The organism is Glutamicibacter sp. AGC84 (genome assembly GCF_053543575.1).
This window is the reverse complement of sequence record NZ_JBLVOC010000015.1, coordinates 87,361-145,031: the sequence shown is the minus strand read 5'-3', so window position 1 is coordinate 145,031 and position 57,671 is coordinate 87,361. Positions and strand designations below refer to the sequence as shown.

The 57,671-nt window shown below is 52.9% G+C and carries 37 protein-coding genes, 2 tRNA genes and 4 pseudogenes (1 of these 43 running past the window's edge); 13 read left to right on the top strand and 30 right to left on the bottom strand.

The genetic code is table 11. The features are described 5' to 3' along the window. Both leuD and leuC read right to left on the bottom strand, forming a co-directional pair. On the bottom strand, window positions 1-98 hold the 5' portion of the coding sequence (leuD, locus tag ACNPN0_RS09450; protein WP_013348787.1) for a 3-isopropylmalate dehydratase small subunit. Its footprint begins 508 nt before the window's first position; only the first 98 of its 606 coding nucleotides appear in the window; the start codon lies at window positions 96-98; its stop codon lies beyond the left edge, outside the window. 14 nt (window positions 99-112) lie between these two features. After that, a complete protein-coding gene (gene leuC, locus ACNPN0_RS09445) occupies window positions 113-1,552 on the bottom strand; it encodes a 3-isopropylmalate dehydratase large subunit (RefSeq protein WP_041649644.1) in 1,440 nt (479 codons plus the stop codon). Window positions 1,553-1,674: 122 nt separating this feature from the next. Between leuC and ACNPN0_RS09440 the strand changes: the two genes are divergently transcribed. Further along, window positions 1,675-2,400, top strand: coding sequence for an IclR family transcriptional regulator (locus ACNPN0_RS09440; protein ID WP_105659150.1), 726 nt, complete (start codon window positions 1,675-1,677; stop codon window positions 2,398-2,400). Between the two features lie 27 nt (window positions 2,401-2,427). Here the strand turns inward: ACNPN0_RS09440 and thiL are convergent, their stop codons facing one another. The 10 genes from thiL to ACNPN0_RS09390 all read right to left on the bottom strand — a co-directional run bounded on the left by thiL (window position 2,428) and on the right by ACNPN0_RS09390 (window position 14,864). Next, the gene (gene thiL, locus ACNPN0_RS09435; protein ID WP_448937820.1) at window positions 2,428-3,444 is read right to left on the bottom strand and encodes a thiamine-phosphate kinase; all 1,017 of its coding nucleotides are present in this window, start codon (window positions 3,442-3,444) and stop codon (window positions 2,428-2,430) included. Window positions 3,445-3,450: 6 nt separating this feature from the next. Beyond that, complete coding sequence (locus ACNPN0_RS09430) at window positions 3,451-5,094, bottom strand: GTPase (protein WP_448937821.1); 1,644 nt, start codon at window positions 5,092-5,094, stop codon at window positions 3,451-3,453. After that, window positions 5,094-6,860, bottom strand: coding sequence for a dynamin family protein (locus ACNPN0_RS09425; RefSeq protein ID WP_448937822.1), 1,767 nt, complete (start codon window positions 6,858-6,860; stop codon window positions 5,094-5,096). The genes ACNPN0_RS09430 and ACNPN0_RS09425 overlap by 1 nt, the downstream gene beginning before the upstream one ends. Before the next feature lie 99 nt (window positions 6,861-6,959). Beyond that, a tRNA-Glu gene (locus tag ACNPN0_RS09420) sits at window positions 6,960-7,035 on the bottom strand. Between the two features lie 48 nt (window positions 7,036-7,083). Continuing rightward, window positions 7,084-7,155: transfer RNA gene (locus ACNPN0_RS09415), tRNA-Gln, on the bottom strand. Window positions 7,156-7,848: 693 nt separating this feature from the next. Beyond that, entirely contained in the window at window positions 7,849-9,354 is a 1,506-nt protein-coding gene (gltX, locus tag ACNPN0_RS09410) for a glutamate--tRNA ligase (RefSeq protein WP_448937823.1), read from the bottom strand. Between the two features lie 101 nt (window positions 9,355-9,455). Beyond that, window positions 9,456-10,220, bottom strand: coding sequence for a fumarylacetoacetate hydrolase family protein (locus ACNPN0_RS09405; RefSeq protein WP_448937824.1), 765 nt, complete (start codon window positions 10,218-10,220; stop codon window positions 9,456-9,458). Between the two features lie 130 nt (window positions 10,221-10,350). Further along, window positions 10,351-12,510: a hypothetical protein gene (locus ACNPN0_RS09400; protein WP_448937825.1), complete on the bottom strand. Its 2,160-nt coding sequence runs from the start codon at window positions 12,508-12,510 to the stop codon at window positions 10,351-10,353. An 85-nt stretch (window positions 12,511-12,595) separates the two neighbouring features. After that, complete coding sequence (locus ACNPN0_RS09395; RefSeq protein WP_448937826.1) at window positions 12,596-13,690, bottom strand: branched-chain amino acid aminotransferase; 1,095 nt, start codon at window positions 13,688-13,690, stop codon at window positions 12,596-12,598. Window positions 13,691-13,805: 115 nt separating this feature from the next. Then, entirely contained in the window at window positions 13,806-14,864 is a 1,059-nt protein-coding gene (locus ACNPN0_RS09390) for a 3-isopropylmalate dehydrogenase (protein WP_448937827.1), read from the bottom strand. 195 nt (window positions 14,865-15,059) lie between these two features. Between ACNPN0_RS09390 and ACNPN0_RS09385 the strand changes: the two genes are divergently transcribed. After that, window positions 15,060-16,280, top strand: coding sequence for a sensor histidine kinase (locus ACNPN0_RS09385; RefSeq protein ID WP_448937828.1), 1,221 nt, complete (start codon window positions 15,060-15,062; stop codon window positions 16,278-16,280). 7 nt (window positions 16,281-16,287) lie between these two features. Beyond that, window positions 16,288-16,980, top strand: coding sequence for a response regulator (locus ACNPN0_RS09380; protein ID WP_448937829.1), 693 nt, complete (start codon window positions 16,288-16,290; stop codon window positions 16,978-16,980). Window positions 16,981-17,035: 55 nt separating this feature from the next. On the opposite strand, the gene wecB is transcribed toward ACNPN0_RS09380, so the two are convergent. The 9 genes from wecB to ACNPN0_RS09335 all read right to left on the bottom strand — a co-directional run bounded on the left by wecB (window position 17,036) and on the right by ACNPN0_RS09335 (window position 30,557). Further along, a complete protein-coding gene (gene wecB, locus ACNPN0_RS09375) occupies window positions 17,036-18,235 on the bottom strand; it encodes a non-hydrolyzing UDP-N-acetylglucosamine 2-epimerase (RefSeq protein WP_448937830.1) in 1,200 nt (399 codons plus the stop codon). Window positions 18,236-18,238: 3 nt separating this feature from the next. Then, window positions 18,239-19,477, bottom strand: a complete 1,239-nt coding sequence (wecC, locus tag ACNPN0_RS09370; RefSeq protein WP_448937831.1) for a UDP-N-acetyl-D-mannosamine dehydrogenase — start codon at window positions 19,475-19,477, stop codon at window positions 18,239-18,241. Between the two features lie 68 nt (window positions 19,478-19,545). Then, entirely contained in the window at window positions 19,546-20,751 is a 1,206-nt protein-coding gene (locus ACNPN0_RS09365) for a glycosyltransferase family 4 protein (protein WP_448937832.1), read from the bottom strand. Window positions 20,752-21,221: 470 nt separating this feature from the next. Next, window positions 21,222-22,418 carry a glycosyltransferase gene (locus ACNPN0_RS09360; RefSeq protein WP_448937833.1) on the bottom strand — a complete coding sequence of 399 codons (1,197 nt, stop codon included), beginning with the start codon at window positions 22,416-22,418 and terminating at the stop codon, window positions 21,222-21,224. A gap of 42 nt (window positions 22,419-22,460) precedes the next feature. After that, window positions 22,461-23,666 (bottom strand): hypothetical protein, encoded by a 1,206-nt coding sequence (locus tag ACNPN0_RS09355; RefSeq protein ID WP_448937834.1) that lies wholly within the window; start codon window positions 23,664-23,666, stop codon window positions 22,461-22,463. Window positions 23,667-23,698: 32 nt separating this feature from the next. Further along, on the bottom strand, window positions 23,699-26,509 hold the full coding sequence (locus ACNPN0_RS09350; protein ID WP_448937835.1) for a glycosyltransferase: 2,811 nt from the start codon (window positions 26,507-26,509) through the stop codon (window positions 23,699-23,701). Further along, window positions 26,472-27,728, bottom strand: coding sequence for a nucleotide sugar dehydrogenase (locus tag ACNPN0_RS09345; RefSeq protein WP_448937836.1), 1,257 nt, complete (start codon window positions 27,726-27,728; stop codon window positions 26,472-26,474). The genes ACNPN0_RS09350 and ACNPN0_RS09345 overlap by 38 nt, the downstream gene beginning before the upstream one ends. 213 nt (window positions 27,729-27,941) lie before the next feature. After that, window positions 27,942-29,492: a methionine--tRNA ligase gene (metG, locus tag ACNPN0_RS09340; protein ID WP_448937837.1), complete on the bottom strand. Its 1,551-nt coding sequence runs from the start codon at window positions 29,490-29,492 to the stop codon at window positions 27,942-27,944. 57 nt (window positions 29,493-29,549) lie between these two features. Then, on the bottom strand, window positions 29,550-30,557 hold the full coding sequence (locus tag ACNPN0_RS09335) for an NYN domain-containing protein (protein WP_448937838.1): 1,008 nt from the start codon (window positions 30,555-30,557) through the stop codon (window positions 29,550-29,552). Window positions 30,558-31,219: 662 nt separating this feature from the next. Between ACNPN0_RS09335 and ACNPN0_RS09330 the strand changes: the two genes are divergently transcribed. Both ACNPN0_RS09330 and ACNPN0_RS09325 read left to right on the top strand, forming a co-directional pair. Next, the gene (locus ACNPN0_RS09330) at window positions 31,220-31,402 is read left to right on the top strand and encodes a hypothetical protein (RefSeq protein WP_448937839.1); all 183 of its coding nucleotides are present in this window, start codon (window positions 31,220-31,222) and stop codon (window positions 31,400-31,402) included. Window positions 31,403-31,690: 288 nt separating this feature from the next. After that, window positions 31,691-31,999 (top strand): transposase, encoded by a 309-nt coding sequence (locus ACNPN0_RS09325; protein WP_448937840.1) that lies wholly within the window; start codon window positions 31,691-31,693, stop codon window positions 31,997-31,999. On the opposite strand, the pseudogene ACNPN0_RS09320 reads toward ACNPN0_RS09325, so the two are convergent. Further along, window positions 31,961-33,389, bottom strand: a pseudogene (locus tag ACNPN0_RS09320) (DDE-type integrase/transposase/recombinase); the annotation flags it as partial. The gene ACNPN0_RS09325 and the pseudogene ACNPN0_RS09320 overlap by 39 nt on opposite strands. A 372-nt stretch (window positions 33,390-33,761) precedes the next feature. Between ACNPN0_RS09320 and ACNPN0_RS09315 the strand changes: the two are divergent. The 4 genes and pseudogenes from ACNPN0_RS09315 to ACNPN0_RS09300 all read left to right on the top strand — a co-directional run bounded on the left by ACNPN0_RS09315 (window position 33,762) and on the right by ACNPN0_RS09300 (window position 39,614). Beyond that, a pseudogene (locus ACNPN0_RS09315) lies at window positions 33,762-34,762 on the top strand (transposase). 230 nt (window positions 34,763-34,992) lie between these two features. After that, window positions 34,993-36,341: pseudogene (locus ACNPN0_RS09310) on the top strand (transposase). Between the two features lie 687 nt (window positions 36,342-37,028). Continuing rightward, window positions 37,029-38,690 carry a hypothetical protein gene (locus ACNPN0_RS09305; protein WP_448938888.1) on the top strand — a complete coding sequence of 554 codons (1,662 nt, stop codon included), beginning with the start codon at window positions 37,029-37,031 and terminating at the stop codon, window positions 38,688-38,690. Between the two features lie 39 nt (window positions 38,691-38,729). Further along, entirely contained in the window at window positions 38,730-39,614 is an 885-nt protein-coding gene (locus ACNPN0_RS09300; protein ID WP_448937842.1) for a hypothetical protein, read from the top strand. 775 nt (window positions 39,615-40,389) lie between these two features. On the opposite strand, the pseudogene ACNPN0_RS09295 reads toward ACNPN0_RS09300, so the two are convergent. The 7 genes and pseudogenes from ACNPN0_RS09295 to ACNPN0_RS09265 form a co-directional block, all read right to left on the bottom strand. Beyond that, window positions 40,390-41,837: pseudogene (locus ACNPN0_RS09295) on the bottom strand (integrase core domain-containing protein). A gap of 490 nt (window positions 41,838-42,327) precedes the next feature. Next, window positions 42,328-43,293 carry a hypothetical protein gene (locus tag ACNPN0_RS09290; protein WP_448937843.1) on the bottom strand — a complete coding sequence of 322 codons (966 nt, stop codon included), beginning with the start codon at window positions 43,291-43,293 and terminating at the stop codon, window positions 42,328-42,330. Beyond that, window positions 43,290-44,954, bottom strand: a complete 1,665-nt coding sequence (locus tag ACNPN0_RS09285) for a class I SAM-dependent methyltransferase (RefSeq protein ID WP_448937844.1) — start codon at window positions 44,952-44,954, stop codon at window positions 43,290-43,292. Before ACNPN0_RS09285 ends, ACNPN0_RS09290 begins: the two co-directional genes overlap by 4 nt. A 124-nt stretch (window positions 44,955-45,078) precedes the next feature. Beyond that, window positions 45,079-47,541 carry a glycosyltransferase family 2 protein gene (locus tag ACNPN0_RS09280; protein ID WP_448937845.1) on the bottom strand — a complete coding sequence of 821 codons (2,463 nt, stop codon included), beginning with the start codon at window positions 47,539-47,541 and terminating at the stop codon, window positions 45,079-45,081. Window positions 47,542-48,137: 596 nt separating this feature from the next. Next, window positions 48,138-49,733, bottom strand: coding sequence for a phosphoglycerate dehydrogenase (gene serA, locus ACNPN0_RS09275; RefSeq protein WP_448937846.1), 1,596 nt, complete (start codon window positions 49,731-49,733; stop codon window positions 48,138-48,140). Between the two features lie 793 nt (window positions 49,734-50,526). Continuing rightward, window positions 50,527-50,871, bottom strand: a complete 345-nt coding sequence (locus ACNPN0_RS09270; protein WP_448937847.1) for a hypothetical protein — start codon at window positions 50,869-50,871, stop codon at window positions 50,527-50,529. 78 nt (window positions 50,872-50,949) lie between these two features. Further along, complete coding sequence (locus ACNPN0_RS09265) at window positions 50,950-51,153, bottom strand: hypothetical protein (protein WP_448937848.1); 204 nt, start codon at window positions 51,151-51,153, stop codon at window positions 50,950-50,952. A gap of 16 nt (window positions 51,154-51,169) precedes the next feature. Between ACNPN0_RS09265 and ACNPN0_RS09260 the strand changes: the two genes are divergently transcribed. From ACNPN0_RS09260 to ACNPN0_RS09250, 3 genes are all read left to right on the top strand, one after another. Beyond that, window positions 51,170-53,545 (top strand): SpaA isopeptide-forming pilin-related protein, encoded by a 2,376-nt coding sequence (locus ACNPN0_RS09260; protein WP_448937849.1) that lies wholly within the window; start codon window positions 51,170-51,172, stop codon window positions 53,543-53,545. A gap of 69 nt (window positions 53,546-53,614) precedes the next feature. Then, window positions 53,615-55,024 carry a SpaH/EbpB family LPXTG-anchored major pilin gene (locus ACNPN0_RS09255; protein WP_448937850.1) on the top strand — a complete coding sequence of 470 codons (1,410 nt, stop codon included), beginning with the start codon at window positions 53,615-53,617 and terminating at the stop codon, window positions 55,022-55,024. 124 nt (window positions 55,025-55,148) lie between these two features. Then, window positions 55,149-56,060 carry a class C sortase gene (locus tag ACNPN0_RS09250; protein WP_448937851.1) on the top strand — a complete coding sequence of 304 codons (912 nt, stop codon included), beginning with the start codon at window positions 55,149-55,151 and terminating at the stop codon, window positions 56,058-56,060. Between the two features lie 35 nt (window positions 56,061-56,095). Here ACNPN0_RS09250 and ACNPN0_RS09245 read toward each other — a convergent pair whose 3' ends face one another. Then, window positions 56,096-56,800 (bottom strand): class I SAM-dependent methyltransferase, encoded by a 705-nt coding sequence (locus tag ACNPN0_RS09245; protein ID WP_448938887.1) that lies wholly within the window; start codon window positions 56,798-56,800, stop codon window positions 56,096-56,098. Window positions 56,801-56,964: 164 nt separating this feature from the next. On the opposite strand from ACNPN0_RS09245, the gene ACNPN0_RS09240 reads away from it, so the two are divergent. After that, window positions 56,965-57,621: a sunset domain-containing protein gene (locus ACNPN0_RS09240; protein WP_448937853.1), complete on the top strand. Its 657-nt coding sequence runs from the start codon at window positions 56,965-56,967 to the stop codon at window positions 57,619-57,621. The last annotated feature ends 50 nt before the right edge of the window (window positions 57,622-57,671 follow it).

The window sequence follows — 57,671 nt, the reverse complement described above, 5'->3', positions numbered from 1 at the left end:
ATGCGCTTGAGGTAAACGGCAGGAATAATCTGGTCCGTGTCCACATTGCTCTGGCGCAGTGGAACACCAATACCGGTGTGGCTGACAATCTTTTCCATGACGGTGATCCTTCCTAGACCGAAGCCGGTGCGTTGACGAGGTCGCTAGGCGACGAGAGGGTTCCACGGATTGCGGTAGCCGCGGCCACCAGTGGCGACACCAGGTGGGTACGTCCGCCCTTGCCCTGGCGTCCTTCGAAGTTGCGGTTGGAGGTGGACGCGCAGCGCTCCCCCTCGGCCAGCTGGTCCGGGTTCATGCCCAGGCACATGGAGCAACCTGCAAAGCGCCATTCAGCACCGAAATCCTTGAAAATCTGGTCCAGGCCTTCTGCTTCGGCTTCCAGCCGAACTCGCGCCGAGCCGGGCACCACGATCATGCGGACATCAGGATCCTTTTCCTTGCCCTTGATGACCTGAGCAGCTGCACGCAGGTCCTCCATGCGGGAGTTGGTGCAGGACCCCAGGAAGACGGTATCCACGCGGATGTCCTTCAGCGGAGTGCCGCCGGTCAGACCCATGTAGTTCAAGGCACGCTCGCAGGCCTTGCGATCATTCTCGTCTTCGAAGTCTTCTGGAGAAGGCACATTCTCAGACAGCGAGACACCCTGGCCGGGATTGGTGCCCCAGGTGACAAATGGTTCAAGTTCATCTGCATTCAAGAAGACTTCAGCGTCAAAGCGCGCGCCTTCATCGGTGTGCAGCTGCTTCCAGTCCTCGACGGCAGCGTCCCAGTCTTCGCCTGCCGGTGCGTGCGGGCGTCCCTTGACGTATTCGAAGGTGGTCTCGTCCGGAGCGATCATGCCGGCGCGGGCGCCAGCCTCGATGGACATGTTGCAGATGGTCATGCGGGCATCCATGGACAGCGAGCGAATCGCAGAACCACGGTACTCCAGCACGTACCCCTGGCCGCCACCGGTACCGATCTTGGCGATGACCGCCAAGATGATGTCCTTGGAGGTAACACCAGGCTTCAAGGTGCCTTCGACGTTAATCGCCATGGTCTTGAATGGCTTCAAGCTCAGCGACTGGGTGGCCATTACATGCTCGACTTCCGAGGTGCCGATGCCCAAAGCCAGGGCGCCGAAGGCGCCATGGGTCGAGGTATGCGAATCACCGCAGACCACAGTCATGCCCGGCTGGGTCAGACCCAGCTGCGGACCTACCACGTGAACGATGCCCTGCTCCTTGTCGCCCAAGGAGTGCAGGCGGACACCGAATTCCTTGCAGTTATCCCGCAGGGTGTGGATCTGGGTGCGGCTGGTCAGGTCGGCAATGGGCTTGTCAATATCCAGCGTGGGAGTGTTGTGGTCTTCGGTCGCAATCGTCAGGTCCGGACGACGCAGCGGACGGCCAGCCAGGCGCAGGCCCTCGAAGGCCTGCGGCGAGGTCACCTCGTGCAGCAGGTGGAGATCAATGTAGATCAAATCCGGCTGGCGAGCTTCGCCTTCGCCTTCTCCTCGGCGCACAACATGTGCATTCCAGACTTTTTCTGCCAATGTCTGGGGCGACTGCATGGCGGACATGCGACACACTCCTCAAGCTACGAACATTTGATACTCCAACTTTGACACTTCATAGATCGACTTTTCCAGTATGCGGACTTGAATCTCAAATACTGAGACGTGATACTGGAACCATGACAACAGGCAGCGGCGTAGGCGTACTGGACAAGGCAGCAGCCATTCTCAATGCATTGGAGAATGGACCCACTTCCCTATCCCAGCTGGTGGAACTCACCGAAATTTCGCGTCCTACGGTGCACCGTATTGCCCAATCGCTGGTTCACCATGGACTGGTTGGACGCGACATGCACGGCCGCTTTGAGTTGGGGAACCGTCTGGTGGAACTCGCCAGCGCCGCTGGCGAAGACCGATTGGTCAGCGCAGCGGGCCCCGTGCTCATCAAGCTTCGCGACCTCACCGGTGAAAGCACGCAGATTTTCCGCAAGCAGGGCGATTATCGTGTCTGCATCGCCAGTGCTGAGCGTCCAATCGGCCTGCGTGACACCATCCCTGTTGGAACCCAGCTGTCCATGAAAGCCGGCTCGGCAGCCCAGATTCTGCTCGCCTGGGAAGACAATGAACGCATGGTCGACGGATTGCATCACGCGCGCTTCACGCCGACAATTCTGGCTGGGGTCCGTCGACGTGGTTGGGCCCAGTCGCTGGGAGAACGCGAGCCGGGTGTCGCTTCCGTATCAGCACCAGTTCGAGGGCAATCCGGACGAGTCATCGCGGCGCTGTCCTTATCCGGCCCGATTGAACGGCTCACGCGCCAGCCAGGGAAAATTCACCACGAAGCCGTGACTAGCGCCGCCCACGAGCTTTCCGAACTGCTGCGCATCCAGAATGACCGCGCGTAGCCAGCTCATGAAGCGCGTTCGGAGCAGCTAGCCGAAGTGGTCAAAGCCTGTCTCAGGCTTTGCGACCTTGCCATCAAGTTTCACTACTGCGCGGCGGCCATTAGCCGGCTTGGCAGCACCAATTACGGTGAATTCCTCTGGGATTTCAATTCCCGCTGGGAAGGCAGCAAGGAGTCCAAAATCTTCGCCGCCATACAATACCCACGACATGGGATCGGTGCCGGTCAGTTCTGACGCGGCTTCCAAGCGAACTGCATAATCCTGCAGCGCGGAAGACTCTAACTCGAGATTCACATGGCTGGCTTTGGCCAAGCGACCAGCGTCACGGATCAGCCCATCAGATATGTCCATCATGGCTGTAGCACCCGATTCCGCGGCACGCGGGCCGGATTCCAACGGTGGCACGGGACGGCACTGCGCCTGGACCAGCCGGCGCACCGCCCGGCTCCAGCCTTGTTCGTTGCGATCATGTTCCAGGACGGAAAGCCCTGCCCCAGCAGCACCGACACGTCCAGCCACGGCAATGCGGTCGCCAACTTGGACTCCGCTCCTCAGGACCTTGCCATGCTCGCATTCGCCCAGAACTGTAGTGGTAACGGAAATTTCTTGGGACTTCCCGAGGTCTCCCCCGAGAATTGTAAGTTCCTGTGCGCCAAGTCCCTGTATAGCCTCGGCAACGCCGCGGCTGAAGTCCCTGACCCATTCCAAGGAAGTGTCCTTCGGGAGGGACAAAGAAATCACGGCGCCAGTAGCTTGACCGCCCATTGCATTAATGTCCGAAACATTCTGTGCAATGGATTTCCACCCGATGTCATAGGCTCTGTGCTCTAGCCCGCTGGGCCAGATCAACCGAAAATCTTGATTCTCAACCAGGGTATCCACGGAGACGAGAACTTCCGTTCCGCGCACGCGCAGCGCGCCTGCGTCATCGCCGGGCCCGAGACTTGCTTGTTCTGAATCAAGCAGCGGCAACATCGCGTCCAGGATGCCTTGTTCCCCAAGGTCACCTACCGTTGCATCGACGTTTGGTTGGTTTGTAGTCACAGAGTTCTAATCGGCTTTCTTGGCTGCTGAGGTGATCAATGCTGAATAACTATTGAAGGTGTCCAAATGCTGGTCAACAGGATCAATCACGGCCTGCCTGACCAAGTGGGATACCGAGCGTTCAATGTTCTTCAACGCTTTCCTACGCTTAACTTTAGCGACTATTCGGTTGACAAACGAGCAAGCCAAGCCAAGGACAATACCCAGCAGTATTCCTATGAAAACCAGCAGCGTCGGCACAGCGATTCCTTCGACCCGCGGAGCCTGCGGCAGGTCGAATTGGAAGTATCCAGCCACCGGATAGCCCGCGAGCCACAAGGCGCCGCCCAAGGCCGCAACAAGTGCCACCCATTGGATGACTTTAACTACCGGCCACCACCACGATGACCGTTCAACACCTAGCGGCGTGCCTGCTATTGCCGCATCGATACCGTCATCTAGTACCTCCGTATTCGCGTGCACCTTTTCACGCAGTGGCTCTTTCCAGCTTTCCGGAAGTTCATTGGAAGCCTCGGAAACGTACTGGTCGATGCCATGTTCGATAGCCGCAGTCTCCGCGACAGAAAGCTCTGGACGCGAAGTCAAGGACAATTCCGGGTCTTCATGCCGGCGCCCGAGATTCATCCGCTTCAGCGGATCGTTGCGCAGCTTCACCAGCCACGTGGTCAAAGGCCATCCTGTTCGCGAAGCACCCCGAAGCAGGTAGGAGGTCTCCACTGCATCAGCAATGTACTGGGCGCCGTGCGCTTTTGCGATCACACGCTCCAGCTCCGCTTGGTGCAGCTGGCTAGGCAGGCGCACCTTCTCCACCTGGAGTTCCTCACTGAGGCGGTGGATGACTTGATCAACATCTGCGCGGAGTCGACGTGTGGAAAGTGCCTTGTTTTTCGCCGCGGCCGCAATCTTGGCATGCACATCTGCGACCCCTTCACCCGTGGCAGCAGAGGCGCAAACGATGGGAAGGTTCTCCAAGCCGGACGTTGCCAAGATGCCGCGCAAGGAATCGACAACTTGCTTGCGTTCGTGTTCTGCAATCTTGTCGATCTGGTTCAGGACGATCAGCAGGTTCCCCTGCTGGCTGCGCAAGGAATTGAGATATCCATGGTGTATTGACGCGTCGGCGTATTTCTGCGGATCAAGCACCCATACCAAATAATCCACCTGGCCCACCAAACGAGCAGCAATCTTATGGTGATCGACTGCCGTGGAATCCATGTCGGGTAGGTCCAACAGCAAGAGACCGGAGTCGAACTTCTTTTTCTTTCCAGATTGCGCCCGGCTGTCCTGATCGCCCATGGCGTGACGAGTAGTCACTTCCAGCCAGTCCAGTAGTTCGCTTGATCCTTCTGGTTCCCAGATTGCAGCGACAGTATCAGTAGTAGTCGGGCGGATGACACCCGTGTCGGCCAGCTGCTCTCCGACCAAAGCGTTGAACATCGTTGATTTTCCGCTGCCCGTGGCACCGAAAAGTCCTACAACCACATGTTCGGATGAAAGCTGGCGCCGGGATTCAGCACGCGTGATAACGTCCGCGGCTAGATCGATGGTTTCTGGTTCCAGATATGGTTCTGCAAGCTGCATCGCTTCCACGATGCTGTTGATTTGCGAGTTGAGACCGCTGACTGCTCTGAGAATCTTGCGCTCGGACATTAGTGAGCCCCTTTGCTGCTCAAGGCTGAGGTAATCTTGCCCAATCGATCGGCAAGCTCCGGCTGCGATTTTGCAGCTAGCTCGTCCAGGTAGATCGACGAGGTCCTATCCAGTAGATCCCGTGCCCGGGCGTCAAGCATCTTGCGGGATTTGGTGGCCATGCGACGTACCGCATCCTCGCCAAAAATTGCTTCCAGCAGTTTCTGCCCTACCAATGCGGAGCCGCCGGCAATACCGATTTCCAGACCGGTGAGGCCCGCTGTTGACGCAAAGACCACGACCATCAGGATGACTGCCACCCCGTTGACTCCAAATGCCGCCATGCGGGCGGTCTTGCGCTTCCCGGCGCCCTCCTGGCGAATCATGTCCAAGACATCTTTTTGCCAAAGCCGGATGCTTTCCGAAGCTTGCTCATTGAGATCCTGTGGCGGGCGCGGCGATTGCAGATTAGAGCGTAGCGCTTGGCCAAATGGCGTGTTCTTCCAAGATCTGTCAACGTCATGGCAGGCCTTGGTTGCCTCGGCAATGAAGACCATGTGCAGGCCTGATTCGATGGCTTGTTCAACACGATGGGTCGCTGGCGGTTTTCCAGTCAGGAATGCGCCAACTCGATCCCTCATCCGTCCAATGGCGCCTTCGATTCCGCGCAGCAGCTCGCCCGCTCCTACGAAGTCCTGCCACCGGGCCAGGATTTCGCCACGCAGCAATGAGCCGTCATTGAGCGAATCGTTGATTCTGGCCAATGATTGCTCAAAGCGCTCATTGGTAAGGGCTCGCAATTCACCGAGCTGTTTTTCCTGCTCTTGCAGTTCAGCGATTAGCTCACTGACATCTGCGGTGGTGCGCCGCAACGCGCCATCAAGCGTTTGGGCCGCAATCTGCTGCCGTTTAGCGGAATCTGCTGCCAGTGAGTTCAGCCACGCGAGCAAGGGTTCCACGTGCTCACTTGGAATCAATTTCTGGTCATCCAGTTGCGTCTCGTTCAGGACATGCAGCAACGATGGATCCAGTTTCTTCTCGCTTAACAGGCGTTTCAAATCCGGAACAATATCGTCTTCGGCTCCAGGTGGCACCCTGTTCAAGACGACGCAGACGGTAATTTTCCGTGCGCCGGCTTCGGTGAGCATATCCCAAGGAAGAGCATCGGCGTATCTATTGGCTGTGGTGACAAAAATCCACAGATCTGCTGCGTTCAGAAGCTGGCCCGCCAATTCCCTGTTCTCGTCGGAAACCGAGTCGATATCCGGGGCATCGAGGATGGCCAAACCTCGTGGTACCTGCTCACGGGGCGTCATCAACAGCGCGTGATTACTGGCTGCTCCGGCATCGGCATTGAAGCCACCGCCGGCTACGCGTTTAAGTTCGGGAAGAATCCGTTCAGATTCAAAGAAGGATTGGTCAACAGGGTTGAAAGCCAAGACCGGAGTCCGCGTGGTCGGACGCACAGCGCCGGAGAGGCTGACGGGTTCCCCCAGGAGGGAATTGACCAGAGTCGATTTGCCCGAGCCCGTGGAGCCACCGACGACCACCAGTAGTGGTGCGCCGAGATTCGAAACTCGTGGAATCAGGTAGTCCGAGATTTGATGCAATGCCTTGTTGCGCAGTTCTTCGAAGGCAGAGGCTTCTCGTGACTGGCCATTTACAAAGGAAAGCTCTTCGAGCAGCTTCTGGAGCTCGCTCAAACGCGCCGCGGAATCACTGCCAATTTCGGTTTGCGAGGGAGTTTCCTGCCCTGAGCTCTTAGCCAGATCTGAATTCGACTCCATGAGAACTATCTTGCCTCATGCCAACAGGGAAACCCGCGAGCCTGATGCAGATTTTGTCTGGGAAACGCAAAAACCGCGGAATTTTCCGCGGTTTTACTGTGGTGACCCCAACGGGATTCGAACCCGTGTTGCCGCCGTGAGAGGGCGGAGTACTAGGCCGCTATACGATGGGGCCGTATGCTGAAGATAAATCTTCAGCTCACCAAATCTCTTTGGTGAAGCGCTGGGATACCAGGACTCGAACCTAGAATGACGGAACCAGAAACCGTTGTGTTGCCAATTACACCATATCCCACTGTGACTTGGCCTTTCCGGAATTCAGCTGAGCTTTATTCCGGCCACTGCCGTAGCACGAGATAAAACTATACCGGCCTAATGTTCAGTACACAAATCGAGCCTCGCGACCGGTACCCCACGCAGAATCCGCGGAAAATCAGCAAAGAACAGCTGTCAGAGATCCGAAAACCTCCACTAGCCAACCAGAGAAATTCTTGTGAAGTGAGGCACTGTCCGTGAGAAAATACTGGAGTCCCACATCAACGGCACTTTGATAGCCACCAACAGGGTCATCCCCTATGCAAAGCGCTTGTGCCGGCAGACCCTCTAATTCAGCGTACCGGCCAAGGAACGGGGCAAAAATGGGGTTTAGGAGCACCGGTGATATCGTAACCAGCGATCCAAGGCGTATAAGCTTATCCGCTGGGCGCGGTTAATCCTGCCAAACTGTACACACGCAGCAACCGCACTGCTCGCTTTTCCATAAACGCGAGCTTGCCTGCGATGCACCTCTCCCGGGCTTAATCACCCTCAACCGCAAAAGCAGCCGCCATTCCGGCTCCGACATGGACGAGAAACCGCGGATTTCGGACGTTTGCAAATCTACGAGCGCGTCATCAACATCAAAGCGAACGCCTCGGACAGGATCAGTCACAGGACTGGAACCATCCGAGGCGTTCAAAGTGCTTTTCAGCGGGCTTTCGGCGAATAGCTAGCGGGATTCACCAAATGCACGCAAACGCTTGAGGCTCGACTCGCGTCCAAGAATTTCCATGGACTCGAAGAGCGGTGGAGATACGCGCTTTCCGGAGATAGCAACGCGGGCTGGTCCGAATGCCTGACGAGGCTTCAGTTCCAGTTCGTCCACAAGCTTCGTGCGCAGTGCTGCCTGGATGGTTTCGGCGTTCCATTCGGCAAGGGTTTCGAGGCCCTGGACAGTAGCATCGACAACCTCCACCAAATTTGCCGGCATTCCCTTGAGCGCTTTCTCGTCAATGACAATTTCGTCATCAGACTTGAAGAGGAATTCAAGCATGTCGGTCGCTTCACCCAACAGGGCAATACGTTCCTGCACCAGTGGCGCAGCCTGGTCCAAGATGACGTTTTCACGTTCAGTCAACTCTTCGCCCACCAGGCCAGCGGCCTTCAGGTAAGGAACCAAACGATCACGGAAATCCTGCGCCTCGAGCATGCGCACGTGGGTGCCGTTGATTGCTTCTGCCTTCTTCACATCGAAGCGGGCAGGATTGGACAGTACGTCCGTTACATCAAAGGCTTCTACCAGCTGTTCACGCGAGAAGATATCTTCATCAGCGCTCAGCGACCAGCCAAGCAGCGCGAGATAGTTCAGCAGGCCTTCCGGGATGAAACCATTGTCGCGGTGAAGGAATACGCTGGATTCTGGATCACGCTTGGAGAGCTTCTTGTTGCCCTGTCCCATAACGTAGGGCAGGTGGCCAAAGCGCGGCATGTACTGGGCAACGCCGATATCGTGCAGCAACGCATACAAGACGACCTGGCGTGGGGTCGAGGACAACAGATCCTCGCCACGAAGTACGTGGGTAATGCCCATCAGCGCATCATCGATTGGGTTGACCAGGGTATACAGCGGCTTGCCGTTGGCGCGCACCACCACGTAGTCGGGAACGGATCCAGCCTTGAAAGTGATCTCGCCACGTACCAGGTCATTGAAGGTAATGTCGTGATCCGGCATGCGAACACGCAATACCGGCTCACGGCCTTCGGCCTTGAACGCGGATTTCTGCTCATCGGTCAGTTCGCGGTCGAAGTTGTCGTAGCCCAGCTTCGGGTCACGGCCGGCTGCCTTGTGGCGTGCTTCAACTTCTTCTGGGGTCGAGTAGGACTCGTACAGATGGCCTGCAGCACGAAGCTTGGCAATGACGTCCTCGTAGATGTCACCACGCTGCGACTGGCGGTATGGCTCATGCGGACCGCCCGCGTTGACGCCCTCGTCCCAATCGATACCCAACCAAGCCAGAGCATCCAAAAGCTGGTTGTAGCTTTCCTCGGAGTCACGCTTGGCATCGGTGTCTTCGATGCGGAAGACCATTTTGCCGCCGGTGTGACGCGCGTAGGCCCAGTTGAAGAGGGCAGTACGGATCAAACCTACGTGAGGGGTACCAGTTGGGGATGGGCAAAAACGAACGCGTACCGGGGTATCTTCGGTAACAACGGGAATCAACGAAAGATCAGTCATGATGTTTTCATTCTATGCCTTCTGCATAGAAACTTGCAGTTAAAGCGCGAGGCTCCCGATCACATTAGCGATCGAAAGCCTCACAACATCAGTAATGGTTCCTAGCGACGGAAGACGGTTCGCAATGAACCGATACCTTCGACTTCCACTTCTACAACGTCGCCTGCATTTACTAGGCCGACACCCGCAGGGGTGCCGGTCATGATGACATCGCCTGGCAGCAAGGTGAAAGCTTCGGAAGCACGAGCAACCAATTCGTTGACCGGCCAGATCATGTCGTTGGTAGTTCCATCTTGGCGAACCTCGCCATTGACGCGACTGATAATTCCCAGATCATCCGGGTCGGCAATCTCGGTCTCAATCCACGGGCCCAGCGGGCAGGAACCGTCAAAGCCCTTGGCACGAGCCCACTGCGGATCGGTGCGCTGAGCATCGCGGGCGGTCAGGTCATTTGCTACGGTGTAGCCGAAGATCACGTCCTGCGCCTTGTCGGCTGGAACATCCTTGCAAATACGGCCGATCACCACGGCAAGTTCGCCTTCGAAGGAAACTTCATTTGAAAACGCCGGCAGGGTGACGGGGTCTCCATGGCCGACTACGGAAGTATTCGGCTTCAAGAACATCAGCGGCTCAGCAGGAACTTCATTTCCAAGTTCCTTGGCGTGCTCGCGGTACGTGCGACCGAAGCCCACGACCTTTGAGCGAGGGATGATCGGGGCTACCAACCGAACATCATCCAAGGAGTGCGTAGCACCAGTGGTCTTGACCCCCTGGAAAAATGGATCTCCAGCCAAAACATGAATATCGTTACCGTCGACGACGCCGTACAGCGGGTCGCTATCTACTACAAATCGTGCAATGCGCATGAATACAAGCCTAATACATTGAGCATTCCATAGTATCTGTCGCCTTTCTGTCGGATCCAAGAACCCTTTGAATGCTTACCATCTTGCGACCTGGAGAAAATCGACTTGGACATCAATTGGATACCGGATTTTACCGACTCGGTAGCAAATCCAGTTCCACCAAGCTTGTATCGTTGTGTACTCCGAACACCCGGCCATCCGGTAACGCAGTAATTCGATAACCAAATTTACAATGACTCTCACGGCTGCCTATAGTTGACTTTGTGTGAGACATGAAGTCAATGACAGTGGTAACGTCCGCGGCGCTATGGACTAATTTTCCCCCAGCGCTAACAGCTATGTCCGCGCTCGCCCACCCTGGTCGTCTATTCGAATTTTCAGTATTCGATAAGTAATGCTTCCTGACCATCGCGCCATTATCCGGATCAATGACAATAACGCCCTCAATGTCTGCGACAAGCAACCATCCACCGACTAGTTTCGGAGAATATAACGCCCCTGCATCAACCACAGGGTTCGTGATCCAACACATTTGCTTGTTGACAATGTCGAATTTGAATACTTTGGCCTGGTCATTGGTATCCGGCGTGCCGTACCCGTTCCGAACTGACGTCGTGCCGTATACGAACTCTTCATCTGCGACTAGCCCGATAACAGAGTGTGAGTCAACGAACCCCTTGCCGTTCCCGTCCAAAACCCAATCTATTTCATTGTTTTGTAGTGAAATCTTGCCAAAGACACCCCCCGAACGACCATAGTCTGGAACAGTACCAAAAAATACACTCTTCGAGTTTGCCGCCCAGCCAAACGGGCGGGATTGATTATATTTTCGATCGAGACGTTCAAGGAGAATGTACGACTCAGGATCATCCCGGTGGGCCAAGTCAACACTAATCAGGTCCGCATATCCGTAGGAGCCGATGAAAATTCTCCCTGCTGCTTCAATCATCCCTTCAATTTGATTGATATGCCCCTCCCCATCCGGGGAGGACCAGCGCTCACCAGTATCACCATCGATAGAATTAATACCTTTTCCCATAAAAGCACCAATATAAACTTTTCCTGATGAGCTTCCAAGTAAGGACTGAATTGCGTAATTCCCGCGTATAAGTGAAAAGTTGGAAATTCCTTTAGTGCCCAAGCTTTTTGGGTGAACACTAATCAATTGCAAACCTCCGGATACTTTGTAAACCAATAAAATATCATCGCTATTCGCAATGATCTTCAACACTGGACCTTCGGGAATACGGCCGAGGCGCACGTCTGTCCAATTATTGATACACGTCTTGTAGAGTGATCCGTCGGTAATGCTGTAGAAAACTTCATTATTCCCAAAACGGACACTATTTGATGCATACCGCTTTGCCCAAACTCTAGACAGCCGATGATCCCATTCCCTAGTACGCTGCTTATAAATTAGCTGTTCTGTAATTCCACTGACACTCACAACAATGTATACATCGAATGAGTACAAACTGGTTACGAATCCGCTTTCTTGGGGGATAGGGAGCAAGACTTCCTGTATCTGATGCAAATTGTGCACAGAAATAACAAATATCCGCGGGTTTTTGGAACCAGTTCCGACCCATACATTGTCGAACTGGTCGAGAAGAATCTCCCTCGCGTAATCCGTGTCAGAGGCTAACTTTCCCGTAGATTCCCAATTATTCTGTACAGGGTCAAACTTATAGACGGCCCCAGTTGGATAGCCTCCCATCCAAATCCTGCCTGAGGAATCGATTTTGATCCCATACAGATACGTAGCTTCTTCAATACTGGTTACCTTGGAAACCTCGTCAGGCTCGTTCGGGCTCCAACTATAGACATGGTTAGCATTAGTTATGAACAAGCGCCTTCTTGACAGATCCCATGCCATGGAACCGATTCCACCATCATGGCCTTCTGGGATACTAGTAACATAGATCGGACTCTCTTTCGACGGATCCAGTATTTGCAATTGATTGGAGATGCCAATCAAAGTTACGGCAAACCAAGATTTCCCGGTGCCGTCGATATTCGTTAATTCCAGAATTTCTGAAACTTCGTCGGCTGGAAAAGCATTCTCATGTTTTCTCAGGATACCTCGGGTATCATTGACGCGAACAAGCGATGCCAGTAGGTCCGCTTCACCGGAATCCCAAATCGCCCCTCCCGGCTCTCTCCTTACTGAGCCGTGCCTGCCGTCACTGATAGTCGAGGCGTTTGCCACAGAGGAACCAATTGCAAGCGTGGAAGCCAGAATCGCCCTGCGGGTGATTTTTCTAGAGAGTTTCGCTGAGTCCGACGACACCTCTTACAACCTCAAAACTTCGAAAAATGAACTTTGCGTTGGGCCAAGCCTTACGCAATTATGGCAACGTGTGACACCCGCACTGCTAGGCCAACCGTTCCAGCCAACCGTGGCGGTCTTCCACGGTGCCCCGCTGGATGCCCAGCAGTTCTTCGCGAATGGACATGGTTACTTCTCCGGCTGCAGCACTCTCATCACCAATGAGCTCTTCGCCGTTCTTCAACAGACCGATAGGGGTGATCACCGCTGCTGTACCGCAAGCAAAGACCTCGGTGATATCGCCTGAGGCGATGCCTTCACGCCACTCATCCAGGGTGATCTTGCGTTCTTCGACCTCCATGCCGCGATCCTTCGCGAGCTGGATGACCGATGAACGGGTCACGCCCTCAAGGATGGTTCCGGTCAACGCTGGGGTCACCAGCTTGTTGTCCTTCGTTACGAAGAAGACATTCATGCCCCCGAGCTCTTCAACGGCATTGTCATTGAAGGAGTCAAGGAACAGAACCTGCTTGCAGCCGTTTTCTTCAGCTTCCAGCTGGGCGACGAGCGAGGCCGCGTAGTTGCCACCGCACTTAGCCGAACCTGTACCGCCTCGGCCTGCTCGTGCGTAGTTCTTCGATACCCAAATGGCCACTGGCTTGAGTTCGCCACCGAAGTAATTTCCTGCTGGCGAGGCGATGACGCGGTAGGAAACCTCACGCGCTGCACGCACACCAAGGAATGCTTCGGTAGCAATCATGAATGGACGCAGGTACAGGGCTTCACCGTCACCGGTAGGAACCCAATCGATATCCGTTGCTACCAGCTTGCGCAGCGAGTCGACGAAAACGTCTTCATCCAGCTGCGGGAGCGCTAGGCGCTGGGCGGACTTGTTCATGCGGGCAGCGTTGGCCTGCGGGCGGAAAGTCCATACCGAACCATCGGCATGGCGGTAGGCCTTGAGACCTTCGAAGATTTCCTGGCCATAATGCAGGACTGAAGCGGCCGGGTCCATGGCGATAGGGCCGTATGGCTCAATTCGAGCATCATGCCATTCACCGTTACGGCCGCTATCGTCTGCTGACCAGTCGATGACTGCGGTGTGGTCAGTGAAGAAGTCTCCGAACCCAGGATTAGCCAAGACGCCGGCTCGGTCCTGTTCGCTCTTGCGATTCGTTGAGAGATTTTCGGTGAATTCCATCTACCCTGGACTTCCTAGTTCAATATACAAAGAACGGATGCTCCACGCCTCAGCGAAACATCCGTTCGTGGAATTTGCCACTGGCTATTAGCTAACCAGAAACGTCACTTTCAGCTTATGCCAGTAACGCCACAATTGCATCGCCAATTTCACTTGTGGTGCGATTATCGGTCAATTCTTGACGTGAAGTGATCTCTTTTTCAACAGCTTGCTCAACCGTGCGAGCTTCTTCAGCCAGCCCGAGGTGATCAAGCATCAGTGCCACGGACAGAATCGCCGCGGTTGGGTCTGCCTTCTGCTGGCCGGCAATATCCGGAGCCGAACCATGAACCGGCTCGAACATCGATGGGGAGGTACGGTCCATATTGATGTTGCCACTGGCTGCCAGGCCAATACCACCGGTAATGGCGCCGGCCTGGTCGGTGAGGATGTCGCCAAAGAGGTTGTCAGTGACAATCACGTCGAAACGCGATGGGTCCGTGGTCAAGAAGATGGTAGCCGCATCCACGTGCAGGTAATCGTGGGTAACCTCTGGGAATTCCTGCGCCACCATTTCGACAGTGCGCTTCCACAAATGCCCAGCGTGCACCAGCACGTTGTGCTTGTGCACCAAGGTGACACGCTTGCGTTCACGCGCTGATGCACGGCGGAATGCGTCGCGGACAACACGTTCCACACCGTAGGCGGTATTTACCGATACTTCGGTAGCGATTTCATGCGCGGTGCCCGTGCGCACCGAACCGCCGTTGCCTACATACGGGCCTTCGGTACCTTCGCGAACCACCACGAAGTCAATTTCACCGGGGTTAGCCAGGGGGCTCTCAATTCCAGGATAGAGCTTAGCCGGACGCAGATTCACGAAATGATCCAGCGAGAAGCGGAGCTTCAGAAGCATTTCGCGCTCGATAATTCCGGACGGAATGCGCGTATCTCCAGGGGCAGCGCCAACAGCGCCGAAGAGAATGGCATCGTGCTTCTTAAGAGCTTCCAGCGTCGCATCCGGAAGTGTTTCGCCAGTCGCCAGCCAATGCTCTGCACCAAGCTTGTAGTCGGTCAGCTTGATCTCGTTCTTGCCACCATTAGTGACGAACTTCAGAACCTTAACCGCTTCGGCAACAACTTCTGGGCCAATACCGTCACCCGGAATGACCGCAATATCAATTACATTTCCCATGGCACAGATTCTATCGCCTAGCGTCCGCCATTTGAGAGTTCATCTCAAATAATGAGATCTGATGAGTTTCCGCCGACATATTTCCTCCCTGGGCATGAGGCATCGCCGTCTTCATTGCCGATAACCTTGGATAAACAGATCCTTTGCTTCGCTATACGGATCAACAGCTACTAACACGTTGAATTGCAGGAACACTTGATCTTTGCCAATCCCCACCGTCGAATTGACGGTTGGATCCGCGAGAATCCCGGACGAGTAGATTTCATCACCGGCCTCCTGTACACGCTGTTCTGCATACCGGCAGCTCTCAGCCTCGCTTCTTCGATGTCAGTTGCCGCCGTTCTCGCCGTGCTGAGCCTTTCTCTTCTCCAGTCAGCTCCGCTGATGGTACGGCGCCGTTGCCCATGGGCAGCGACCCTCGTTGTCGCCACCGGGCATCTATTGCAACTGGGCTTTGACGGGCTAGTGATGTTCTCGCAAGTATCCGTTCCAATCATGGTTTACACCATGGCTGTCTACGGTAAACGCTGGCAGTCATTCAGCACGCTGGGGCTGGGACTGATTGGCGCGTTGTTGGCGACGTTCAGCATGTTCGGCGCCTCAAGGTACTCGCCTGATCCATCACCTGTCTTTACCTTCGACATGATGATTTCTTTCGTGGGTCTTGCATTGGTTGTCACCCTATCTTGGACCTTCGGTGACTTAGCGCGCACGAGGCGCCTGGCCATGAAGTCCCTAAAGGATCATGCCGAACGCCTGGAGAAGGAACGCCTCACCGAGCGCGCCCTGGCAGCTTCCGACGAGAGAAACCACATTGCCCGCGAGATGCATGACATCGTGGCCCATTCGCTCTCTGTCATCATCACCCAGGCCAACGGGGCACGATATGCGGCGGCGAAAGACCCGGAGATTGCCATCGAGACCTTGAAGACAGTTTCAGATACGGGCCGCGCATCGCTGAAAGAAATGCGCAGGCTCTTGGGAGTTCTACGCAAAGATGAGGAATTGGAGAATCGTCCTCTTCCGTCATTGGCAAACGTACCTGAACTCGTAGAAAGCGTTGCCGTATCCGGACTGAATGTCCAGCTCAAAACATCTGGAACCCCGCGGAAAGAACTACCGGCAGGCGCGGAGCTCACAATCTATCGATGCGTTCAGGAATCGCTCACGAATGTCATTAAACACGCTGGTCCTGACACGCAGACCCAAGTCCATATCGAGTGGACTTCCCGAGGCTTGAATTTGAGCGTCAGCGACGATGGGCGAGGTGCCGGTTCCATCGTCCTCGAAGGCGTAGGACAAGGTCTGCAGGGAATGAAAGAACGCGTAGCCTTATATGAAGGTACCTGCACTGCACTCCCCCGGACCGGGGGCGGTTTCGCCGTTAATGTTTCCATCCCTTACACCGAGGACTAATATTCAAATGCCTAAAACAGATGTCATCAAGGTCGGCTTGGTTGATGATCAGCTCTTGGTTCGCAGTGGCTTCAGAATGCTCATTAATTCCCAAGAGGATATGGAAGTCATTGTTGAAGCTGGCAATGGCCGTGAAGCACTAGCTGCACCACTGATGGCTCAGGCGGATGTCATCTTGATGGACGTGCGAATGCCGGAAATGGACGGCATCGAAGCTACCGAACGCCTATTGGATCCAGATAAGAAGGCGGCGGATGGTCCCAAGATCATCGTGCTGACGACTTTCGACATGGACGAATATGCGCTAAGCGCCATTCAAGCCGGCGCCAGCGGCTTTCTTTTGAAGGATGCGCCCCCAGAAGAACTCTTGGAATCGGTGCGCACGGTCAATCGCGGTGATGCCGTCATAGCGCCATCGACCACTCGACGGTTGCTGGACCACATGGCGCCAATGCTCAAGAAGAGCTCTTCACAGCACAGGGATCATCTGATTGCTGCAGTTGAATCGCTGACACCTCGCGAGCGGGAAGTGTTTGGCTTAATTGCAGAAGGCTTTTCCAACCCGGAAATCGCAGAAAAACTATTCCTGTCAGAAGCTACAGTCAAAACCCATGTGGGCCATATTCTGGCCAAATTGGAAGCTCGCGACCGGGTCCAGGCTGTAGTAATCGCTTACCAAACGGGCATTGCCAGTGTCTGAGTCCTGGGAAGCCAGATATCGGCCAACACCGTATTTTAAGCCGTTTGGAGAGGTTCTACCTGTGAATCATGCGAGCAGCGCGCACTAGTTGTTCTTCGCTAGGATTCCAAGAATTAAATTCCTCCGAACGTCGCCCGACACCGAGTAATTCCTTAATGGCTTCAATGCTTCTGAAGGAAGCATTACCGTCTCCATACGGATTCACTGCGGTTGCCATTGAGTCAAAGACCGCTTGGTCTTCTAGGAGAATAAGCATCTCACGGACTATGTCCTCAGTGTCAGTTCCGACCAATTTTACAGAGCCCGCAACAATACCTTCAGGACGCTCCGTATTCGAACGCATTACAAGGACGGGTTTGCCTAAACTCGGAGCTTCCTCCTGAACCCCACCTGAGTCGGTAAGGACAACAGACGAGAGGCTAAGTAGCTTGGTGAACTCAGCATAATTCAATGGATCAGTAACAATAACGTTGGAAAGCCCTGCAGTTGCGGGGATAATGCGTTCACGTACAGCAGGATTCCAGTGCAATGGCAATACGAAATCCGTATCGGGAGCTGACTTAGCGATTACGGATAATGCATTCGCGATAGATGCCATTCGTTCGCCATGGTTCTCACGACGGTGAGTCGTCACGGTGACAATGCGTCGCCCCGAAGATTCCAGATCCTTAAGACGCCTGTCGGAGAAACTGATCTCGTCTGAGAGAGTTTCGAGCAAGGCATCAATCACTGTGTTGCCTGTAACTACGATGGCGCCTTCGCTGATTCCTTCGTTCAACAGGTTTCGCTTGTTGAACATAGTTGGCGCTAAATGAAGCGTGGCGAGTTGGCTCGCAACTTTGCGGTTAGCTTCTTCTGGGAAAGGCGAAAGCAAATTATAGCTCCGCAGCCCCGCTTCCGCATGAACGACTGGAATCCCTCGGTAGAAAGCCGCAATGGCACCAGCAACAGCGCTCGTTGTATCACCTTGCACCAACACGGCGTCCGGTTCACATGCGTCGAAGACACCATCCAAACCATCTATAATTCGTGCAACCAGGCGATTCAGAGACTGAGCCGTAGTGAATACGTCCAAATCAAAATCAGGAATCACCCCAAAAAGCGTGTTCACCTGATCTAACAGCTCTCGGTGTTGACCGGTAACCGCAACCACGCATTCCAACTGGGGGGAGCACTTGGCTGCTCGAATTATAGGTGCGACCTTAATTGCTTCCGGACGCGTCCCGAAAATTACCAGCAGTTTTTTTGCTTTCACGGACTAAATATCCAATTCTTTCCACATACCTCGTGTATCCACCAGGTCTTTGGCTTCCAGAGTACTCTTCGGAATCAATTTAAAAATGTCATGATCGACTAACAATACAATCAATTGTTCGTTATCGAAGGCAACCTGAAGATCAACAAGGTGTACATTATCGAAGTCTTGAAGCGCTCGTGGTAGCTCATCGACGAACGGTTCGACAATACTAAGCCGTACATTTGGAAATTGTTCCGCCAATTCTACGGCGATGTTTACAGCAGGTGACTCGCGAAGGTCATCTACATTTGCTTTGAAAGCCAGTCCCAAGAGCGCCACGCTCTCGCGATTAGTCTCACGTAGGTACTTCGCGATCTTATCCACTACGAACCTAGGCTTGGAATCATTGACTCTGCGTGCTGAACGGATCAAAGATGTCTTCATTGGTGCTGAAGCAACGAGGAACCAGGGGTCCACAGCAATACAATGCCCACCTACGCCCGGGCCAGGCTGAAGAATCTGAACACGAGGATGCTTATTGGCCAGCTCAATGACTTCCCAAACGTTAACGCCCAGATGATCTGCCACGATTGAAAGCTCGTTAGCAAATGCAATATTGACATCGCGGAACGAATTTTCCGTTAGCTTGGTAAGTTCAGCCGTTCGTGCATCTGTAAGATGTATTTCTCCTTCGCAGAACGAACGGTATAGGGCCGCTGCCTTTTCTGCGGAATTTGCATCGATTCCCCCAACGACGCGATCATTGCTAATGATTTCTTTCATCATGCGACCGGGTATGACTCGTTCAGGACAGTGGGCAAAGTACATCACCGCATTGGTGAGGTCGGGCCTCAGATCATGCAAGATATCGCGAATCATTTCCGTCGTCCCTACAGGCGAAGTACTCTCCAGAATGAATAAGTCGTCCGCTTTCGCCAACATAGCTACCGATTCAACGGCCGACCGAATGTAGGAAGTATCTGGTTCAAAATTTGCATCGATGGGCGTAGGCACCGCAATGATGTATACCTTGGATTCCTTCGGAACCGAAGCTACAGTAAGGTTCCCGCTGACGACGCTACTCTTCAAAGCCGCCGATATGCCCGGTTCTTCGAACGTCGCGACGCCGTTGCTTAATAATTCGACGGCTTTCTCGTTAATGTCTACTCCATGTACTCGCCAGCCGGCTTCGGCCAATACAACTGAAGTGGGCAAACCTATATAACCCATGCCCACGACACAGACATCAATTTCCGACATTCTTACTCAACTTCCAAAGGATATTTGCGCTTATTCAATCTAGCGCTTACTACGGCGATAAAAGATGGCTACCGCTTATTTCTCTCATCACACAACGAACTGTACAGAGTGGTTATACGTTCCGCATTGGCGGCCCAGGTTCTGGTCGCTAATACTTTTCGACGAGCGGCCTGACCCATCGTTTTTCTTACTGACTCGTCGCCCAGTAAAATCCGTATCTTTTCAGCAAGATCCATCTGGTCACCGGCATTGAAGAGCAAACCGTCTACCCCATCATCGACGATCTCTCGCAATGCCGGAAGATCCGTAGCTACCACCGGCACTTCAAACGCCATCGCTTCAACTGGTTTAAGCGGAGTTACAGCACGTGTCACATCTAAATCACGACGTGGAACGACAAAAACATCCAACGCTCGATGATATAGCCGTGCACGGCTCTTCTCAACTCGGCCCGGGAATACTGTTCGGTCTCTAACGCCAAGTTCAGCGGCTAGATCAATAAGTCGAGTCCGTTCGGTGCCGTCCCCTACGATCACTAATCGAAGTTTAGGATTGTTCGGAACAAGTCCAGCGAACGCACTAACAAGCAAGTCGAGTCCCTCATAACCAACCAGGCTCGATACAGTGCCAATCAATTGCATCTCGTCATCAAGGCCAAGCTCCTGGCGACTAGCTGACTTCTCAGGAACATTCTCTATAAATTCTTCGCCCACAGCGTTAGGACAGATGAGTATACGGTCTGGGTCCACGCCGGAGGCAATTAATTCGTTCTTCATGGTGCTGCCAAGGGTGATAACAGCGTCAGCTGACTTAGCGATCTCAGCTTCGCGAGCTCTGAAACTGACGTACCGGAAAGACTCGCGGGTACGATCGTCGCAGCCGGAAAGCCAAGTGTCAGCAAGCTGTCCCCGTACCTCATAGACCCAGGGAATACCGTAGCTCTCCGCGACTTCTTTGACAGAGATACCGTTTAAAAACTCAGTCGTCGTGTGAAGGACCGAGGGTTCAATCTCTTTGACTTGTTCCGATAACAGGTGCGACTGAACGTTTATGCGTTCGGTTACTGTATCTGGAATAGTTTTCGGTAAAAGCCGGCGGTAAGTGACTCCATCGATCTCGCTGGTTTCCAGACTGGGTAAAATCCCTACAATCCAGGGATAGCCAACCCGCGAAAATGGAAAAACATCCCATCCCGCGTTCTGAATAGATTTCAGTACGCTATGACTCCTCTGCGTGTAGCCACTATTGGTGAAAGGCAAGGAATTGGTAAGCAAGTGCAATACTCTACGTCCTTGCAATCGCCCACCGCTAGGTAACGCCATTTTAGGGAGCACAGGCGTGGAGAGTACTGTTTTTTCCGCACCATACTGCCTAGCTAGTCGCCGACCTGTTCTTCCCGCCTTGGACGCCACAGTAAAAGCCTTCTCGTACTCCCCTAGGAAAGCTAGAATCCTAGCTCTGGCACACTGAGCTTTTGCACCTTCAGAGCCCTCCAATACTTTAAAGGCCTCATTCGGCTTTCCATCCAATAGAAGTATTGAGCTGCGCATTCGGTCTGCAAATCCAGTTTTCGACAAGGCTCCAATCGCTAGAATTTGACCCATTCGCCTGGTGACTTGGAGGAAAATTTTGCTGGATGCGAACCTACGAGAAACGAGCAAAGCAAAATGGATAGGATCGTCTCGTACACCATTTAATCCTATGCGGGATAAAGCTAGCAGTCCGCGAACTCTAAGTGAGGACTTCATGATTCTCTCCCTCCGATTTGCTGCTGGTGTAATCTTAATAGATTGAAGTATTCATTACCCAATCGCTCTAAGTCAAAACGGTTTTTGAATTCACTAAGAGCTTTGGGGCTTGGTTCCCAACTGGCAATTTTCGGGGCGTCTGCCGACCAGGCCTGCGCTATCGACAGCACGTCACCCGAATAAGCGAAGCCAAGGCCATACTTCTCAATTAGTCCTCGCGCTTCGCCAGTTACTAAGCCGGTGACATGACACCCGTAGCCTGCTAACTCGAAGAGTTTGGACGGTACGGTGTACTCAAAGCTTTCCCAATCTTCGCGAAGTGAAACGATACAAGTATCTGCCCAGTCATACCAAGCTAAGACTTCTTCACCCTTTACCGGAGGATTAAAGATATCGGTCAAACCCAACTCGTTCGCACGCTTTCGCAACATAGGGAGCGCGGATCCACTGCCAACAATTCGAAGATCCATCCAGTTTTTTGAAACTGCCGCTATATCCAGCACCTTCTGTAGCCCTTGGCTCTCCCCTAGGTTTCCCAGGTACAATACACGTAATCGACGACTATTGGAGTAACTTCGGCTTTTGGATTTCTTGAATTTCTTGAATCGATAACCATTAGTTACGACATCAATGTCTTTGCAGCCCTGAGCAAACAATTTTTCTGCGTGACCCGGAGTCACGGCAATAACCTTTGATGCTGAATTCTGCATGTGCCTAATGCTATGTACGGCCATTCGCTCAACAGCTTTCCAACGGATTATGCCTGACTCTTCCAAGAGCTCTGGCCATGCATCTCGCATTTCAACGATCATCGGAACGCTGCGCAATTTAGAAACAACGTATCCAGCTACCAGTGTGGGTAAAGCAGGTACGGTTACTATCAATAAATCCGGTTTTGGCGCACGTAAGGCGCAAGGGATCATAAATATGATCATTAAGAACTGTACGACTATTTTCGAATACCAACGCAGTGTCTTAAAACGGAACGCGAACGAGTATAAAGCAAACTTTCCGCTGACCTTTGCTAATACTGCGTCGCTGAATGGTGTCCAGACATGTCCCTGTTTCCGATTGGGCGCAACAACGTCGACGTCCGCCCCGTTCTCGAGAAAAGACTCAATGAACGTTGACCAACGCCGTTGCGGCGGAGAAATCTCGGACCCGAATGAATGAGTCAGCAACTGAATTCTCATACTAGTTATCGTCTATTCCATTCATCCGAACATAATCTGTTTTCACAATCCCACGGTCTCACTAATAACCTGTGCTGCGTTGTCACCAGAATCGATAAATTTCGAATACACAGTGTCGGAGGATTGGGGCTCTGACGCCTCTACATTCTTAATGAGCAATGCAGAAATTCCCGATTCAATCTCCGCATCCGTCAACGCTGTAAAGTGATTTTCCCCGTCTTGCAAAGCGTAAGCACGGGCTTTCTGGTCATCCGTGCTGGCATCCAAGTTCGGTATTACCAGTGATCTGATGCTCCACCTAATTAATTCATGAATGCTGTTATATCCAGCTGCTGATACGACAAAATCGAAGGCTAGCAAATAAGGAGAAATCGGATATTTCCGTATAGTTTTTAAACTGAATTCGCTCTGCGTTTGCCCACTTAATGGAGACGAAGCAATGACCGGAATAACTAGACCGTTCGATAGTTTCTGAATCACTTCGATCACTTTCTTGCGAGTCTCGGAAATATCGTTGATGTTTCCGGCCCCAAGCTGAATGAGTGCGTAGTGCTTTGAGGGATCCAGCTCCAGCTCGTCAAGGGCTACCTCGCGGGAGAGTAAGGCTCCCTCCGATAGAACGATTCCTCGCACAGGGGTTTGAGTGTTTACCCGGGACAGCGCGCCATGATCTAGATGCTGTCCAATATCCCAAGGAGTTAGAATTTTCGTGCAGTAAGCTTCCATCTCTGGCAGTTGTTCCACGCTAGCCGATTTCTTCCAAAGACCACGGCGTAACCAAATTAACTTTACGTCCGGATTATTATCCAGCACGTCGCGCAGGCCTCTATAAATCCAGGTTCCGTCGAAGACTACGGCGTCAAATTTGTTCCTGCGCAATAATTGGTTGAAGAAGTGGTAAAAATTATTGTTCCAGACACGGGCAGGTTGACCAGTAGTACCGGAACTCGCGAAATGCAGATACTCGAATCCCTGCTTCCCGATGACTTCTGCGGAAGTGGAGAGGGTTACGAAGGACGACTGAAATGCCGCCCTCCCGCTACTGGCTATAGCTAGGCATCTCGTTATATGCCCCATACCAGCACCGTTACTGGTCACGAAAAGCACATGTGGCTTTTCAGATCCCTTGGAAAACGTCAAGCCATCAACGTTTCCACTAAACATGTATTTATACGTGGATATAGCGCGCAGCCTATCGAATTTGATTCGAAGACTGCGCACAATCACCCGTAATGAGTTTGAACTCATGCAGATATGCTTCCCATTGGTCTCAGGACTACTTAAGCGACTTCCTGATCATCAAATGACTGGAGACGATTCATTAACGCATCGATGCCGTAGCGATCAGCGATGTATTTCCTAGCCTTTTCCGACTGCTCAAGATATAGAGCACGATCGGACCAATATCGCATAATAACGTTATGAACCTCATGGGAGTCAGCGTATACAGCGCCATCACCGAAGGTGGTTTCCATGTACTTTGGAAGAATGACCACTTTCCCCGCCGCCATCGCTTCCGCAGTCGACATGCCGAAAGACTCAGTTAGCTTGTCGTCGTGGAAGTACGCCCAGAAATCGACTTTGCTTAGGAAATCATCAACTTCCAAGGAACCGAATTCATGAACGGTAATACCTTCAGTTGCTCCCTCACCCAACTTCTTACGAAGTTCGGTTGCGCCGCCGAGAATTTCTGTCTCATAGCTATCTGATACGTATGCTGAACGGAACTTCTCTAGGGTCGAAGGCCATTTCAAAGCATGATCTCTTGAGTGGCGTCCTAGAACAGGCTTCTTCTCAAAGTCAGGTGACGGAACGCTTCCGCTTGCTATCACGCCTGGCCAGGTGCTCTCCAACAGTCTAGACGCTGGAGCCAATGGAACTGAGAGCTTGCGAGTCAGATCGGACTCGCCAATAACGTAGGTTTCAGTGCCAAAAAGGCGATCCATGTTATCAACGCAAACTTCCAAATCGAAGACCATACCACTGCCACCCTTATTGACCGGCGGGTTATTCACAATTAGAAGAGCATGGTCGACGTTAATCTTGGAATTGGCACGCTCCAAGAAAGTCACCACCGATGGATGGCGCACAATCAAAACATGGACATGCGCAATGTCACCCAAGCTGAGCTGCTCAACTTTGCCACTGCTCTGCTGCGTGAAGAGTCCATTATTAATCGGGGTTGATGCTTTATTTAGCGGAGACTCCAAATGAATAAATCCGACGCGTTTACCGCTTTGTGCAACTGCATTCATTTCCGCAAGGGTCAAGGTCGTTGTCCCACCTGGGAACCGGAAATCTGTCACATAAACAACATCGAATTTACCGAGATCAGCACCGCGTTTGCCGGCTTCCATCGTGGAGGGAATCATATATTCACGATTCTGCCCTCGATGGATACTCTCAGGACTCTCTGCGAACTGGCCATGCCACTTTGTGTAGCTTGCGAGGTAAAGAAGACGCGATGGGTCAACGAATCCTCGGCTCATTTCGCCTGCTGTAAGTGAACCTTCACGCGTGCGGGTGAAGGAAAGCGCCATCTGCCCTACTGACTGAATAGGTGTTCCAAATCGCCGCACGAGACGATCTCGGAATTCAGCATCCGCACCGCGGTTGACCGTATCCCAAGGACCAATCTCGTCGAATAAAGATCGACGAACCATCAATGAAGAGAAATTTGGCTGAGCGAACTGTGGATTGTTATTAATACGCAGAAACTTCAGATCATCTGTTGAACGAGCATGTAACGACATATTACCCGGCAGGTCAGGATTCTCAATCAAATTCCTCACCTGAAGAGCTATCTTGTCAGGGTGAGACCAGTCGTCATCGTCATGAACAGTGATGAAGTCACCCTGTGCAATTGCTAGTCCTGCGTTTCTCGCGCAATAGGCACCAAGGTTCTCTGACTGACGCAGGACCTTAATTTTGGTGCTCATTGTTTCTGCTTCGAGAAGGTACTGTTCGTATTCTTCACCCGAGCAGTCATCAATGACGATAATTTCGAGATTGTCCCAAGTCTGTTCCAACAAGGAGATCAAGGCAGTCTTCAGGAGCTCTCCACCGCGGAAAGACGGAACAAGTACGGAAACTTTCGGTCCGTCGGTAATCTTTTTGGTGTCGCTTCGTAAACGGTCGATCGCCGCGTTGGAGTCAGATCCGCCGAAGTGAACTTCTGCGAGACCTTCCTTTCGAAACAGCACGTTTAGTTCAGCCAACCATCGTTCAGTAACGCCGTTATCAACATGGTGTACTGAATTTAAGCGCAGAAGTTCACCTTGAACTGGGAACTTGTTGCGAATGCCAAAGCGTTTGATCGCTTCGCGTTGCTTCTTTAGGTCTCCAGTCTCAGTCAGCACTTCAACGTAGATAAGTCGGTCGTTACGTCCTAGAGCCTTGATGCCGAAGTAACGTTCCACCAAATTGAACAGGCGCGCGGAATCCTTCATATCGCTTTCAAGCGCTCGTTGGTTCGCTGCCAACCGGGCTAGGGTCAGCAGCATGTCCTTATCCCAAGAACGGACGACTTCCATTCGATTGCGATCGATCATTCCCATGTCTGTAACCGTGAGCATTTCACGGAGCGGCTTATACTTCAACGTACCTTTGGTCGCGGCAAGTGCTATCGAGTCGCGGATACGAATGCTTTTGGAACGAAGTGCGAATGTCTCCATATCTGATCGAATGTGCGGCATTCTGCGTGCCCATTCGTTATCGAGTCCAATTGCCGGCAATGTGCCAGCAGTCAGCGGTAATGAAGAGCCATCAGAAGAAACCGAACCCGGCGATAGATCAATGGAAGCAACTCCATATGACAGCTCGCCGACTTTTGCGTCGAGCTTCTTTAACTGACGCCAAGTTTGACGGCTGAACAATAGTAGTAGTACAGAAGTACCGAGAGCCGCTGCACCGATACCCAGAACTACAAGTACATTCTCCTTCAACAAGGCACCAACTATGGCCAGAATGATACCGAATGTGCTCGCTGCGAGTACGGCAATCTGCCAGGGCTGAAAACCGTGTAATTTTCTTAGCATCCGTAAATCTCTCGTCTTACAGGCGCACTGCAGCGTCGCCTGCAGAAACACCACGGGTGTCGAAGAATGCCTTGCTGGACGTTGCCAAGGCGTCTGGATTGTAGCTTGCATGGTTCTGCAACAGCACAACTACGTCAACATTCGCAACGGCCTCTTCGAGCGAGTCGACGCGCGCGAAGGACTGCCCGCCAACGAACCATTCATCAATCTTTGGATCGTGGAAAGAGACATCCGCACCGCGCTCCAGGAATACTTCTGCGACCGGCAGAGCCGGCGAGTGACGCTGGTCGGCAATATCCTGCTTGTAAGTGACACCCAAAAGGAGAACTTTGGCGTTCTTCAAAGCCATACCGGACTCGTTAAGAACGTTCTGCACTCGATCTACGACGTAGCGTGGCATCGAGTTGTTGATTTCCTCAGCAAGTTCAACGAAACGGAATGGATACCCGAGTGACTTGCGAACCGAGTAGCTCAAGTAGTTCGGATCAATTGGGATGCAATGTCCACCGACGCCTGGGCCTGGGTAGAAGGCTTGGAAACCGAAGGGCTTGGTCTTAGCAGCATTGATTACATCCCAGAGGTCAATATCCATCTCGTTGCAGAATTTGGACATTTCGTTAACCAAGGCTATGTTGATGTGGCGATAAGTGTTTTCCAGAAGCTTTGCAGTTTCAGCTTCCTTGGCACCCTTAGCGCGGACCACAGAATCAATGAACTGGCTGTAGAATGCAACCGCACGGTCACCGGACTCGACAGTCATTCCCCCGACTACCTTGGGAGTGTTCTTCAAGCCGTAGGTTTGGTTGCCCGGATCAATGCGTTCAGGTGAGAATGCCAAGAACAGGTCCTTATCAAGCACTGCACCGTTCTCGGTCAAGATTGGCAGGCAAATTTCTTCGGTTGTGCCTGGGTAAGTTGTGGATTCGAGAACTACCAGAGTCTCGCCTGAAAGGTTGTCACGGATGGTTTTCGTTGCTCCGATAACTGCGCCTAAATCTGGGCTACCGGCTTCACCAAGCGGAGTAGGCACACAGATGACGACGACGTCAGCATCTGCAATAACAGATGGATCGTTGCTTGCGCGGTACCCCTTGCCCAGTAAAACAGAAAGGTCCTCGTTAGAGATATCGTCAACATGTGAGATTCCATTATTGAGGTTCTCAACGACAGTCTTATTCAGTTCGAGGCCGGTGACCTGAAGTCCGGCGTGTGTGGCACCCTGGGAAAGTGGAAGGCCAACGTATCCCTGGCCTACGACTACAAGTTTTTGCATATTTCCTATGTCTCTCTTTCAAATATTTTTTCGTTCTTTGCTCGATTGTGAGTTCAAATCCTTGACCCGAATTTGTACCCGCAATCACAACAAGTCCTCAGTCGAGCCAAACAAGCCTCGACCATTCTAACGTATTTGGAATTATTCGCTCTATGCGAGCCATCTGCTACATAGTAAACGTCGAATGCCTTAAAACACGGCCCAGAAAACTACTTATTCCCGTTCCTCGTAGCGTGGGAACACAGGAGAAGGAGCTGGGAGCTCAGTGCCTGGGACCAAAGCGCTATCAAAGGACTCGAAAGTTCGCGCCGAACCTTCACCAACTGCCAACGCATTGAGCATAGAAGTCATGGCCTGCGGCAATACTGGCTGAAGCAGCAACGCCACCTTGCGGACAATCTCAATGGTCACGTACAAGACAGTAGCCATACGCTCAGGATCGGTCTTCTTCAGCTTCCATGGCTCCTGCTCAGCGAAGTAGGCATTGGTATCGCCCAGAACGTGCCAAACGGACTCAAGTGCCTTGCTGAATTCCTGACGCGAGAAAGCATCGCGGTTGATCTCCAGCAACTTGCCGGCTGCTTCCAGAATCTGCTGATCAGATTCCAGCAATTCGCCCGGGGTCGGGACTACTCCCCCACAGTTCTTTGCGACCATCGAAAGTGAACGCTGTGCAAGGTTGCCGAAGTTATTGGCCAGGTCACCGTTAATACGGGCAACGATGGTCTCGTGGTTGTAGCTGCCGTCGGCACCGAACGGAACTTCACGCAAGAAGAAGTAGCGTACCTGGTCCAAGCCATAACGGTTCACAAAATCATCTGGGGAAACAGTATTGCCCAGGGATTTGGACATCTTCACGCCGTTATTATGCAGGAATCCATGGATCATGACGCGCTTAGGCAATGGCAGTTTTGCAGACATCAGGAATGCTGGCCAGTAGATCGCGTGGAATCGCGAGATGTCTTTGCCGATCACGTGGACATCTGCCGGCCAGTATTTCTGGAAAGAAGCAGACTCAACGTCCGGGAATCCAACGCCCGTCAGGTAATTGGTCAGCGCGTCTACCCACACGTACATGACATGCTTCTCGTTGCCCGGTACCGGGATGCCCCAGTCAAAGGTTGTTCGAGAGATCGAAAGGTCCATCAGACCGCCTTCGACAAACCGTACTACTTCATTGAAGCGGGAACGTGGCGCTCCGAATTCAGGGTTGTTCTGGTAGTACTCCAGCAACTTGTCCTGGTACTTGGATAAGCGGAAGAAGTAGGATTCTTCTTCAGTCCAAGTAACTTCGGTGTCGGTTTCAACGGCATAGCGAATACCGTCCTCGCGTACTTCCGTCTGGTCTTCGGTGTAGAAGGCCTCATCGCGTACCGAGTACCATCCTGCGTACTTATCCAAGTAAATGTCATCATTGGCTTCCATGCGGCGCCAGAGTTCCTGCGCAGCCGCATGATGGTCTGCATCAGTGGTACGGATGAAGCGGTCGTAGCTTGTACCCAGCTCATCATTCATGGCCTGGAATGCATCCGAGTTACGCTGGGCCAGCTGAGCCGGCGTGACCCCAAGATTCTCTGCGGTCTGCATCATCTTCTGGCCATGCTCATCGGTGCCCGTCAAGAAGAAGACGTCAAAACCATCTAGGCGCTTGAATCGAGCCATAACGTCGGTAGCCACTACCTCGTAGGCATGCCCGATGTGCGGGGTACCGTTCGGGTAAGAGATAGCCGTGGTGATGTAAAAAGGTTTCTGCTGAGAAGTCACGATATAAATTTACCTTAGCTAACGTCAGAAAGCGGATTTCCAGATTGTACTGACTCGTCACATGATCTTGTCCAAATACTCCCAGAAGGCGCCTCGAAGCGTGCGGCGGATGATCTGCTGATCAGTTTTCCATTCCCCAAGCACTTGAGCGCAATCCTTGAGCAAAGTCCTGTCAATTTCGGGGGGCAGCTGCGGCTTGTCAGCAATTAGTTCTACTACGTCCGACTGTGTCGTGAAGGCAAGCCAGGATTCAGCAACCTTTGCGCCGATCTCTTCTGCAACCTTCAACTCTTGTTGCTCATAAGCTGCGGAACCGTGATAGCCAGAACTTTCACCACCACTGGAGTAGATCACCACAGGTTCGGCTTCCGGTTCAACGGCTGGCCTGATAACTGACTTCTGGGCCATGACGGCAGGAGTAGGAACCGATGGCTTCGCGGCTGGCTTTGCTTCTGTTTCCGAAGATGCACTAGCAATTAGAGACGTCTTTTCAGAATGATTTTTGTCCCATTCGAGAACCTTGGTGAACGCGCTATCCAATAGTTGATTTGGAACGATTTCAATGTAGTCGGCGGTCAATGCCAGGTGTTCAGCCACCGAGGCTACTCCAAGTCGGCTATCGGATTTCGCTACGCCCAGTAACACTACTTTCATGCCCAAGTCTTGCGCTTCTTCGACGGCCTCGGCGAGGTCGTCATCGCCGGAGACCAAGTAAGCAATTGATGCCGAGCCATTACGGGCAACCCCTACAAGGTCCAGCGCCAGTCTCAGGTCCACACCTTTTTGCTCGCCGTTGTAGGAGATACGGCCTAAGCGCACTTTAACGCCGGGTATCAATCCAATCCGCTTATGCTGCTCAGTAAATAGCCCGTCTTTCGACGCGTCATACCAATAAACGCGTAGATTATTCAGACCCGTATTCTTCTTTACGGTTTGCACGATTCCGCGTACCAGCGCTTCATAATGTGTTGTGAAGGCTGATCGTAAGGTTGTTCCAGCGGCACGATGGCCGCCTAGTGAGAGTAGGAATCCGGCATCGATAAAAATTGCAGTTTGATTCATCATTATCCGATACTATCGACACTCAGGCAAGAAACAGCGTCTTGCCAAGTTTTAATTCAACTTCGAAATCAATTCAGATCAATAGTTAACCTGGGTATTATATGAACTTGGTAGTCATTAACTGAATCAAAAGAAGAAAAGATGACCTGAACTGGGACAATAAGGGTGCCTAACCATCTTCCACCCAGTTCAACCGAGCACCCTGTATTGGCAGGTCTAGTCACCCGCTGGCAAGTTCGATGCCAACGTACAGCGTGACTCATGCCTTTTCTGGCCAATGGTTTACCCTCTCGGACATGCCACTGATTCGTCCGCTGCGATGACTGGCATTCGTCGGGTCCCTTGCCATGACTTGATAAAAGTCTGGCCGCTTGTTCACAAGAGGCGTGTCTCATCAAAGAACTGCCCGACGCGACCCAATTTCTGACAGATGTCACAACCCCGGACATCAACTGGAATAGAGGTCAACCGTCATGACTAACGGCGCAGAGTAATACGACTACGTCATCGGAATCGACACCCACGCCCGCACAAACCTACGCGATCATCAACACCAAAGCTGGCGCCCGCATAGCCTGCTAAGCTTTCCCGTTATTTAAGCCTGACATGGGCCAAGTCATCGCGTAGATCCGACGAAACCCCACCAAGGAGAAATCATTACCGCTGTGGAAGGCACCATATCTTATGGAACGCCGATCTGCCGCAAACTTGCAGAAGCCGGCATCACCGTCACTGCAGTAGAACCACCTCGCAGACAAGCCTGCGCAGGCATCGGCAAGGCGGACGAAATCGATGCATCCACCGCAGCGAGGAGTGTCCTCGGCACTGATATTGAGCTGTTGTTATAGCCGCGTGCCGACGGAATTCGGACAGCAATGGTTCTCCTGCTGACCCGCCGTGGACTGTTCGAACAGCAATACACAGCTAGCAGCATTCCACCGAATGCCTTGGTCCGTCAGACTGATCTTGGCTTAGACGAAGGTCGGGCTTTGACTGACCAACAAGTTTCGGAAATTAGTGTCTGGCGGAGTCGTCGCAATGGTAAAATTGAGCAATGCATCGCGCAGTGGGAAGCTTCAGAATTGGCCAACAGCATCCTCAAGGCGTCAGCACGTCTGTAAAGCAAAAAGCCACAGTTGGCTAAGCTCAGCGAGCAGAATGCTCCTGGATTCCAGGACCAGCCAGGTCTTGGGTCCGTAGCCACGGGAATCATTCTGTCGTCTTACTCGCATCAAGGCCGGTTCCTTTCAGAAGCCTCGTTCGTGCCACTGGCAGACGCGGGTCCTCTGCAGGCCTCGTCGGGTAACGTGACAAGACATCGTCTGAATCGACACGGTGACCGGAAAATTTCTAGTCAAGTGAGACCATCGCAAGCTAAACAGCCGGCATGGCCACAATTTCCTCTTCCTATGCACCGGCTCGTTGATCCAAGCTTGTTCCGGTAACCGCAGCTTCCCCGGCAACCAGATGGCGGAAAACCTTTCAGGATGCGCATCCCCCGCTTGACGCAACGCCGTCAGACACCGACCATCAACATGCCCCGTCATCCCGAAATGCAAGTCTGCCGGAGTATGGAACCCAACGCCTGAATGTCGGTGCTGTGTGATGAATGCCCCGACAAACCGGCCCATGAAACCCTTGGCATGAGCCAGCGAGCCAAGCTGTTCAGGGAACGTCGGCAGATATTTCAAGGCCTTTAACCACGACTCCGAATACGGCTTGTCACTACTGGCTTTCGCCCGTGAATGCGACTTGAGCACATCCAAATCAGCGAGCAACGCCGCCACCGGCTTCTACGACACCAACGTGCCGCGATCGGCATGCATCACCTTCGTCACCTGATCGCGCGAAGACCTGCACCATGAAAGCCTTGGCCAGCTCCCCGGATTCCCAGGCGTGCACCGGCACGCCAACCATGCAACGCGAATAGATATCGATCATGACGTACGCGTCAAAGTAGGTGCCTTTCTGCGGTCGTTCCCGCTTGGTGATGTCCCCGGTGAACACTTCGCCGGGGTCGGTAGCAACCAGTTCAGGGACCTTCCGTGCCGGGTCCCGTGCCTGCCGGCGGCGTTCCTTGACATGCTTTTCGCGCTGAAGCATTCAATACATTGTCGATACAGAACATAGATAAGTCCTTTCAGAGAGCAAGGTTGCGAAGATCTGTTCGGGCGCTTGATCGACGAAACGGTCGCTGTTCAGCTTGACGAGCAAGGTGGCTTCTTCCTGGGCCGTGGGCTTGTTCACTGGGGCCCGCCGGCTGGACGCCGCGCGGCTAGTTGACGGGCGTTGATGGCGGTGCATCGTCGCTCGCGTCACACATGCCAGAGCGCCGGCACGGCGGGTGGGCGCCTTTCCGGAAACGAGCTGTTGGTGGGTGTTTGCTAGGACCAAGCGTGCTTCTACTTTGAATCCGCGCTCTTTGAGTTCTGTTCCAAGAGCGAGTGTACCTTCTCATGATTTCCCAGGCGGTTTGCGTGGTTGCCAGTTTCTGCTCGTTCGCCGCCAGCTGCTTTTTCAGCCTCACGATTTCAGCTTGTTCCTTGGTGCGCTGGGCTTGGCTGAGGATTGGAAGGCCATGGTTCACTCGATGATTCCGGCATCACGCAGTTTGCGCCATTAAGTGATCTGGAAGGAGTAGTGCCCGTTGGCTCTGAGGCAGCGGCCGCCTTCGCAGGTTTGGATAGCTTGGTCGTATCCGTCGAGGTAGGTGGACTTCTGGGCTTGGCTGATCACGTGGCGGTGCGCGGTCGCAGGTCGTGGCGGGCAGGTGGAGTCCATGTTTCCATTGTCCTGCACGGTGCTGATCAGTTCGATCAGTGCGGTGATGCTCATGGTGGAGTAGTCCTATTCTTGCCCTGTCCTTGGGGTGGTTTGTTGTGAACGGGTGGTCTCATTCACCCCTGACTGCGAGTCTTGACATAGTTGGTCTGGGACCAGCTGGCAGAGTAAGAGCCAGCCGACCAGTCCTCGCCTGTGACTATAATCCTGACTGGCCCTACGGATGTGCCTTATGTCTGACTTTTCCGAGCGTGGATTGGAGGGCTGGAGCCGACCCCGGCTTACCTCGGTAACTTAATCAGAAGGTTGTCCGCCCCCTATCGGAGCGTGACTCGTCACAGTTTTGTTCCGAAGTGATCTTCCCCGACTGGCCCCGGGCACAGCGGCCTACCCCTTATCCGCATCACAGGAGATTTCGGAACCGTCATGACTATCGTCTCGCAAACTCACCAGATCATCGCGGGCTTAGACGCGCACGCAAAAATCATGTTTACGCCATGATCGATGCCACGACTGACAAACACTTAGACACTTGGGGTTTTCCCACAAGCACTGCGGGACTCAAAAGGGCACTAAACTGGGCTGGAAAGCGCACAAGCGGAGATGCCGATGTCCTGTGGGTGATCGAAGGGTCTGCCTCCAATGGGGCAATATTCACTGGCACCAAAAGCAGTCTCGGCTACCAGGCCGCCGAAGCGCCGCACATGACAGGGCACGGGGTGGGCAAATCCGATTCGTTGGACGCCCACCGCACGGCCACTGCCGTGTTGCTCCTGCAGATCGACCAGCTAAGAACCCCGTGGCTGAATGACGGAGTCCATGCAACACTTCGTGTCCTACTAGCTGCCAGAGAATCGATGACGACCGAACGCACCAATTCGGTGAACGCACTCACCGCGCTGCTACGTACCCATGAGCTGCGCCTGGATGCACGGAAGGCTCTGGCTGCTGCGAAGATCGACAAGGTCGCCAAATGGCGCAACGCATCGTGGATCTGGTCGAACAGTTGAAACACAACTTGCTGCGGCTCACCGATCTGGTCGCGGTCAACGAAGCAGCCCCTCTATTAGACATGATCAGCTGCGTCCCCGTTACTGCGGCAGTAGCCTGACTACCTGGTCGCATAGAAACCGAGTTCATTCGGAAACGGCCTTTGCTCGTTAGCCGGGGTGAACCCAATCCCCGCGTCCTCGGGCAATACAGTGCGGCATAGGCTCAACCGAGGCTGGGGGCCGGCGGCTGAACAATGCCCTCCATATGGTTGCCGTGGCGCGCATGGTCCATAATGAAGAAACACGAAGCTACGCGGAAAACGCAAAGCAGAGGGCGAAACGGTCAGGGCGGTTCGTAGATGTATCAAACGCTACCTGGCGCGAAGGATCTACCGTATCCTCAATGCTGCTGTTGCGACTCCGGCGGCTACTTGACAATCATAGAAGAATCAGTCAGGGTGGCCGACAACTCAACATGGACCTAGACATAGGGATCCAGTACCGAATGATCTACGATCGAACGACCAAGGAGTATGTCGAAAGGCGAACAACTGAGGGGTTGAGCTATCGGGAGATCAAACGTGTTTTGATACGGTATCTCGCACGCAGTATATTCCGGAAGGGAGAGACGCTTTTCTACCTTGACATTGGACATAAAAGGAATAATGAACCGTTTTACTCAACTTTTCCTTGCCACCTCGAGCCAAGACACCAGCCAAACCTTGGTCTCCCGGGCAGGCTTGTCGGTGCGGACCAGCTTTCTGAATGCGGTGGACTTCCGCAGGCTCTGCGAAGACAGGCCCTCGCAATTCGTTCCAGCCACCGCAACGCACCGGCCAGGAAGAATTCTCGGAGCACCGTTCCTTGCTGCTGGCGAGGAGCATGCCACAGACATCGACCACCTGCGAGTCGCACCAGCACTCTTCGGCCCTGTAGCCTCGGATGCCTCGGCTAGCCGCTTCATGGGCCGGATTAGGGACCAGCCGGAGACTTTCTCTTACGGTTTCGCCACCATGGCCCTGAGCCTGTGCACCAGAGTCTGGTCGGTGGCCGGGCCACGGAATCCTGCCCGGCTGGCTACGCCAGCCAACGCGCTGGTCATCGACATCGATGCCTCTAGGGTGCATGCGCTCTTCGAAAAGGAGGACAGTGTAGAAACGCATAAGGGCGGGTACGGTTCTTTACCGATGATTGGCATGGCCGACTACGGCAAAATGAATGGGGCCGGCGAAGTCCTCACCGTGCTGTTACCGCCGGGACCGGGGCGCGAACGCCGCGAAGTCCCATATCGACGCCCTTGGTCGAGCTTTGGCTCAGCTGCCGGGCGAGTTCGACGACGCGCACGGAAACCTCATTGGCAGGAAGACCCTGGTCCGTACCGATAGTGTCGGGCCGCCCCCAGTTCTCCGCCTCGCATTCGCTGCCGGTGTTCAAAGAACGGTTCGTTCAGTGAATCGATGATAGCAAGGTGAAGGAGCCGAAGGGCTCCCCGCTAGGCACGAGGATCTATTTGCATGCTGAGCCGTTGCATCCCGCGGCGAAAGCCAACTTGCACGACACGGACGGGAAACGAATGACCGCGTTCTTGACCAATGCTCCACGGTTCAACGTTGCGTTCCTCGATGCCCCGACATCGGACGCGTGGCCGGTGCGCAAACAGGATCAAAACCTGGAAGATCACGGGGTTGGGGAAGGTGCCGTATTTGTCTTTTGCTGCGAATCAAACATGGGTTGAACTGGCAATGTTCGCCTCGAACTTGGTCGCATTGCTGCAACTTGCTGCCCTGTCTGGTGGCCATGAAGATGCGACTTAGGATCTGATGCGATGGCGATACCTGCTATTTGCAATGACCGGAAAATCGCTACTGCTGATCGACAACGACGGCTACTGATCCCGCGGACCGCGCCTTAGGCCGGCTTGCTTCGCCAACTGCAAGAAAGCATCGGATTGTTATTCCACCGGTGGCGGCTCGGTCAGCTCAATGCCTCAGCTGGCGGTTGTTCTGCCGCGTAATAGGTTTCTTGAAAGGATCGTTTGTTCCGGGTGCATGGAACCTGACATTCAGCGTCGGCGCGTCAAGGTGCTCTTTGGCTTGGGCAGGATCAGAAACCGCCACCGAGAATCCATAGGATCGGGTTTTCGGTAGCCGCCAGCTGACTGATAAAAATTTTGGACTATTGTTTACGCGGCTGCTGGATTGTGCAGTTGCTTCAGACCCGACAACGCATTCTAAAGGTAGTGCGCGTCCCTCGAGAGATACGAACCATGCGAGTGCACAGACCTAAAGCTAAGCCAGGTAGTTGAGAGAGGCTTCCGGTGGATCGACCGCGGAGCGCGGCCAGGTTTACTGATTCTGGGGATCTAAATGGACAGCCCTTTATGCATTAAAGATCAAAGTTCGTGTCTCGAAAACTTGACCAGCTCACTCTGGGAAGAGGTTTCGATGACCGTGAGACTCCTGATGAAAATCTGGGCTAACATGAGTTATGCAAAGATTGCTACTAGCCGATAGCAAGTTACCCTAAGACTGAACTAGTAGACTCTATACCAAGTACAATTGAGGTCAAATTGAGAAAAGCACCTGTCATCGTTTCGTCGGACAGGCGAATTTATGAACTAGACCAATATAAAATTGCAGATAATCTTTACGCGCTAAACGTGTCGGCGGGTCCTATAGGGTCGAACTTGACAGTGTTGGGCGTGGATGGGTTTGGGGCAATCGGAAAAGAACCAATATCAAATTCGTCCGATATGCAAAAGTTTGTCGAAGTTTGGCCAAGAAATAATTTCATTAGAAAATGGAGTCAATTAGCTAGGGGTGCAGTAGCGCTATACTGCCGTGAACCGGTCAGTGGATCGGTTGTAATTCTCCCCGACCCACTCGGATCGGCGATTGTATACAGATACTCCCGTGCAGGAATCCGAGCTGCCAGCACAGATTTAAGTGAACTCGTGTTCACGCTTCAAACGATAGGAATTAATCTCAAGAAATCTCTCGCATTTGCGGTAGAGTTGGTCATTTCCACTAATGGTGGTTTGAATGAATCTAGCTATGAAGATATTGATTCAATCCCAATTCTTAGTTACGTACGCATTGATTCAGAGTCCATTAAGGTGGAATCTTATGATAGCAATATACTGTCTTCCAAAAATGAATTAGACTACGATTTGGTGATCCAAAGCGCAGCGACGGAGATTATGGATACAGTTTCCGCTGCCAGTAAAATGCCAAACGAAACGAAGATATGCCATCTCACCGGCGGATTCGACAGCCGACTGGTGGCCGCAGCGACAATGGCGAACGGAACTTCAGGTTCGTTTAGATATTTTTGCCAGGGAGATCCAGTTCTACCCGATAAGGTTTTGGCGGAGAAAGTTGCCGCTGAACTGGACCTGACGATGACTGATTATTCTGGCATTGCTTGGAACTATACACCCAGCGATTTCGGTGGCGGACTCATTGGCCCCATGCTTCATTCAGCCGGGTTACTCCCTGTTGGCCCTCACATGGGAGCCGGCAACAGCGACAGCGTAATTCTGAGCGGTGGATATGGCGGAACATTCCGTTCAACATATGATTACCGATTCCTAGATCGCCTCACATCCAAAATCAGTGGAGCCGAATTGGGTTCATCACTGTGGGGCGACTATCTTTTCAGCGGCAAGGAATCATCGATTATTTCCCGTGAATATTCCAGCAACCTAGCAAGTCTTATTGAGTCACGCATGGCTCAGGGGATCGAAATGGGAGTAAACGAAGACGCGTTAGGCGATCTTTTTTACATACAAACGAGAGCGCGTTACTTCATCTCTCATATAACGAAGTCGTGGAGTAAATTTACTCGGCGAATCGACCCATTATATTCGCCCATAGCCATACAAGCTGCACTCAGCATGCCGCTGCAAAGACGCGCTGGCAACTCGATTGGATATGACCTAGCACTTCATCTCGATCCCGCAATTCTCGAACTCCCTTTTGACTCGCAAAAATTTAATTTAAAATCTTGCGGACGCGAAGAATTAATTAAAACTCGAGATTTCACTGTGTTTAAACCGAAATATGATGGACGGAAAAGTTCCATTGCGCCAAGCAAAGATTTCGGATATTTAAAGCTTCCTAAAGCGACAAAAGAAGATATCGCTGTAGCAAAGAGCATGCGAGCGCGTGCTTATCAGATCTCTGGACGCAATGCTGCTCGAAGCGAGCTCAGAGAACTTGTTTCGTCTATACCAAAATCTGAATTATCCGAATTCATTAACATGGCAGAACTAGACGTTCTATTAAAGCGACCAGCGAATACTCGCGTTCGGGTTCGAACTTTGTTTAACTTATACTCTTCCTTAAGATGGTATGTAAGCTAGATGGTAGAGCCGAATTTTTAGAGGATAGGTTTAAACGTTTTGAATATTAACCCAATAACAGGGCTCAAAGAATCCGTTCATGAAAAGTATGACATTCCGATTGTTCATCAAAGAAGTATTCGGAATGTAAAGTTTTCTGGGCAGAGAACCGCTGTTCACCGAGTGCCACTGGGACAAATAGGCACCTTGGATTTTTACGCTCAGCTTGGACGCAATGACGAATTATTAGTTGGATTTCATGGAGCGACACCTAAAGCACGGAATTTTTATCCCAGGTTTGAACGTGTCCGATCGTTCCGCAAACTAACAAATTCATTCATGAATTTTTCTGATCCTACATTGCAACTAGAAGCTGATAGCTCCATGTTGTTGTCCTGGTATTTAGGCTCTGCCGGGTGGGATCCTATTTACGACATCGCAAGGGTCGTTAAGCGTGTAAAGGGGAAGACGGGTGCTAAGCATTTTGCCTTCATAGGTGGCTCAGGCGGGGGGTTCGCGGCGCTGAGGATATCTGCGCTCTTCCCTGGCTCGCTGGCCTTTGTCCAGGAGCCACAAACGGACATCGGCTTATATTGGGAATCAGTAGTTAATAAATACTTTGCGACAGCTTGGCCTGAATGGGACAAAGAAGCACTTTTAAATGCATTCCCTGAACGCTTCAATATGAACTACCTGTACTCGCACCTCTCGCCAAATAATGTGATTTATTATACTCAAAGTCGCGCTGATACAGAGCACATGGAAAAACACTGCCATCCTTTCATGAAAGCAGTAGGTTTATCCCCCAGCCACACAAACAGCCAAGATCAGACGAGAAACTTCCGTATATACGATGGGGAAATAAAAGGTCACGGAAGAATCACCGCTAACGAGTTTGATGGTTTCTTCAATGATGCTATGGCTGTATGGCGTCAGGTGCGCTAACCGAGATAGTTCTTTGGGCTCTACGGCCACCGAAATCCACTCTTGAAGGGATGCCCGGTGGCCGTTGCCGATTCTGCCCACTCCAATACGCGCCTGAACTACCTGCGTGCTATGTCAAATTCGTGTCGTGCCAAATGCCTTAGTCACTATGCTTGGTGTGCTAAATAGCGTTTCTTGGTAGTGCTGTTCTGGCAACCCGGTAGGACCGGTTCCGGGCAGGTGGTAGTTTAAATCCGGCTAGCTGGTAGCGGAGGATGCTGCCTTTGATAATGGCTCAGAACCCCATCAGGGGTTCTGAGCCATTACGCTATTGAGGGGATGGCTCTGGATGAGCTGTCAGGGAACGGACCGCATCTTATTCCCAGAAATCAGCTGACTCCCGCGCCTTGAGCCTGTCAGATGGACTCTAGTACGTGAATACTGAAACTCTCGTTACCAACGTTTCCACCCTGAAGGCGTGCGCCATTGCCTATGCCCAGAGATAGAATTCCGGGCTAAGGACTTTCAAAGATCCCGTCTCCTAAATACCGAGTGTTCTAAATTGTATAGCAGACGTATTTGGTAGCACCTGTGCGCGCATCGGATGTGAAATCTCGTGACTTCGTAGTCATTGTGCCGAATTGGGCGAAATGGTACGCCCGTTCCGGCGACTTGGTGTGAAATCTCGTGACTTCGTAGACAGTGAATCTCATAGCTTCGTGGACAACCGATCTCAATACTTTGTACACAGTTACCAACGGTCAACCGAGTCGAGCGGTTGGTAACCGTTTACCGGCTAGTGATGCTCGAAGAACGTCGGCGATTGCTCCTCACGAGCCTGGATGAGGGCACGGTACTGCTCAGCTTTCTTCTCCCATTGACGAGTCGCCATAGTCATCTGAATACCCCTGATTGAATACGACGAAACGAACTTGCCCTCAACTTTCAAGGCCACCATCGGCAGCGGGAACGACATGACAATTTCACTCGTCTCGGGATCCGACAACAAGAATTCTGTGTCCGTAATCGTCCTGACGAACTGGCGGCGAGCAAACGATGTGGGCAACGAAATGTGGAACCCTTGATAGAAAGTTCTGCGGTTTTCCTTGGTAACTTCCACAAGCATCTGATTTGATTCCAAGAGGGGCCTGGATCCGATTCATCATGAGTGCTTTTCATGATTTCGCCCGATTTCGACACCACTACGTCCAGCCTACTGGCCGTGGGCTGGGCTAATTTACGTTTACTGAGATATTCGGCAGCTTTCGCTTCCAACACTGATAAGTGAATCGGTTCGGTAGCTGGTGTATGTTCCAGCAGTTCCCAGGCAGCCTGTGGGGTCGCTTGATTCAACGATTGATGCGAACGCCGTTTGTTGTAATGCTCCCGATATCGTTTCAGTAGCCTCTGCACGTCGACCAGGTCCTGTGGCTTGTTAGCCGTCAAGAAACGTTGCAATGTACGGTGTGAACGTTCGTTCTTCCCCTGAGTAGTAGGCCTTCCTGGTAGACCAGTGATCGGCATGCTTCCCTTGGATGCGAGAAACATTTCTACTGAACCGAACGTCCCGCTACGCAATTGGTTGAAGGCTTTGGAATTATCACCGAGCACCTCTTGTGGTGCATCGTACTCAGCGATGGCACGCACGAGTACTTCTTGAGCGTCCTGGCTGTTTTCATGGCGTTGGAATGCCCGGGAGCCAACATCGAATCTGCTGGCATCATCGATGAGTTGGTAAATGGTGATGAGCTGATTTTTGGTGGTTCGGTATTCAAAAGCATCAAGCTGCCACAGGGCCATGGCCGTTGACCTTGCGAAGGGAACATAGGAGGATTTCCGTCGCTTGCGTGGGTTGCGGTCCACGTGACCGACGCCAGCCAGCAAGCGGCCTATCGTAGCAATGGACGGAATCTTGCCGCCTGGGAAAGTGTCTTCGTTAATCGTTGCTTCGTAATGAATGGTTTTGGGGCCGTAGTCCCAACCATCCTTTTTGAGTTTCTGGCGGATCTTCACCAGCTCATTGATCACTTCTGGGCCGTATTTCCTGGCTGGCTCTCTTGGTGCTCTGGATTGCGGGTGGAGAGCCGCAGCAGATTCGTTGATTGCTCTGTGCCGAAGTCGATAGAAAATACTTCGGGAGATTTTCTGAGTCTTGCAGAATTCACTGATGCTCAGGGCATCTGGTTGCGTGGGGTCGAAGTTGATGATCATGGATCGCACTCGTGGCGGAAGGGCACTTGTCATGTTCTCGACAGTGTCAGAAAGCGGTCTTGATTTGTCCACGAACTGTTGAGACATGATGTCCACGAAGTCATGAGTTCGTGTGTCCACAAAGTGATGAGACAGGACATACAAAGTATTGAGATCCACTGTCCACGAAGCTATGAGATTCACTATCTACGAAGTCACGAGATTTAACATCCGATGCGCGCACAGGTGCTACCAAATACGTCTGCTATACACCTGACAGCTCATCCCGAGCCTTCCCCTCAATAGCGTAATGGCTCAGAACCCCTGACGGGGTTTTGAGCCATTATCAAAGGCAGCGTCCTCCGCTACCAGCTAGCCGGATTTAAACTACCACCTGCCCGGAGCCGGTCCTACCGGGTTGCCAGAACAGCAATACCAAGAAACGCTATTTAGCAATTATTAGCCTGAAGCACGAAGTTTAATTTCACCGTGGAACGATCCATTCCAAATAGAGATTGGAGGTAATTCAGAAATTTCGAATTTCTTAAAGATCAAAGGCTTTTGAGATGTAATCATTCATCGTCCCTGGTAATGGCGGTTTATGCCCGTCGCGGTAGAGGATCAAATCAAACCGTATATTGTCATTACGGTAATCACCTTTAGAGAAATCAATGCCCAATGATTTAGCAAATGGTACACAGTGATTTAGAATGTGAAATTTATCTCCAGTATTCTGGATAAACCAGACTTTATTCCATGCTGCAGTTGACCCGTAAAGCGCACCTAGGTCAAAGCGAGTTACATTAGACAATAATCCCTGTTTCAAATCAGGCCACGTTGAGAAAGCGGAAGACAATAGACGAGTCCGATGACCCTGGTAGTAACCTTCAACACTCGTCTGTGGGGAAAAAGGAAGAGCTACCGATCCTTCAATATGAAACGAGGTCGACAAAGCCGCATAACCTCCACCGCTGCTTCCAGTCAGGACAATCTTTTCTGTTCCGAGGTGTCTTGCAAATTCTCGTACAAGAGTAGTAATCATCTCATGACCATTGTCGACTTCATCTCCGACGTACCATGCTAGTCCCAACTCATCATGAGTTTGCAAAGAGGGATCCGAAATAAATAGCACCGATCCGTCAAATCGTTTCACGCTAGTTTTGAACTCAAATCGCGGCAGGATGTACTTCTCACGATCTAAGGCGCCATGAAACACGACGAGAAGCTTCTTAGAATCGCGACGAACAAGTAGGGCATCCAAATGCAATCTTTTTGCATGAATGCCGTCGGGAACTATCCGAAACTGTTGTTCAAACTCACCGTCGGTATTATCAAATGGCGATTTTTCAGTCGAAAGAATATCCTGCCATTCAAGATACGTGCAGTCTACGAGATGAATTGCATCCGTAGCGGCAAGGTCATTCCGTGTGTTAACGAATATATCGTCTTTTACCCAGAATTTTTCATCGAAAGTAGAAATCTGGCCAGATAATGCGTTCTTTGATTTCATTTCAAAATACTTTCCTGGTTCTTTTCTCCGGTACTTTCTAACACCGTCAGGCGGCTGATATTTGCATCCACCACCTGATAATTGGGGAATGATGATGTCCAATTTTGAACCGTATCTTGCTCACTCTCCCTATGGGTGTCGTCAAGGACGATAACCGCATCGTCATTAAGTCTTGCCGTCATAACATGCATGGCTGGGCGCCGTGCATTGGTACCAGTAGATTCTGGTGGTCCGTCTATAAATAGCAGGTCTACATCTTCGAGGTCGTCTAATTCAGCGAGCGAGTACCATGAATAGTTCTTGCCCTCAACTTGAATTTCCTCCAAAGGTGCCAAACGAAGCTCGACCATATCGCTAAAACCATGTCGATCGACTTCAGTCTGTGTTCGTGACAAGTACTCTTCGAGATGATCAAACGAAATAATGCGCGTACCGAACTTCTCACAGATGTACGCCATCCATATTGTTGAAGTACCGCCGCCGAACTCTACGATCAACTTTGGCTGTACACGTTCTAACACATCAATTAGGTGCAACAGGGCCTGAGCATCTAACGCATACCCACCTGTCGGCGGAACCAAGGGATTAACTTCAGCCAGTCGTGGTGCCAACTTAACGAGTGCTTCCATTTGTCTCGTGCTGTCACGGACAGTCTCAGTGATGTGCCTGCGCAATTGTCGTCGATTGTGGAGGCTGTTTCGTGAAGACTCTTCGGCAAGTTTTGCGGTCGCTTCCTCACTCAGGTTAACGTTTTGAGTTTGTTCCCCGAGACGCGCAAATTCAGCAAGGAGCTCCTCAATGCGAGCATTAAAAGTTTCCTTGAGCTGTTGGAGATCCGATTCAATATCCTCGGAACGCGTGGCTAGCGCCTCGCCAATGGATGTGTTTCCAGCGGTCACGTATTTTTCTAAGTGAGTGGATTGTTTCGAGAACGACACTTCTTGTTCGTCGCGTATTGAAAGGAGAAGTCCATTGATTTTCTCGATTTCTGTCTGAATTGAAACAGATAACAAGTCAACTGAATCATCTGATTCAGTACGGAGACGTTCCATCAATCCAATTAAACGACGTTCCATTCGTTCGACTCGTGCACGTACATTAGTTAGCTCAGGGTTGACACGAAGCTTATTTATGATTCTGCGTTCCAGGAGATTAATAACGTTGTGATTCTGAATGCCAACTTCATTCGTTGCGCGAATCAATTTCAAAACTTCGTAATTTTTCTCACGTAAATTCTTGGCGTCCGCCTGATACAGATTACGCAACTTGCGGACGCGTAGCTCAATGTCATTCAATTGAACTGTGTAATCATTGATATTTTTAGCAGAATCTTTCAGCTGTGCAATCCCGAATTTCACATCACGATCATACTCAGCCTGGGTAGTATGAAGAGACTTGAAATTCGTACGTAACTCTTCACGTGTTGCTCGCGATTGCTTTTCTATCTCTTTAACTTGACGATTCGAAATTTGGTCAACTCCTTCGAGGCGTCGAAGTATTTCGCGGTGACTTTTTCCGGAGAAATCCAAGAGTTCTCCGGTTCGGTTATCAATTTTCAGTATTTTAGTTGTTAACCGATCAGTTTCGTTCCTGACCTGAATGAGTTTATGAAATGTCAAGCCACCCATGGTTGCAGCTACTAGGGCTACCAAGAGGATCATGATCCTACTTATCGATGATATTCCGATTAGTTCAAACACTATTCCAACAGTAGTCAATGCTGCAGCTAACACTAAGAATAATTTAATTTTATTTGCAAAAACTTTAATCAATGTGATCCCTTATCTATGCCAAAGCCAAAAGGTTTCGGAAGTGTTCTTCTAAAACGTCGCCGCCTGCGAACATTCGAGTCAACGCGTCTCTAACGTTTCTGGCCTGCACTTGATATGATTCTTGACTTCGCCAGTAATATTCAAGCAGTTGGGCCACTCCTTCCGGAGTACTATAAAGTGCAGTATCACCATGCGCATCACGGAATTGTTCAGGGAGAATGACAATCTTCCCAGTAGCAGCGGCTTCAAATGCTTCTCTACAAAGATTTTCGTCCGAATCTTCGCTCGGGAAGTAAACGAAGAAGTCGATCGCCCTCATATAATCCACCGGACGAATCTCGCCTTCTCGGAATGAAACCCAGTTATCTGCATAATATTTGTCATTGAGGTTTCTGAGCGCTCCGCGAGCGTCACCTAAAATCCAGACTTCAGCAGAATCGTCTGTTGGCCACAATTGTTGAATTGTTTCTTTCATCGGCCAGTCCGAGTAAATATTCTGGCAGCTACGTCCTAGAATCGGTATTTTTCGAGGACTGCTAATACCTGAGTTATTCTTTCCAGTCCAAGATTCCAGATGGAGGACCAATGGCCATGCTCCTGGCAGTACCGAAACTCCAGAGTCTTCAGCCTCACCTACAACCTGCGACACGTTATTTAGGAATGACCACTCTACATTAGCGGAAAAATAATTCTGCGTGTTTCGAGTGCAGTCATCATATAAATATCGAATGACTTCACCGTTGTTATCAGAGGGGAGATCAAACGGAGCCATTATTATCTTTCCAACCCGAAGATTGGATTCCTGCGAAGTCGGGAATTGCATGATGGACGGATCATGGAAGATCAGGTTCGCAATTTTTACTTCTTGGTCGGAAGTGACCTGCGTTATTGTCCCATTATTGATCAGTTGTTGTATCTGTAAGTTCGGCTTCGTAGAAGTACGGGCGTTTGAGTTTGGCGATTCCATCTGCATGATACCGATATGAAGACCTCTGGCAACAAGGAATCTCACTTCGTCGACAGCAGCTCGCTGCCATCCATGTGACACACGCCAGTCTGCAGCAAAGACGATATCCAGCTCGCTGGGTGCGGGCTTGGTGATTTGGAAACGATGTGGGATCGGTAGCGGTACCTTCGGTTCGTCTTTCACGGACAGGCTTAGTGACGGAGTATTCGAATGCCAATACAGGGCTGCATTCCAGAAAGCACGACGTGATTGATGCGACCAACCTGAAGAGAAATCACCACGAGACAGCGAATTAGGCATTAGACGAATGATATAGAGCGCGTCGCGGATTACTCCAACATTTCTTTGAGAATAAAATTCTACGCGTTGCCTAAATTCACTATCAGCTGCCTTACGTGCATCTAGGTAACCGCCAACCTCACGTGCTAGATGGAGTGGAGTCATAAAACTAACTTCGCATTTTCGTGTTGGACTAAGGCCAGGCATAATCCGACTTAGGTTTTCATCCGTGCGAACTGCCGAGGTCATCACACCAGCAGCTTTTGGGTCCTCGAGCATGTATTTAACTTGAGATTCTATTCGTTCAGGATGAGACCAATCGTCAGAATCTTGTCCCGTTACGAATTCTCCCGTGGCGACTTCCAAACCAACATTGCGCGCGCGGTACGTTCCTCCATTCTCCGTCAATAACACGAGTTTAACCCTGGCATCTTCTCCAGCTAGTTTTTCTAAGAGCTCGCTTTTGCGGCTCGGGCTTGCATCGTCAATAATGATTAGCTCAAGATTTCTCCAGGTCTGATTCAAAATGGAACGTGCTGCCGCTATAAAGGCTTCCGGCTCAGGGTCGTAACTGGTCATGATGACTGAAACAAGCGGGCCGTCAGTTATTTGATTTAGATCATTGTCTGCCGTCAAACGGTCAAATGGTCTCTTAGCCTCCCCAGATAACGCGACTGGAATTCTGCCACAAGATTCGAATATCTTATTAAATCCTTGTTGCCAGTGCGTATACTCACTGTTCTCCAAACCTAAGAACGGGTTATACATATCCACTTCTAGATACCCGTCTTGAACCTCTTTCAGTTCCGGGTTTGCATTCAGATGCGCCACCGCTTCGGAATATGCAGCTGATTCGAAGATCAGTTCGAATTCGAGTTGCCTGTACTTCTGGAAAAGTTTCGTTCGAGGTAAATTTTCATTCGCCGCATGAATGATTTTTCGTCCGTTTGCCCGATCTTCGGTATTGATATTCTGCAGGGCCACGATCCGTCCCAAGGACGCAAGAGCAGCAAAGTCGATCTCACCATTTGTGAAGTCATCAAGATTTTCAGAAAGTTCGTCGTAGGTAATTCCTTGCCCAACTACGATGGTGGCCAAAACATCGCGATACTTCATTGATTTGGTAAGAAGCGCGTGTTCTTCCGCTTGGGGCATGTTTCGACGGATACGACATGCGTATGATTCCAGCAGCTCATAGTAATTAGCGTTCAACTTCGGCACAACTTTCATCCATGCTTGATTCTCTCTAATCATAGTCTAGTAAAGGATGGTCAATACCGCTGTAGTCGCAACAGTGCCCAGCAACTAACTATCGGCTAGTTAGTATTCATGTGCGAAACTACACGGTCCGTGATAACGACTTTTAGGAAGAGCAGGAATTATCGGAATGCATTGTTATTGTTCGTCAGGACAATTCTGCCTGGAAACATCGACATAGCAGACGTAAAGGTGGAAATTTTGAAATCAAAGCATCGCCTGATGTAAGACCATCAGATTTTTAAGCGGAATAAACACCCAAGTCACGACACGAAAAATCTCAGAACTTTCTACTACGTAAGCAAACTATCGATACGTAGCACGCAAATTCAATTCCTCCGTTTTAATTGCTCGAAGGAACAATTTCCCGTTTGACAGTATTGATCGAGATGCTATTGCCCCCGACCAGATCGAAGCGTGCCGGATTCTCAAAATGAATTTCGATTGTCCCCCACTTCTGTGTAGAACACAAGAAGGATATGGCACTTCCAGCCTGTGCCATACCCTTCTTGGAACTTTCTATGAATTACGAGTTAATGGAACTCGTATTTAGTCGAGCTACGAATGTCTTACCCAGCTAGATTGATCTCGCGCGCAACACTTGCACCAATCGCCGCACCAACAACATCCAGAACGCCTTGTGGCAACGCCGAATCAATATTGATGACCGCCAAGGCTTCCGACTTCTTTTCATCGCGCGATACCTGCATACCGGCAATGTTGACGCCCTGCTCCCCCAGCACGTTGCCCAGCGAACCAACGACGCCTGGACGATCTGCGTAGCGGACCACGATCATGTGATCCGAAATAGGGATTTCGATTTCGTGGCCGTTGATGCCCACGAGCTTCTCGATCTGCTTAGGACCGGTCAAGGTACCAGCAACTGCAAGCTGCGTGCCCTCATTGGTGGACCCCTTGATGGTCAGCTGGTTGCGGTATTCAGGCGAATGAGGGGTGGTGATCAGACGGGTAGCAACACCACGCTGCTCAGCCAAGACCGGGGCATTCACGTAGGAGACCTGATCCGAAACAACGTCCATGAAGACGCCCTTGAGTGCCGAGAGCTCCAGGGCCTTGACGTCCAGTGACGCGATCTCGCCGGCAACTTCAACGTCAATGCTGGTCAGCGAGCCGGAAGTCAAGGCGTTGAAGATACGGCCTAGCTTCTCGATCAGCGGGATGCCGGGGCGCACGTTCTCATCGATGACGCCACCGGCAACGTTCACAGCATCCGGGACCAATTCGCCGGCCAGTGCCAGGCGAACCGACTTGGCTACCGAGACGCCGGCCTTTTCCTGTGCTTCATCAGTTGAAGCGCCCAGGTGCGGGGTGACGGTGACGTTCTCGAATTCAAAGAATGGAAGATCGGTGCTTGGCTCCTTGACGAACACGTCAATGCCAGCGCCTGCAATCTCTTCATTCTTCAATGCTTCGTAAAGCGCGTCTTGATCCACCAGACCGCCACGGGCCACGTTGACCACGTATGCGGACTTCTTCATCTTGGTGAAGGCATCCTTGCCCAGCATGCCCAGGGTTTCCGGGGTCTTTGGCATGTGGATGGTGATGAAGTCGGCCTCAGCCAACAGCTCGTCCAAGGTCAGCAAGGTGACACCCAGCTGTGCTGCACGGGCAGGAGTGACGTATGGGTCGTAGGCAACGATCTCCATGCCGAAGCCCTGCAGGCGGGCAGCAACCAGTGCACCGATGCGGCCCAGGCCGATAATGCCGGCCTTCTTCTCGAAGAGTTCAACGCCGGTGTAGGCGCTGCGCTTCCATTCGCCGTTCTTCAGCGATGCGTTGGCAGCAGGAATGCGGCGTGCCAGCGACACGATGTGGCCCACGGTCAATTCAGCCGCGGAGATGATGTTGGAGGTTGGAGCGTTGACCACCATGACGCCAGCCTGGGTGGCTGCCTTGATGTCTACGTTATCCAGGCCTACGCCGGCACGGGCGATAACCTTCAGGTTCTTTGCTGCGGCGATAGCTTCTGCATCCACCTGGGTTGCGGAGCGAACGAGGATTGCATCTACCTCGGCAATGGCTTCGAGCAGCTGGGAGCGGTCAGCCCCGTCGGTCTGACGAATTTCAAAGTCGGGGCCGAGAGCAGCAACGGTTGCTGGGGAGAGTTGTTCGGCCAGAAGTACGATTGGCTTGTTGTCAGACACGGGTGTGGCACCTTTGCGATTTCTTGGGCTGATGCTGGCAGATTGGCGATGGTTGATAACCGCCAACATGTTCCACCCTAACGCTGGAATCGTTTGAAAACCGTTGAATTCACGCATGTTACGCAGCCTGAGCGTCACTTTGTGAAAACTTTCACTAATTAGCTAGAATGTGAATTCTGCTCCATAGCCGGGCCTCCCCCGGATGCCCGGATTCGAAGCGCCCATTCCTCGCCCAATATCTTCGTTTGAAAATCGACGCTTCCGCGGAACGCGCCAGCAGGCGATGCGCAGATCGGGCAGTTCGATGATACAAGCGCATCAAGGTCCATATGCTCCGCGAGCACTGGCTGTCGCAGACCGAGTCGTCCCTGTCCGCCTGTTTCGCGGTTTCGCGGTTTCCCTTCGACCAAAACTGCATTCATGGGAATTGATGATTGACTTCCACAGTGGTCTCCCTGGCTACCCAACACAAGCATGATGACTTTTGATTTCGGTGTTGAAAAACTGGCATAAAAAGCGTATTCCTCGGTGCAGCACGAGCCCTGAATCTGTCATGTAACCGGCTGTTTAATAGCAAATTTAAAGTCGCTGTTATTTTTAGTAGCAGTTTCGGCAATTGAGTTGTAGGCTGATGCCAATACATGCAAGGACTTTGGGGAGTCCGCACTGTATCTGGGGGAAAACCGTTCGAACTTGGTGGTCGGATGGCTTTGTGTGCTTGTCTTTGACGCACACCTTGGAGCAGGAGTTTCCCTCCAAAGTCCACAAAAATTGGGGTTTTTGTGTTTGACTATCATGTTGGGGATGAGTCTGCGCACCGCAAAAACGGTCGTACAGGTAAAAAGTCCTTGCTCTGGGGAGCAAAAAAACATTGCACTTCGCAAAACGCCTTTTCCAGCGTTGCAATTAGCGCCGGAATTGTCTTCTCTCTGGCATTCGCCGGAACTTTTGTGCCAGCTTCCGCTACTTCGGTGAGCGAATCTTCAGCGGAAGCAAAACTCGCATCGTCGGCTGCTGAAACCGATCCGGCAGCCACGCTTGTTTCCGCGACGCCCACGAGCCAGGCACCCTCTTCGACTGAGCCTTCCGCTGCTGCGGCTTCTTCCGAAACCCCAGCGCCAAAAGCGAAAGCGTCCAAGCCGCCGGTTGAAACCCAGCCGACGGTAACGCAGTCGCCGAAGGCCGCGCCGGAACCTGAATCCGAGGCGCCGGTTGCTCAAACGCCACGAGCCGAGGCATCGGCAAGCGAAGAGGAAAAAGCCTCCGAGGCACCTTCTAGCGCTCCAGCGTCGAAAAGCGCGACAGCAACGGCGAAAGCCACGGCAATTGCTGGGCCATCGCCTACGGAAACTGCCAAGAAGCCATCGGAATCGCCGTCACCGTCACCTACGCCGACGGCCTCGCCCAGCGAGGCTGACAACAAACTGCTCGCACCGATGGCATTAGGGGACGTCTGCAGTGCCGCCCAGGCATCAACTCAGATTCTTGGGGGATTTGAGCTTGATGGCAACCTGTGCGCCAACGACGCGGCCCTGGATGATTGGACCACCGTTTTGACGCAACCATCGGGCAACGATGGTTTCGACGACAGTACACAGTTCACCCGTGGTGCCAGCGAAAGGAGCTGGCCGTGGGGTGCGAACCAAGTCAACGGTACGGGCCAAGCCTCCGGCCAAGCAGATATAGGCCGCAACTACGCCTATTCGACAACCAGTGATGGACATGTCTTCGCCTTCTTGGGATTCGAGCGAGGGACAAGCACCGGCACCATCCGCTACATCGTTGAGCTCAACGCCGAGAAGAACGACCCCGTAGTGATTCCCACTCCCATTCGCAGCGACGGCGACCTTCGCCTGAGCATCGAGCAGGATGGCAATAATAATCTCATCCTCACCGGTGCCTACATGTGGAACGCGAGCACGGAAACGTGGGTGCAGCAGCAAACCCTGAGCGGTTTCGTTGGTGCGACGAATACCCAGCCCATTACCGGCTTCGACGGAACCAGCACCATCCCGGTACGCGGCTTCGCGGAAATCGGCGTGGACCTGACTGCCCTGTTCGGGGAAGCTACCTGTACCGGCAATTACGGCACGCTGAATCTGCGTTCCTCCTCCTCGATTCCGGAAACATCCAACTTGGGTGACTGGATCGCCCCGATTTCCCTTGCCGTGCCGAGCACCTGCTCCAGCGTGCAGGTCGAGAAGAACTGGGTCATCGACGGCGAGGAATACGAAAACGGCCAGCAGCCCGACGGCATCGCGGCCACGCTGGAACTGACCGGCCAAACCGCGCCGCAGTTCGGTACCGGCTACGCCAAGTACAGCAATGGCACCGACTACGAGGCCAATGATGAAATCATCATCGGCGAGTCGGTGGCCCAGCTGCCCGCAGGGTGCACCAATGCCCCCTCGGGGGATCTGGGTGAACATGTATTGCAACCTGGACTGAACTCCTACACGGTGACCAACACCGTCACCTGCACCACCCTGACCTTGGAAAAGGAAGTCATCGGCGAGGCGGCGGCCACGGAATGGACGCTGTCAGCTGATGGCAGCTCAACGGATCTGTCCGGAGTGACCGGCAGCGAAGGCGTCACCGATGTCCCGGTAGCTGCCGGCCAATACGCCATCTCCGAAACCGGCCCGGAAAACTACCAGCTGACGGACCTGGCTTGCGAGGGTGCGGCGGTTGGCGATGGCAACACCATCACCATCACTGCCGGCAGCAAAGCCACTTGCGTGCTAACCAACACCCAGGAAATTGACCTGACGGTCACCAAGACCTGGGTGGTCAATGGCACCGAGTACGCTCACGGCGAGCAGCCGGCAGGAGATGCGGAGCTGAGCATTGATGGCCAAGCAGCTGAATTCGGGGCAACCAGTTCCGGGCATCTGATCGGGGACGAGGTGGCCATCGAGGAAACCCTCACCGGCACGCTCGCCGAGCTGTGCCAGGTGACCAGCTCGACCATTGACGGCGTCGAAGGGCTATCCGCCACCCACACCATGGCCGGGACTCCCTCGCCCAATGTGGTGGCAATCGTGAACACCGTGGAATGCGAACAGCTTTTGACGCTGGTCAAGGTGGTGGACAACGAGGACTTCAACGGAACCTCGACCACCGATGACTGGACGCTGAGCGCTTCGGGCACCGCGGGGAGCATCGAAGGAAAGACCGGAGAAACGGCCGTCACCGAAGCATCGGTGGGCGTGGGAACCTACCAATTGGCCGAGGAAGGCACCGCCGCAGGCTACGAACCAGGCACCTGGAGCTGCGTCGGCACCGGAAGCGGCGAAGGAGCGGCGATCACGCTGGAGCTTGGCCAGGAGGCCACCTGCACCATCGTGAACACGGCCCTTCCCGGATCGGCCAGCTGGACCAAGACCACCGTTGACGGCGACCTGCTTGCAGGTGCCGAATGGACCCTGACCGGACCACTGGGCGATACATCGGAAGCCATCGCGGTCACCGACTGCATGGCCGAAGGCTGCACCGGACCGGATATGGATCCAGCCAAGGGCAAATTTGCCTTGGCAAACCTGAAGTGGGGCAGCTATACGCTTCAGGAAACCACCGCTCCTCCGGGCTACGTCAAGGACGAGCAGATCCATGAGTTCGAGGTCACCGGCGACGCACTGCAGATCGAGCTTGCTGCCATTACCAATGAGCAGCAGGACGGTCCCGTGCTACCACTGACCGGTGGCATCGGCCGAGATCAGATTTATCTGATTGGCGGCGCAATCCTGGTACTGGGGCTGGGCATCTGGGGTGCACAGGCCTTCCGTATCCGTCATAGCCGCAACCTCGGCTAGATTCAACCAATTCACCAATCACGCTGAACTTGGGTAGGCGTAAAAATCACTCGCACAAAAGGAGTAATCGTGTTCACGCAACGCAGACTCGGCAAGCTGATTGCCGGAGCAAGTGCCATGGCACTTGCTGGGATGGGGCTATTTGGGGTAGCCGCCGCATCCGCTGACGAAATTTCGGATATTACGCCGGGGACCCCGGGCAGCATCTCGGTCCACAAGTCTTCGGCGGACCCTGTTGAAGGCCTCAACAACGGCTCCCTGCTGGAACCGGATCCCGGCGCGGGCCTGGGCCTGGATGGCGTTGAATTCACCTTGCAGCAGGTGCTGTTCGACGGCGAGCCAATCGACTTGAGCGTGGCCGACGGCTGGGAACTGGCAGAAGCCCTGGCACCAGAATCCGCCGGAGGCGCATTGCCTGCAGGCTACACCCTGGCCGCCGGTGTCCCCGAGGTAACAGTGGGAGGTATCGCTACCTTCAGCGGTTTGGACTTGGGACTGTATCTGGTCACCGAAACCGATTCGGGCGACAACCTGATCGACGCCGCAGCCGCACCGTTCTACGTGAGCATTCCTTATCCGAATGCCGACGGCACCTGGAACTACGACGTGCACGTCTATCCGAAGAACACGCTGAACACCATCGAGCAGACCAAGACCGTGGATGATACCGCCGTGTTCCTGGGCGATGAGGTCACTTGGACGCTGGTCACCGATGTCCCTGACTCGGATCTTCCCTACAAGTCCTACACCTTGACCGATAGCCTCTCGGGGAACCTCGATTTCATCTCCTGGGAGTCGGTATCGATTGGCACCGGGGAACTTGTTCCTTTTGATGACTACACCATCTCGGCCGACAATGCGGTGATCACCTTCACCGGGGCGGGCCTCGCCAAACTCGATGCGGCTGGAGCGACTACCGTGACGGCCGTATTGAAGACCAAGGTCAACTCCATCCCTGAAGGCGGAGTCATCGAGAACACCGCGACCGTGAACATCAATGGCACGGAAGCTGATGGCACCACCAACACCAACCTGGGCACCTTGCAGCTGGAAAAGAAGGCTGAAGGCGAGAACGGCGTCCTGCTGGACGGCGCGGAATTCGAGCTCTATGGAACTGCACCTGATGCCGAGGGCGAACCCACCAGTTCGCCTCTGGCTACCGGAACCACGGTAGACGGGGTCGTCAAGTGGGAACTGCACCTGGGCATCGAGGACGACATGGAATCAAGCTACTGGGTCAAGGAAACCAAGGCGCCAGCCGGATACGTGCTTCCGGCTGATCCGTGGTCCGGCGAACTGGTTGTGACCAACGGCCAGATCCTGATCGAGACCATCACCAACCACAAGCCGACCGGTCCTGATCTGCCGCTCACCGGCGCCTCGGGCACCGTGCTGTTCACCATTGCAGGTCTTGGCCTGATGGCCGCCGCCGGTGGTGCGGTACTGGTGAAGCGACGCCGCTCGCGCACCCAGGGCTAACCCGAGTACTGCTTGATGCAGCACCAGGGTTGCCAGTAGATGGTGGGAGAACTAAGTATTGCTTGGGACTCCCACCATTTTCTTTCTGAACTTCCTGATTCCCAAGACTTCATAGGCAGAAATCATGAGCTCGACTCCCAGTTCCACGCTTTCCCCTCCCCCGCAGCACAGGAACCGCTGGCGCGTCCCAGTGTCCACGCTGGTGATCGCCGTCGTCTTCCTGGCCGGTACGCTCATGCTGCTGTACCCGCCGGCGGCGAGCTGGTTCTCGCAATACAACCAATCCAAGATCATCAAGGAAATCTCCAGCGACGTTTCCCACGAGGGCAGCTCCACGATTTCCCAGGAGCTGCAGCGGGCCCGGGAGTACAACGAGGAACTGGTTGGCGGCGGCTTGCTGGCTCCGGGCAGCAATATCCCTACCAGCAACGGATCGGTGCGGGAAGATACCGAGTACGATTCCCTGCTCAACGTCAACAGCGAGGGGCTCATCGGCCGGCTGCGTGTCCCGTCGGTGGACATCGACCTGCCGATCTACCACGGTACCGATGACCAGACCTTGCTCAAGGGCGTCGGTCACCTGCAAGGTACCGCGCTGCCTGTGGGCGGGCAGTCCATGCATGCGGTGCTGACCGCTCACCGCGGGCTGCCTGAGGCCAGCCTGTTCAACGATCTGCCCCAGGTGAAAATCGGCGAGACCTTCAGCATCGAAGTCTTCAATGAGGTTCTAACGTACCGGGTGGTTGAAACGCAGACGGTTGAGCCGGATGAAACGAAGGCGCTGACCCCGCAATTCGACAAGGATCTGGCCACCTTGGTCACCTGCACTCCCCTAGGCATCAATACGCATCGCATGCTGGTCACCGGCGAACGCGTGCACCCTACCCCGCGTGCAGATCTGGAAGCCCTCGGCTCCACTCCTGAGATCCCGGGCTTCCCCTGGTGGAGCGTCTGGCTCGGATCAGCACTGCTGCTCCTGGGGACCTGGGTGTTTCTTGCAGGTCGCCCCCGTTCTGGCAAGAACATCGGCGTCTAGTTCTAGTCCGCAGGGGCAGGTTTGCGCCTCGCCTGCTAGCGCGTCGAGCGCAGCGAGAAGAACAGGAAACTCAGGAACGCGTCGCGTTCTCGCAAGGCTTCTGGAATCACGCCTTCGGGTGCATCCTTGGCATACGGCGGCTCCCAGACACGCTCCACCGCGAACCCTGCGGAGATCAGCGCCGTCATGGTTTCGTGTAAAGGCCGATGCCAATAGGTCAGTTCGGCGGGCTTCCCATTGAACGCCACTTCGTCGGTGTACTGGGTGAGCTGGAAGTAGTCCTTGCCGCGGTGGTTGAACGGGTAGAGAATCGGGTGGTTCACCGACATGATGAGCCGGGGGCCGGGCTTGAGCACCCGGCGGACTTCCTCCAGTGCGTAGTCCCAGTCCGGCAAGTAGTGGAACACCAAGGAAGCAATGGCATCGTCAAAGCTGTTGTCGGCATACGGGAGCTTCTCCCCCAGAGTCGCCACTTTCAGGTCCGCGTCCTCGCCCAGCCGCTGACGTGCCAGATCCACCATGGCCCGGCTGGTGTCGAAGCCCGAGACGCTCGCGCCACGGCTCATGAGCTGCTCGGACAGCGGACCGGCGCCGCAGCCGATATCCAGGATGTCCCGGCCGGCAACCTCTCCCGCCAGTTCCAGGGTGGCTGGCCGCTCATAGTAGGCGTTCAGCATGCTGAATTCGTTCTCGTCAGCGTAGTCTTGGGCGAAATCGTCGTAGTTGCTTTCCTGTGGCACGGGCGCGCTCCTTTGCATGGTTTTGCCCGAGCCTAGCAAAGGCTTCAACTAATCATTGGGAAAACACTCGACTGCTCGGGTAACGCTTTGACGGCAATAGCCGCAATCGATCACAATCGCGTCCAGCCATAGTTTCTATTCCCAGTCCAGATTAGAATCAGCACATGGGACCGATCAGTGCCCATGCTCGCTCGACTTTCCATGGGGAGAAATTGAATAAATTAGTTCAGCGTTCGCTCGCTGTCATCGCTTCGGGAGCACTTGTATTCTCCGGTGTCTCCGCGGCCACGGCCGCTCCGTTGCCCACCAGCATGTCATCTGCCAGCATCGTTGCTGCGAAGAAAAAGGCTCCTGCGGTAACCATCAAGAAAATCGGCACGAAAACAGTCAAGGGCTCAGCCAAGGCAACCATCAAGCCTAGCTATTCCAAGGCAAAGAACGTGAAGATCAAGTCGGCGTTGCTGAAGGTGGTCAAGGGCAAGAAGACCGTCGCCAGCAAGAAGAAGTCCGTCAAGCTTGCAGCGGGCACCTACAAGGTCACCACCACGGTCAAGTACCAGCTCAAGGGCAAGACCTCGACCGTGCAGAAGACGCAGACCTTGCTGGTGAAGAAGGCGGCCGCCAAGCGTTCCGTGAAGATGAGCGGGAAGGCAAAGAACTGCCCTGCGGGGTACCCGGTGAAGGGCAACCGCACCGGCAGCCAGAAGGAGTGGAAGTACCACGTCAAGGGACAGCGCTTCTACAACATCACGAAGCCAGAAGAATGCTTCAAGACTGCAGCTGATGCGCGCAAGGCCGGCTACCGGGCTTCGAAGCTCTAAACCTGCCTGGCTGGTATCCGACCCAGCAGACTGAAAAATCGACCTCGGTT

Bases quoted from the DNA above. Each gene is read 5' to 3' on its own strand.
- ACNPN0_RS09390 (WP_448937827.1), bottom strand. From the start codon at position 14,864: ATGGGAAATGTAATTGATATTGCGGTCATTCCGGGTGACGGTATTGGC.
- ACNPN0_RS09345 (WP_448937836.1), bottom strand. From the start codon at position 27,728: ATGCAAAAACTTGTAGTCGTAGGCCAGGGATACGTTGGCCTTCCACTT.
- ACNPN0_RS09260 (WP_448937849.1), top strand. From the start codon at position 51,170: ATGGCATTAGGGGACGTCTGCAGTGCCGCCCAGGCATCAACTCAGATT.
- ACNPN0_RS09380 (WP_448937829.1), top strand. From the start codon at position 16,288: ATGCCTAAAACAGATGTCATCAAGGTCGGCTTGGTTGATGATCAGCTC.
- ACNPN0_RS09360 (WP_448937833.1), bottom strand. From the start codon at position 22,418: ATGAGAATTCAGTTGCTGACTCATTCATTCGGGTCCGAGATTTCTCCG.
- ACNPN0_RS09395 (WP_448937826.1), bottom strand. From the start codon at position 13,690: ATGGAATTCACCGAAAATCTCTCAACGAATCGCAAGAGCGAACAGGAC.
- ACNPN0_RS09440 (WP_105659150.1), top strand. From the start codon at position 1,675: ATGACAACAGGCAGCGGCGTAGGCGTACTGGACAAGGCAGCAGCCATT.
- ACNPN0_RS09430 (WP_448937821.1), bottom strand. From the start codon at position 5,094: ATGTCCGAGCGCAAGATTCTCAGAGCAGTCAGCGGTCTCAACTCGCAA.
- ACNPN0_RS09280 (WP_448937845.1), bottom strand. From the start codon at position 47,541: ATGAAAGTTGTGCCGAAGTTGAACGCTAATTACTATGAGCTGCTGGAA.
- ACNPN0_RS09290 (WP_448937843.1), bottom strand. From the start codon at position 43,293: ATGAAATCAAAGAACGCATTATCTGGCCAGATTTCTACTTTCGATGAA.
- ACNPN0_RS09285 (WP_448937844.1), bottom strand. From the start codon at position 44,954: ATGATCCTCTTGGTAGCCCTAGTAGCTGCAACCATGGGTGGCTTGACA.
- ACNPN0_RS09335 (WP_448937838.1), bottom strand. From the start codon at position 30,557: ATGATGAATCAAACTGCAATTTTTATCGATGCCGGATTCCTACTCTCA.
- ACNPN0_RS09425 (WP_448937822.1), bottom strand. From the start codon at position 6,860: ATGGAGTCGAATTCAGATCTGGCTAAGAGCTCAGGGCAGGAAACTCCC.
- gltX (WP_448937823.1), bottom strand. From the start codon at position 9,354: ATGACTGATCTTTCGTTGATTCCCGTTGTTACCGAAGATACCCCGGTA.
- leuC (WP_041649644.1), bottom strand. From the start codon at position 1,552: ATGCAGTCGCCCCAGACATTGGCAGAAAAAGTCTGGAATGCACATGTT.
- ACNPN0_RS09405 (WP_448937824.1), bottom strand. From the start codon at position 10,220: ATGCGCATTGCACGATTTGTAGTAGATAGCGACCCGCTGTACGGCGTC.
- ACNPN0_RS09250 (WP_448937851.1), top strand. From the start codon at position 55,149: ATGAGCTCGACTCCCAGTTCCACGCTTTCCCCTCCCCCGCAGCACAGG.
- ACNPN0_RS09240 (WP_448937853.1), top strand. From the start codon at position 56,965: ATGGGACCGATCAGTGCCCATGCTCGCTCGACTTTCCATGGGGAGAAA.
- ACNPN0_RS09355 (WP_448937834.1), bottom strand. From the start codon at position 23,666: ATGAGTTCAAACTCATTACGGGTGATTGTGCGCAGTCTTCGAATCAAA.
- wecC (WP_448937831.1), bottom strand. From the start codon at position 19,477: ATGTCGGAAATTGATGTCTGTGTCGTGGGCATGGGTTATATAGGTTTG.